The sequence below is a fragment of the Imperialibacter sp. genome (genome assembly GCF_040222385.1).
GTDB lineage: Bacteria > Bacteroidota > Bacteroidia > Cytophagales > Cyclobacteriaceae > Imperialibacter.
The window spans coordinates 572,432-630,102 of record NZ_JAVKDF010000023.1; the positions used below are offsets into that span (position 1 = coordinate 572,432).

General features: G+C 46.1%; 54 protein-coding genes (2 of these 54 running past the window's edge). 19 read left to right on the plus strand and 35 right to left on the minus strand.

Going from position 1 to position 57,671, the window contains the following annotated elements:
* A protein-coding gene (locus RIG68_RS12860; RefSeq protein ID WP_350122692.1) for a S9 family peptidase crosses the window boundary here: on the minus strand, positions 1–302 show its beginning. The gene continues 2,452 nt to the left of window position 1, outside the view; the window shows 302 of its 2,754 coding nt (coding positions 1–302); the start codon lies at positions 300–302; its stop codon lies beyond the left edge, outside the window.
* Positions 303–464: 162 nt separating this feature from the next.
* Positions 465–3,761 carry a T9SS type A sorting domain-containing protein gene (locus tag RIG68_RS12865; protein ID WP_350122694.1) on the minus strand — a complete coding sequence of 1,099 codons (3,297 nt, stop codon included), beginning with the start codon at positions 3,759–3,761 and terminating at the stop codon, positions 465–467.
* A gap of 451 nt (positions 3,762–4,212) precedes the next feature.
* Between RIG68_RS12865 and RIG68_RS12870 the strand changes: the two genes are divergently transcribed.
* On the plus strand, positions 4,213–4,593 hold the full coding sequence (locus RIG68_RS12870) for a DoxX family protein (protein ID WP_350122696.1): 381 nt from the start codon (positions 4,213–4,215) through the stop codon (positions 4,591–4,593).
* 114 nt (positions 4,594–4,707) lie between these two features.
* Here RIG68_RS12870 and RIG68_RS12875 read toward each other — a convergent pair whose 3' ends face one another.
* The 8 genes from RIG68_RS12875 to RIG68_RS12910 all read right to left on the minus strand — a co-directional run bounded on the left by RIG68_RS12875 (position 4,708) and on the right by RIG68_RS12910 (position 10,700).
* The gene (locus tag RIG68_RS12875; protein WP_350122698.1) at positions 4,708–5,541 is read right to left on the minus strand and encodes a universal stress protein; all 834 of its coding nucleotides are present in this window, start codon (positions 5,539–5,541) and stop codon (positions 4,708–4,710) included.
* Positions 5,542–5,748: 207 nt separating this feature from the next.
* Positions 5,749–6,465: an SGNH/GDSL hydrolase family protein gene (locus RIG68_RS12880; protein WP_350122700.1), complete on the minus strand. Its 717-nt coding sequence runs from the start codon at positions 6,463–6,465 to the stop codon at positions 5,749–5,751.
* A 145-nt stretch (positions 6,466–6,610) separates the two neighbouring features.
* Positions 6,611–6,952: a hypothetical protein gene (locus RIG68_RS12885; protein WP_350122702.1), complete on the minus strand. Its 342-nt coding sequence runs from the start codon at positions 6,950–6,952 to the stop codon at positions 6,611–6,613.
* 111 nt (positions 6,953–7,063) lie between these two features.
* Entirely contained in the window at positions 7,064–7,534 is a 471-nt protein-coding gene (locus RIG68_RS12890) for a hypothetical protein (RefSeq protein ID WP_350122704.1), read from the minus strand.
* A 74-nt stretch (positions 7,535–7,608) separates the two neighbouring features.
* A complete protein-coding gene (locus RIG68_RS12895; RefSeq protein WP_350122706.1) occupies positions 7,609–8,472 on the minus strand; it encodes a restriction endonuclease in 864 nt (287 codons plus the stop codon).
* A gap of 145 nt (positions 8,473–8,617) precedes the next feature.
* Entirely contained in the window at positions 8,618–9,319 is a 702-nt protein-coding gene (locus tag RIG68_RS12900; protein WP_350122708.1) for an endonuclease/exonuclease/phosphatase family protein, read from the minus strand.
* 211 nt (positions 9,320–9,530) lie between these two features.
* Complete coding sequence (locus RIG68_RS12905) at positions 9,531–9,752, minus strand: hypothetical protein (protein ID WP_350122710.1); 222 nt, start codon at positions 9,750–9,752, stop codon at positions 9,531–9,533.
* A 318-nt stretch (positions 9,753–10,070) separates the two neighbouring features.
* Positions 10,071–10,700, minus strand: coding sequence for an MSMEG_1061 family FMN-dependent PPOX-type flavoprotein (locus tag RIG68_RS12910; protein ID WP_350122713.1), 630 nt, complete (start codon positions 10,698–10,700; stop codon positions 10,071–10,073).
* Positions 10,701–11,030: 330 nt separating this feature from the next.
* Here RIG68_RS12910 and RIG68_RS12915 point away from each other — a divergent pair, with 330 nt between their 5' ends.
* Positions 11,031–11,420, plus strand: coding sequence for a hypothetical protein (locus RIG68_RS12915; protein WP_350122715.1), 390 nt, complete (start codon positions 11,031–11,033; stop codon positions 11,418–11,420).
* Positions 11,421–11,458: 38 nt separating this feature from the next.
* On the opposite strand, the gene RIG68_RS12920 is transcribed toward RIG68_RS12915, so the two are convergent.
* Both RIG68_RS12920 and RIG68_RS12925 read right to left on the minus strand, forming a co-directional pair.
* Complete coding sequence (locus RIG68_RS12920) at positions 11,459–11,896, minus strand: DUF6326 family protein (RefSeq protein WP_350122718.1); 438 nt, start codon at positions 11,894–11,896, stop codon at positions 11,459–11,461.
* 235 nt (positions 11,897–12,131) lie between these two features.
* Positions 12,132–12,734: a peptidylprolyl isomerase gene (locus tag RIG68_RS12925; protein WP_350122721.1), complete on the minus strand. Its 603-nt coding sequence runs from the start codon at positions 12,732–12,734 to the stop codon at positions 12,132–12,134.
* A 262-nt stretch (positions 12,735–12,996) separates the two neighbouring features.
* Between RIG68_RS12925 and RIG68_RS12930 the strand changes: the two genes are divergently transcribed.
* Entirely contained in the window at positions 12,997–15,036 is a 2,040-nt protein-coding gene (locus RIG68_RS12930; protein ID WP_350122724.1) for a penicillin acylase family protein, read from the plus strand.
* Between the two features lie 100 nt (positions 15,037–15,136).
* Here RIG68_RS12930 and RIG68_RS12935 read toward each other — a convergent pair whose 3' ends face one another.
* The 7 genes from RIG68_RS12935 to RIG68_RS12965 all read right to left on the minus strand — a co-directional run bounded on the left by RIG68_RS12935 (position 15,137) and on the right by RIG68_RS12965 (position 22,148).
* The gene (locus RIG68_RS12935) at positions 15,137–16,138 is read right to left on the minus strand and encodes a hypothetical protein (protein WP_350122727.1); all 1,002 of its coding nucleotides are present in this window, start codon (positions 16,136–16,138) and stop codon (positions 15,137–15,139) included.
* A gap of 132 nt (positions 16,139–16,270) precedes the next feature.
* Positions 16,271–16,876 carry a hypothetical protein gene (locus RIG68_RS12940; RefSeq protein WP_350122729.1) on the minus strand — a complete coding sequence of 202 codons (606 nt, stop codon included), beginning with the start codon at positions 16,874–16,876 and terminating at the stop codon, positions 16,271–16,273.
* Positions 16,877–16,883: 7 nt separating this feature from the next.
* Positions 16,884–17,387: an RNA polymerase sigma factor gene (locus tag RIG68_RS12945; RefSeq protein ID WP_350122732.1), complete on the minus strand. Its 504-nt coding sequence runs from the start codon at positions 17,385–17,387 to the stop codon at positions 16,884–16,886.
* Between the two features lie 117 nt (positions 17,388–17,504).
* Complete coding sequence (locus RIG68_RS12950) at positions 17,505–17,867, minus strand: hypothetical protein (protein WP_350122735.1); 363 nt, start codon at positions 17,865–17,867, stop codon at positions 17,505–17,507.
* A gap of 70 nt (positions 17,868–17,937) precedes the next feature.
* Positions 17,938–19,110 (minus strand): alginate lyase family protein, encoded by a 1,173-nt coding sequence (locus tag RIG68_RS12955; RefSeq protein WP_350122738.1) that lies wholly within the window; start codon positions 19,108–19,110, stop codon positions 17,938–17,940.
* A gap of 75 nt (positions 19,111–19,185) precedes the next feature.
* On the minus strand, positions 19,186–21,813 hold the full coding sequence (locus RIG68_RS12960; protein WP_350122741.1) for an ABC transporter permease: 2,628 nt from the start codon (positions 21,811–21,813) through the stop codon (positions 19,186–19,188).
* On the minus strand, positions 21,810–22,148 hold the full coding sequence (locus RIG68_RS12965; protein WP_350120919.1) for a PadR family transcriptional regulator: 339 nt from the start codon (positions 22,146–22,148) through the stop codon (positions 21,810–21,812). The genes RIG68_RS12960 and RIG68_RS12965 overlap by 4 nt, the downstream gene beginning before the upstream one ends.
* Before the next feature lie 148 nt (positions 22,149–22,296).
* On the opposite strand from RIG68_RS12965, the gene RIG68_RS12970 reads away from it, so the two are divergent.
* Entirely contained in the window at positions 22,297–23,280 is a 984-nt protein-coding gene (locus tag RIG68_RS12970; protein WP_350122744.1) for an NAD(P)H-quinone oxidoreductase, read from the plus strand.
* On the opposite strand, the gene RIG68_RS12975 is transcribed toward RIG68_RS12970, so the two are convergent.
* From RIG68_RS12975 to RIG68_RS12985, 3 genes are all read right to left on the minus strand, one after another.
* Positions 23,277–24,173, minus strand: coding sequence for a pirin family protein (locus RIG68_RS12975; RefSeq protein WP_350122747.1), 897 nt, complete (start codon positions 24,171–24,173; stop codon positions 23,277–23,279). The two genes, RIG68_RS12970 and RIG68_RS12975, sit on opposite strands and share 4 nt — an antisense overlap.
* Before the next feature lie 39 nt (positions 24,174–24,212).
* A complete protein-coding gene (locus RIG68_RS12980; protein WP_350122750.1) occupies positions 24,213–24,701 on the minus strand; it encodes a DUF1905 domain-containing protein in 489 nt (162 codons plus the stop codon).
* A gap of 115 nt (positions 24,702–24,816) precedes the next feature.
* On the minus strand, positions 24,817–25,206 hold the full coding sequence (locus RIG68_RS12985; RefSeq protein WP_350122753.1) for a DoxX family protein: 390 nt from the start codon (positions 25,204–25,206) through the stop codon (positions 24,817–24,819).
* 254 nt (positions 25,207–25,460) lie between these two features.
* On the opposite strand from RIG68_RS12985, the gene RIG68_RS12990 reads away from it, so the two are divergent.
* The 4 genes from RIG68_RS12990 (at position 25,461) to RIG68_RS13005 (ending at position 29,564) form a co-directional block, all read left to right on the plus strand.
* Complete coding sequence (locus RIG68_RS12990; RefSeq protein ID WP_350122756.1) at positions 25,461–25,811, plus strand: PadR family transcriptional regulator; 351 nt, start codon at positions 25,461–25,463, stop codon at positions 25,809–25,811.
* A complete protein-coding gene (locus RIG68_RS12995) occupies positions 25,804–28,488 on the plus strand; it encodes an ABC transporter permease (protein ID WP_350122759.1) in 2,685 nt (894 codons plus the stop codon). Before RIG68_RS12990 ends, RIG68_RS12995 begins: the two co-directional genes overlap by 8 nt.
* A 177-nt stretch (positions 28,489–28,665) precedes the next feature.
* The gene (locus RIG68_RS13000) at positions 28,666–29,124 is read left to right on the plus strand and encodes an Xre family toxin-antitoxin system antitoxin (protein ID WP_350122762.1); all 459 of its coding nucleotides are present in this window, start codon (positions 28,666–28,668) and stop codon (positions 29,122–29,124) included.
* Positions 29,121–29,564 carry an RES family NAD+ phosphorylase gene (locus RIG68_RS13005; RefSeq protein ID WP_350122765.1) on the plus strand — a complete coding sequence of 148 codons (444 nt, stop codon included), beginning with the start codon at positions 29,121–29,123 and terminating at the stop codon, positions 29,562–29,564. The genes RIG68_RS13000 and RIG68_RS13005 overlap by 4 nt, the downstream gene beginning before the upstream one ends.
* Before the next feature lie 133 nt (positions 29,565–29,697).
* Here RIG68_RS13005 and RIG68_RS13010 read toward each other — a convergent pair whose 3' ends face one another.
* The 6 genes from RIG68_RS13010 to RIG68_RS13035 all read right to left on the minus strand — a co-directional run bounded on the left by RIG68_RS13010 (position 29,698) and on the right by RIG68_RS13035 (position 38,255).
* Complete coding sequence (locus RIG68_RS13010) at positions 29,698–31,269, minus strand: RagB/SusD family nutrient uptake outer membrane protein (RefSeq protein WP_350122768.1); 1,572 nt, start codon at positions 31,267–31,269, stop codon at positions 29,698–29,700.
* A 38-nt stretch (positions 31,270–31,307) separates the two neighbouring features.
* The gene (locus RIG68_RS13015; protein ID WP_350122771.1) at positions 31,308–34,835 is read right to left on the minus strand and encodes a SusC/RagA family TonB-linked outer membrane protein; all 3,528 of its coding nucleotides are present in this window, start codon (positions 34,833–34,835) and stop codon (positions 31,308–31,310) included.
* A gap of 73 nt (positions 34,836–34,908) precedes the next feature.
* Positions 34,909–35,961 carry a FecR family protein gene (locus RIG68_RS13020; RefSeq protein ID WP_350122774.1) on the minus strand — a complete coding sequence of 351 codons (1,053 nt, stop codon included), beginning with the start codon at positions 35,959–35,961 and terminating at the stop codon, positions 34,909–34,911.
* 142 nt (positions 35,962–36,103) lie between these two features.
* Positions 36,104–36,730 carry an RNA polymerase sigma factor gene (locus RIG68_RS13025; RefSeq protein WP_350122777.1) on the minus strand — a complete coding sequence of 209 codons (627 nt, stop codon included), beginning with the start codon at positions 36,728–36,730 and terminating at the stop codon, positions 36,104–36,106.
* 464 nt (positions 36,731–37,194) lie between these two features.
* Positions 37,195–37,515, minus strand: coding sequence for a hypothetical protein (locus RIG68_RS13030; RefSeq protein WP_350122780.1), 321 nt, complete (start codon positions 37,513–37,515; stop codon positions 37,195–37,197).
* Positions 37,515–38,255 carry an N-acetylmuramoyl-L-alanine amidase gene (locus RIG68_RS13035; RefSeq protein WP_350122783.1) on the minus strand — a complete coding sequence of 247 codons (741 nt, stop codon included), beginning with the start codon at positions 38,253–38,255 and terminating at the stop codon, positions 37,515–37,517. Before RIG68_RS13035 ends, RIG68_RS13030 begins: the two co-directional genes overlap by 1 nt.
* A gap of 187 nt (positions 38,256–38,442) precedes the next feature.
* Between RIG68_RS13035 and RIG68_RS13040 the strand changes: the two genes are divergently transcribed.
* The 3 genes from RIG68_RS13040 to RIG68_RS13050 all read left to right on the plus strand — a co-directional run bounded on the left by RIG68_RS13040 (position 38,443) and on the right by RIG68_RS13050 (position 45,117).
* Entirely contained in the window at positions 38,443–40,311 is a 1,869-nt protein-coding gene (locus RIG68_RS13040; RefSeq protein ID WP_350122786.1) for a sensor histidine kinase, read from the plus strand.
* Positions 40,301–40,933 (plus strand): response regulator, encoded by a 633-nt coding sequence (locus RIG68_RS13045; RefSeq protein ID WP_350122789.1) that lies wholly within the window; start codon positions 40,301–40,303, stop codon positions 40,931–40,933. Before RIG68_RS13040 ends, RIG68_RS13045 begins: the two co-directional genes overlap by 11 nt.
* Positions 40,934–41,055: 122 nt before the next feature.
* The gene (locus RIG68_RS13050) at positions 41,056–45,117 is read left to right on the plus strand and encodes a T9SS type A sorting domain-containing protein (protein WP_350122792.1); all 4,062 of its coding nucleotides are present in this window, start codon (positions 41,056–41,058) and stop codon (positions 45,115–45,117) included.
* A gap of 15 nt (positions 45,118–45,132) precedes the next feature.
* Here the strand turns inward: RIG68_RS13050 and RIG68_RS13055 are convergent, their stop codons facing one another.
* The 4 genes from RIG68_RS13055 to RIG68_RS13070 all read right to left on the minus strand — a co-directional run bounded on the left by RIG68_RS13055 (position 45,133) and on the right by RIG68_RS13070 (position 49,471).
* Complete coding sequence (locus tag RIG68_RS13055; RefSeq protein ID WP_350122795.1) at positions 45,133–46,752, minus strand: mechanosensitive ion channel family protein; 1,620 nt, start codon at positions 46,750–46,752, stop codon at positions 45,133–45,135.
* Between the two features lie 81 nt (positions 46,753–46,833).
* Entirely contained in the window at positions 46,834–47,334 is a 501-nt protein-coding gene (locus RIG68_RS13060) for a hypothetical protein (protein ID WP_151998277.1), read from the minus strand.
* Positions 47,335–47,341: 7 nt separating this feature from the next.
* On the minus strand, positions 47,342–48,256 hold the full coding sequence (locus tag RIG68_RS13065) for a mechanosensitive ion channel family protein (protein ID WP_350122798.1): 915 nt from the start codon (positions 48,254–48,256) through the stop codon (positions 47,342–47,344).
* A gap of 12 nt (positions 48,257–48,268) precedes the next feature.
* The gene (locus tag RIG68_RS13070; protein ID WP_350122801.1) at positions 48,269–49,471 is read right to left on the minus strand and encodes an S-adenosylmethionine:tRNA ribosyltransferase-isomerase; all 1,203 of its coding nucleotides are present in this window, start codon (positions 49,469–49,471) and stop codon (positions 48,269–48,271) included.
* Between the two features lie 70 nt (positions 49,472–49,541).
* Between RIG68_RS13070 and RIG68_RS13075 the strand changes: the two genes are divergently transcribed.
* The 6 genes from RIG68_RS13075 to RIG68_RS13100 all read left to right on the plus strand — a co-directional run bounded on the left by RIG68_RS13075 (position 49,542) and on the right by RIG68_RS13100 (position 54,956).
* Positions 49,542–50,636 (plus strand): o-succinylbenzoate synthase, encoded by a 1,095-nt coding sequence (locus RIG68_RS13075; protein ID WP_151998280.1) that lies wholly within the window; start codon positions 49,542–49,544, stop codon positions 50,634–50,636.
* On the plus strand, positions 50,633–51,358 hold the full coding sequence (locus RIG68_RS13080) for a VIT1/CCC1 transporter family protein (protein ID WP_151998281.1): 726 nt from the start codon (positions 50,633–50,635) through the stop codon (positions 51,356–51,358). The genes RIG68_RS13075 and RIG68_RS13080 overlap by 4 nt, the downstream gene beginning before the upstream one ends.
* Positions 51,359–51,402: 44 nt before the next feature.
* Entirely contained in the window at positions 51,403–52,257 is an 855-nt protein-coding gene (locus tag RIG68_RS13085) for an alpha/beta hydrolase (RefSeq protein WP_350122804.1), read from the plus strand.
* Positions 52,258–52,259: 2 nt separating this feature from the next.
* Positions 52,260–52,571, plus strand: a complete 312-nt coding sequence (rhaM, locus tag RIG68_RS13090) for an L-rhamnose mutarotase (protein ID WP_350122807.1) — start codon at positions 52,260–52,262, stop codon at positions 52,569–52,571.
* Positions 52,572–52,723: 152 nt separating this feature from the next.
* The gene (locus RIG68_RS13095) at positions 52,724–54,013 is read left to right on the plus strand and encodes a Gfo/Idh/MocA family protein (RefSeq protein WP_350122810.1); all 1,290 of its coding nucleotides are present in this window, start codon (positions 52,724–52,726) and stop codon (positions 54,011–54,013) included.
* Positions 54,014–54,050: 37 nt separating this feature from the next.
* Positions 54,051–54,956 (plus strand): Nif3-like dinuclear metal center hexameric protein, encoded by a 906-nt coding sequence (locus RIG68_RS13100; protein WP_350122813.1) that lies wholly within the window; start codon positions 54,051–54,053, stop codon positions 54,954–54,956.
* 56 nt (positions 54,957–55,012) lie between these two features.
* Here the strand turns inward: RIG68_RS13100 and RIG68_RS13105 are convergent, their stop codons facing one another.
* Genes RIG68_RS13105 through RIG68_RS13115 form a run of 3 tightly spaced genes read right to left on the minus strand, consistent with a single transcriptional unit; the run spans position 55,013 to position 56,391 of the window.
* Complete coding sequence (locus RIG68_RS13105; protein ID WP_350122816.1) at positions 55,013–55,465, minus strand: DUF1569 domain-containing protein; 453 nt, start codon at positions 55,463–55,465, stop codon at positions 55,013–55,015.
* Positions 55,466–55,470: 5 nt separating this feature from the next.
* Positions 55,471–55,899: a VOC family protein gene (locus RIG68_RS13110; protein WP_350122819.1), complete on the minus strand. Its 429-nt coding sequence runs from the start codon at positions 55,897–55,899 to the stop codon at positions 55,471–55,473.
* 39 nt (positions 55,900–55,938) lie between these two features.
* Positions 55,939–56,391: a helix-turn-helix domain-containing protein gene (locus RIG68_RS13115; protein ID WP_350122822.1), complete on the minus strand. Its 453-nt coding sequence runs from the start codon at positions 56,389–56,391 to the stop codon at positions 55,939–55,941.
* Between the two features lie 176 nt (positions 56,392–56,567).
* On the opposite strand from RIG68_RS13115, the gene RIG68_RS13120 reads away from it, so the two are divergent.
* Both RIG68_RS13120 and RIG68_RS13125 read left to right on the plus strand, forming a co-directional pair.
* Complete coding sequence (locus tag RIG68_RS13120; RefSeq protein ID WP_350122825.1) at positions 56,568–57,419, plus strand: GIN domain-containing protein; 852 nt, start codon at positions 56,568–56,570, stop codon at positions 57,417–57,419.
* Positions 57,420–57,671 carry the start of a helix-turn-helix domain-containing protein gene (locus RIG68_RS13125; protein WP_350122828.1) on the plus strand. Its footprint extends 864 nt past the window's final position, so 252 of the gene's 1,116 nt are visible here — the first part of the coding sequence; the start codon lies at positions 57,420–57,422; the stop codon falls past the right edge of the window.

The following is a 57,671-nucleotide window of genomic DNA, read 5'->3' on the forward strand; positions in this document are numbered from 1 at the left end:
AGCCATTGGTTGTCCCCAGAAAAAGCGGCGTCGGTGCCCTCTTTCAGTATTCGGACTTTTTCGTTGGCCAGGTTATGGAGGCGAAGTTCGTTTTCCTTGTTATTTCTGTCGATGTGATACACCAGCCAGGCACCATTCGGCGATAGCTGACCGTCGTAGCCCAGGCTTTCCCACTGACCGAAGTCGGCGGGAGTGAGGGCTTTGAGGGTGTCCTGTTGAAAAGCGATGACCGGGTGTAGAAGGACGATCGAGGCGACCAATGAGAGCAGTAAAATGAATGGTTGATGAGTCCTTTTTTTCATTGCAGTGAGTGTTTGACAGAATGATATTAAGGGATTGCCTCCAAAATTCCAGCAAGGGCGGGGCAAAGTTTTATGGGAGGCGGGCTTGGGGATGTTTTATAGTTATTTCTGGATCACGGTGACTCCTATTCGCAAGTTTATAGCACGTTGTAGTAAAATTTGTTAGTCTTTAATAACTCTTCTGGTTATGCTACCCTTGTCATCGCTAATGGTAAGCAAATATAGTCCGCCCTGCAGCGTGCCGAAAGGTAACTCTATTTTATACTGATGATCGATGATGTTCGAGTACACCACCTTTCCAGCAAGGCTAGTAACTGTTAGAGATGTATTTTTATCAAACCCACTACTATTATGAATTGTAAGAATTTCTTTAACGGGGTTTGGGAAGATATCTATTTTAGATGAGAAAAAGTTGCCGCTGATATTCGCCAGCGTATTAGGAAGAACTTCCAGACTAAAAGCGCCGTCTACTTCAATCGTCTCATCACTCAGTTTAATATCTATCGATGTTATCCCAGCGATGCCGATACGGGGTGTCAATGTAATAATAAAGCTTTCATTGCTGATCTTTTCAATTGTTAAATCCTCGTTTCTAATGATGGTTTGATCCCTTGGAAAGGCAGTTATCGCAACATCATCATGATCCACGTCATTGACAGAAATTGTTATTTGTAATACTTCGCCAGAAATTACCTGTTGATCTTCAATATTTTCAAAAGATGGAGCGTCATTCACTGCATTGACTGTGAGAGTGAATGTTTGAGTGGCTGTATTATTTACTGCTTGCCCATCATCTGCTGTGATGGTGAAGAGTTGACTGCCGTAGCCATTTGGAATAGCAGAAACGGTTACGTCTCCGGTTTGACTATCAATGATTAGGTTGGCAAAATCAACCGAGGCAGGGGTAATGGCATAGGTTACTGTTTGATCAGACTCACCGGTGGGAACAGCCGCCGGCGTGACGGTGAGGGTTTGATCTGTCGCAAAGTCCTCATCAACTACAATGTCACCACTGGTTGTAAAGGAAGGCACATCATTAACAGGAATAACGTCAATTGTTGCGACAAGTGGCCCGAACGTATTAAAAGGATCGCCAAAACTAAAGTTCAGCTCAATTGCACCATAAAAATTTGGCTCAAGTGTTATCCATCCATTTTCTCCCACCTTAACATGGTCGTGGTTTTCTACGCTCACCGCCACCACATCATCAAGGTCAACTATACCAACCAGATCAGACAGGTAGAAACTAGTGTCCTCAGGAACTGAATACAAATCGCTCAATGTAACTTCAGGAATGAAATTTGTTGTTTTCAACAAAGCAATACTGTAGAAAGACTTGTTGTTGACTGTGGTAAACTGTCCTAACAAAAGGACTTCGTCATCAGATAACGCAACAGTCTTTTGTAAGTCATAACCATTTATTGCCGGGGATACATCAAAAGTAAACCTGTCGTATGCCTGCCCCTCGAAATTAGAGGCAACAAAATTATGAGCTTCACTAGTATTAAACCTATCAAACTGACCACTTATCACTACCGTGCTATCGTTGATGGCTAGCAAATTTCTGTTGACACTAATCGTATAGGTTGAGAAAACGGATTCCCCAATCTCCCCCGTCTCAAGATTATATTTGTAAATGAAATTTGCATCCAAACTGCTTTGGCCGCCAATTATGCGCCCAGATCGATACAGTTCGTTTCCAACTCTGGTAACATGGTCGGAATCTATTGGAATATTGTCTTGACGAGCAAACGAGGCGTCAATGTTTCCTTCGAGATCCATAATCCATAAAAACCCCTTTTCATTTGACACATATCCGCTGATAGCAAAATTGTCTTCGTCAACTATGCATAGACTATTCACAATTATCCACTGTTCCCCGAATATATCATTGTTAAAAGTAGAGACCTGATTTCCGTCGAAGTCAAACGCCATAACATTCTGGCCGTAGCCACCTGAGGCAATAATTCGGTCGTCCATAACAATGAAGTCACTTAGAAGTCCCTCGCTACTAGTCGATGCCTGGCTGATGACAAAAGATTCGTCCAGTTCACCCTCCGTGTTTACCTTAATAAGTGAGTTTTGTTCTTTGCCCAGAATGTTTTTGAAAAAACCTCCTACATACAAATTATTGTCTTGGGAGATTTCAATTTTTCTTACGTCGTCGTTAACCGAAAGAGGATTATTTACACTAAATAATTCGTCGACATTGCCTAGTCTATCAATTTTTGCGAGGTTGTTTACTTGAGTATTTCCAATATGACTAAATTCTCCACCTATGACAATACTGCCGTCATCCAACTCGACCGCAGTGTTAACCTGACCAACAGTGAAGAGTTTTTCTCTAGTGGAGATGTCTGTGTCAACATTCCCCGCAGCATCAAATACAATAAATGATTGAAAAGTACTTTCAATCTCTATTTCCCATCTGGCAGTTAATACAAATTGTCCGTTTAGATACAAAATACGGGCAAGGGCATTCGTAGAGCTAACATTTATGGGGGTGAACGCTTCAGAAATTGAACCATCCAGTTCGAGGGCCTTTATTGTATTAGGTAAAGGATACTGATTCATGAGAACAAGTATTCTGTCATTAATCGGATCGACCACCGAACTATAAATCGGCTGCCCTCCGGTTTCTGGAACAAATGTATCGAGTGGGTTAGCGTCTGCATCCAACAGCATTATTTGGGTGTAAGCTGAGAGTAATATTTTTCCATCTGGAAAAAGGTCAATTTCTGTAAAATTGGGAGAAAAGGAGAGATTGTTGAGTGAGTTATCAATCGCTCCCGCCTCAGTAATTCTGACAAGGTTTCTGGTTGTGCCATCAATAGCCAAACCACCTGCCAGTAAAATGTTGTTGTTGGCGTCTACTTTCATTTCTTCTATATAACCAGTATAGTCGAGTCGGGTAAATGCCGGATCGACGTTGCCATTTTGATCCAGTCGAAATATTGATTCTTGTGAGCCAGTTTCATGTACAGCTGCTATGTAGCCATCTTTGTGCGCAATGATACGTTCGATCTGGTAATAGCCTGTTGGAGTTGATATATCTGTTTTGAATTGCCCTGAATGGTCAATTATAGTGACTCTGCGTTGGAATCCACCAGCCAATAGCACAAGGTCAGTACCAACACCTTTTACAATACTGGCCTGGGTACAACAGATGCCAAAATCCGTAACAAAACTCTCAATCAAGCTAGCATCAAGAACGAAATCGGTATCAAGGCTTCCATCAGTATTAAATCTTAACAGATTTGTTACCGCCGAATCTCCCACAAATGTATAGTCACCCAACATCACTATTTTGCCGTCATCTTGAACAATATGACCTGCTGTGTGCGGTGCACTTTTTACCTTTGGTCTGAATTCTTCTACCAAGTATTGACTATGTAGGTCAAAATTTGACAACACTTGAAAGAGGAGCATTCCTACTACAGCGACTTTCACTCCTGACATGGATAATGAGTTTTATGATTCTTTAATGCTCAATCAATATTTCTTATAACCTTTTAGGATTGTCGAGAGATTAATTGTATTGCTGACTAGACAATACTACACTTTGAAAAGGCTATGCTGAAATAACGATCAAAAAATTCATTTTTTATCAATTCACTATCAACTTTTTCAAAAATGATGGTGTCTTTTGTGGCTTAATTCTACCCATAAGGTAGTTGCCGTCTCTAACCTTTTGAATGGAACAGTTGGCTAGCCTGTGCCGTCAAAGGAAGCTGGTGCGCACGGGCTTCTTGTCTTTCTCCAGCTTCTTGCGTTCGGTTTCCGGCAGGTTGATGAGGTAGCCCAGTGACGAGTAGGTCTTTCAGCTAGCTGCTTAATTACAAAGAACCGCATCTTACCCATGAGGGAAGTTGGCCGCACAAGTGTTAAAAACCCAACAATTCCTCTATTTATGGCAGCTTTTATCTCACAGCGGCATGCGCTCCTTGCTTTGCGCATCATGGTCGGTATCATTATGATGGCTCATGGCTTTCAACGGCTATACTACGGCACAGTGGCCGACTTTGGGGGCTACCTCGACTCGCTTGGGCTGATGATAGGCACGCCTATTGCCTGGGGCATTACCTTGTTTGAGCTGGTAGGAGGTATCACACTGGCTATTGGTTTCTTTCAAAAATGGATCAGCCTCACCTGGCTGCTGGTGATCGTGCCTGGCATTTTTCTGGTGCATCTGCCCAACGGTTGGTACGTAGTGGGCCCGGGTACCGGCGGTGTAGAATATAGCTGCCTGATTGTGGTTTGCCTGGTTGTGCTGGCGGCGGACAGAGGCTAAAAACCTCACCTGATTTTCAATAACCTTGCGCAGTGCCTGGCCATTAAAGAGGTTACTCTTGTGCCGGAGCACAGAGTAACCCCTTTAATCGTTGCTTCGAGATCAACGCCTGCTTCAATTCATATTTGCGTTAGGCAGCACCAGCAAAGGCACCCGGGTTCTTAACGTCATGCTGCGGGTATTGCTCCCTTTGAGAAGCGACTCCAGAAAGCCGGTTTTGTGAGGCACCATCACCAGCAGGTCAGCCTCAAAGGCTTCTACTCCCCGGGCAATGCCCTCCCCAATTTTTGGGTTACCTACAAAGCTGTACGTATGAGCTACATCTTCCAGGAGCCCGTCTACCTCACTGATCCATGTGTCTTCAACAGCCACAGCTACGCCCTCTTTTGCCTTAGTGTCTACATGGAATACCTGAAGCTTTGCTGCGAACTTCCGGGCAATCTCCTTCATCAAATCAAGGTGGTTGTCCTGATCGAGGCAGGTGTGTTCATAGGCATAAAGAATCTTTTCGATACCTTTAAAAGGAACGTCGTTGGGCACCACCATCACCGGGCAATTCAGGCGCTTGATAGCGGCAGTGGTGGTGTTTCCAAACAGTTCATATTCTATCAGGTTGCTTTCCATGCCCATCACAACGAGGTCGGCATGTTGAGCAGCAGCGTAGTTCGCCAGTTCTCCAATGGTATCATTCGTTTTGCTGACCCAGCTTACCTTCAAGTCGTATTTTTCGGCGGTTTCGTTGGCCAGCTTTTGCAGGTCGTTGTTGTTGTGGTCGATCATCTGCTCCATTCCGGTAGGTGTAACGAGACCGTTGGCGGCGTGTGGGCTCAGGTGATAAGAATTGAAAAGTACCAGGTCGGCTTTGACAACCGACGCCAGGCTTGCGGCATATTGAAGTGCGTTGGTGGCGGCTGGTGAATAATCGGTGGCTATAATTATCGTGTTCATGACTGATGTGGCTTGTTTGGTAAATCTGGCATTTATCCACCGGCCACATCATGATTTGCGTCAGTAGTCAGGGTGATTTTTGTGGGTAGGTAGATATGGGAGTGCGGTCGTGTGCGACACACGCCAGAACAATAAACGGCAGAACGGCAGGCAGTCCCATTAAAGAGGTTACTCTTGTGCTTCAGGACAGAGTAACCTCTTTAATTGCTACGGAAAAGCCAGGAACGCCACCTGTAGCTCGCCCAGCTTTTTATAGCCCGGCACGTTCATGTGGATGGGGTCGTGGTAGTACAAATCCTTGTTGTAGACATTGTAGCCGCCCATTGTAAACTGATCCAGGTAGGGAATGCCATAGAACTCGCACACCTTTTTTTGCATGTTCACATGCTCCGCCATGCCGCCGGCAAAAAACGGATCATAAGCCCCTCTGTCGTTAAACGCTTTGCTGGAGGTGAAAAAGTAGATAGTAGCTTCAGGGTTGAGCTCGTAGATCTTTTTGATGCAATAGTTGATGCCGCCTGCCTGGGTGGTGAGCTTCGTTTTGTCGTAGCCATCAAATTCGGTGTAGTCGGTGTAGGTGCCCACTGCCCGCTTGTTGGTGTAGTCGTTAGTGGAGGCCCACAGGATGTAGATGTCGAACACACCGGCTTCATCCACCTGCTGCTGCAGCGACTTGCCCTGCAGCGATGAAAAGCCAGCACCCGGCACGCCGTAGTTGGTGATTTTCATGCCGAGCTGCCTTTCCCATTGCACTTTGGCGCTGTCGCTGTCAGGGATCACCGACACCGAGCCACCAAACACCGCCACCGACTTGCCGGAATTAGGCGAGGCTTTGATGGCCGCTGCGTCCGGCCCGGTTTGGGCAAAGACACTACCCGGCAGAAGGAACAATAGCACTGCCCAATAATTGATATGCTTTCTCATAATGGAAGTTGTTTTAGGTTGTCGCTTAGCTAGGGCATTAATATGGCTTCAATGTAAGAAAAATGAGGGAGGTGATGGCAGAGAATTGTGTGGTGGGGGGTGCCATCGCCTGTCTCACACACAATAGTTCAAGCGTCTGTGAGTGTCATTTTAGGTGATTGAATTTATCAATAGTAGCTTTTATAGTCGTGTTTAGATGGGCTGCTAATTCGCCGGACTGTTGTTGATAAAATTTGATGTTTTCCGCTACTCGACTTGCCGATTCATCGTCGTTTCCCCGCTCCAGTTCAAACAAAACATTCCATATTCTATGAGCTAATTCGTTCGACCATTTCAAGGTTTCCACTTTGGACTTGTCTGAAATCATATTGTCGTCCCCAATGGCTCTATTCATAATGGTCATACCTGATAACAAGAGCTTAGTGAACAGTATCTTTTCCTCAGTTGACTTGCCGGACAGCCTTTCGATTAATTCCTTAAATATCATTGTTGTTTTGCTTTAGACTTCCAATGGAATTTGAAGTGTGACGATACGAGCCTAAGCCGTAGGTTATCTGTGTGTAATGGTAAGTACACGCCATTTGATGAAGTTGCTTCTTCATGGGCCATTGAAATAGAGTTGCTCGAACGATTTAGTCTTCAGGTTAAATAAAACGCCCCAATAAGCCTGTCCACCGTCACATACTCTGATGACGCAGGATCTCCAATTAGGGTACTCTTCGTCTGCAGACTTTTTAGAAATTCGAAGTGCATTGATATAGATGTATCTCTGTCCTTTGATTGTAACTCCTAAGTACTGCAAGGCATATGAATCGAACTCAGCTATTACCGAACCATCTCGACCATAGTCTGATTTTTCTTTTCTTATCGCTTTCAAATGTTGTTCAAGAACTAACCTATCAGCACGATTGATTTTCCAGAATGCTTGCACGTTATCTGGAGCGGGGCGTGAACATTGCATCATCAAAGCCTTCCCATGCACCGAATCTAGCGATGTCCAATACTTCGGCTCATTATTCTGTATAAACAAGATAAACACCAACCCGAGAATATTGATAAGAGGTGACATTCGATTTGTTGTTTGTACTTGTCAACGACCAATTGGTAGGAAGGTACGAGCATTAGGCTCGCATTAGCAGTGAGCTATAGATTCTTGAACCAGTCAGTTCTTATTTTTACTTCTTCAACCATTTCTACCGTAACTCCTAACCCCAATTCCTTCAGTCTTTCTGCAAATTCATTTCCGTCAATTAAGTCGATTGGAGTTGCCCCATCTCGTGTTGCTTCTTTTTTAGCTTCTCTCGAAAAGCTTCCGGTTGTAAGTATTAACCCCTTATCTGCTCTTCCACTCATTGCACCTCTGAAATCTCTGATAACAGAAGATGAAACCGAACCTTGATAACGTTTAGCTTGGAAAACAACGTGATAGGACAGCACTCCTCCCAGTTTGATAATTCCTTTGCCGTCAATTCCTCCGTCATTCGTCCGACCGGTGACTTCAACATTCACAAAACCTAGCTCCCTTAATAGACGCTGACAAAGCCGCTCAAACTGATCAGGATGAATTCCTCGCATGGTCTCAATTAACGAGTCTTGCCAACTGAATACTTCTAACTCTTCAGTTTTTTCATTTAGTTCTGGCTCATCCTTCGGCTTAATCTCCTTTTTGGATCGTTCCTCTTTATCTTTTTTGACAACTGCTTTTTTGATCTTTTCTTTATCAACATCTGTCGTGTTTTGGCCTGCCTCGGTTAAAGCCCAGACACCTCTGGCTGAGTTTTCAAGTAGTTCGTACCGTTTCAGGTAATTGCGGGCCCAAGCAAGACGATAAGTAAGTTTTGTAGTGCTTTCTCGATGAATTTCATTAACCGCTGCTTCGGACAGATTAAGGATTGAAATCACCTGTTCCTCAATTTCGCTGACTGCACCCGATCCACCCAAATTTTTCAGAGCCCTTAAGGTCGGATTGAAAAGGTCGTCATATTTAAACTTGAAGAATTTGTCCATAGTGAATATTCAAGTGCGAAAAAGGTGCCGTTCGTTTTTTATTGTCATTCAATCTAATATGAATATATTAAAATTTATTCCAACGAGGGTTCTAAGGTAAAAGAGTATTAATTACTTCATGCAAAGATGCTTTTTATTTCCCATTTCAGGTTTTCAAAACCAATGGAACATGATCGCTGATTCTAATCCATTTTTCATGGGGTTCGATGTGAAATTGCCTTGGCGAATGAAAGTGCTTGCTGGCGAAGAAATAATCTATGTGGTAAGGCTCGCCTGGCTTCTTTTGAAGGAAGAAAGTGGGGGTAATTTCTTTCCCTTGCTCTTCGCCTCTTGTTAGGTGGTAGAGACTCACAATGCCTTTTTCCTGAAGAGAGTTAAGCACATCGGTATGGTTCCACCAGCGATCCCATTCATCCCAGATGGCATTACTGTTGAAGTCCCCGGCGATGATGATCTTATCAAACAATTCGAAATTAGTTTGAAGGTATTTCCAGAATTGCCCGATATATCCAAAGTTGGGAGACTTGTTGCTGTGAGCCCAAACACCCAATAACTGGAATTCCTTGTTGACAACGCACGGCAAAAAGTATTTCACTGAATGGTCTCGGTAGGTATTGGGCCAGTCTAGTGCTGTGATCTCAATTTCAGGTTTGGCGAATATGCCCAATCCCTTGTTTTTTGAATCTCCGATCCACAGGTAGTTGCTACTCCACTCCATATAGCCGGAGTGGTTGGATTGATTAGGGTCTTCACACTCCTGGATAATGTAAATATCCGCATTGAGTTTTGAGATATGCTCAAACTTTCTCCTAAATGCACCATTACAATTCCATGTAACAATTTTCATTTTTGATCAATTCAGCCCAATGAATAATGTCCGAGAAACTTCCTCCATTGTTAATCTATCAATTTACATCAATTCATGGAAGTTGGGGTTCGGCGCAATCCATTTCCATCCCAAAAAAACCTTTTCAACCATTCTGAAGTGAGATAACCCACTTCGAAACCGAACTTACCCACTTCAGGACCGAACCAGTTCTGTTCAGAGTAGAATCAATTCATCTCTTTACCGGGCTCACTTCGTTTTTTGAAGGTTGAACGGGGCTATGCAAACCGCAAACGCATGAAAAAGTGCCTTCTACCCCCTCGCAGGGAGGGTACCCCCCTTCCAGATACCCCCACCCCCTGATTTTTGTGACAGCTGTCACCTTTTTGCTGAGCTGGGTCATCTCTTTTGTGGTCGCTGTCATCTTTTTGGCGAGAGCACTCGTCTTTTTCATGCACTGTGCCATCTTTTTGGTGATCGGTGTCGTCTTTTAACCGAACCGGGTCATCTTTTTGGTGGTAGCTGTCACCTTTGAGCTGAGAGCTGTAATGTTTTTGATGACACGGATATGCTTTTTGGTGACCGCTGTATTCTTTTTGCTAACAGCGGTAGGTTATTTGGTAATAGCTGTTACTTCCGAGCCGAGGGCTGCAGGTTATTTGGTGACATTGTGCTGGAAAATGTGTGAAGACACACATGAGAACGGGATGTAAGGAGAAAGCACAAGCGGATGCTTTGCGCCAGGGGAGAGGTAAGCCAATTGATGGCTACCCTAATACAAGTTCGTTTTTTCATCTTCCCTGATCATGTCATCTAATTCTTCATAGGGCATATCAAGTTTTCCGTGGTCAACCAGGGCTTTGCCCAGGGTCGCAATAGAACGTTCTTGTCTTTCATCAACGGTCGTCCACAGGTTAGATCTGATGATACATTTAGCGCAGTGCATAAATGCCTCTTTCACTGTTACAATGATTGCAAATCCCGGTTTTTTACCCTGGCAGGATAAGAGCTCTAAAACCTTTTCGTCAGTCACTATTTTAGCCTCCCCATTTACTCTCAGGGTTTCTTTGATTCCCGGAATCAGGAAGATCAGCCCTATGTTTGGATTTTGAATGATGTTGGTTAATGTGTCAGCTTTATGGTTTCCGGGTCTGTCTGGGATGGCCAGCACTTTGTCACTCAATATTTTCACAAACCCTGCCGGATCTCCTTTTGGAGATACATCTAAATTACCCTTCAAGTCGGATGTTGCTATGGTAATGAATGGTGATTTTTCGATAAAGCTTTTGCAATGCTCATCAATATGGTCAATGGTTTTTCGGGTCACTATTTCGCTGGGATACCCCATCAGATCACGGAGCTGTTTCTCGGTAGTAATCATTTTTTTAAATGTCCATTCCATAGTTTTATTGGTTTTAAATGATACGTAATCATTGCGTCAGCCTAACCAGTTGAGTTTATCGCCACAATATAGTACAATATTGGCAACAGAATTATGCTATTTTGCTCGTATCGGTGAGCAGTATTAATTGCTGAAATAGTTTTTTTTACTCGTGAAAGTTGGTTAGGCATGCAGTGAAGGAAGAATTGTGATGACATAATCCTTGCAAGGTGGCGTCGCTGATGGATGATGCAGCAGTTCTTGGAGCAGAAAGTGAGCTTTTCCGAAAAATAGCCCACCGTGATAGATCAAACGCTCTTAAAATGAGTAACTTAAAAAAAAGACCAAGCCATGCATATCTCATTCTTCCTCGCTCTGATGTTTTTTACTGTACAATCAGATAGTTACCCTCTCAACGTTTATTACAACGGCCAGCTTGTGGATCCGAAGGTAGGAATAAGCCTCGCTGATTTTCCAAGCCCTTCCAAGCAGGCAACCCTGAGTTTCACTTTGGACGCAGAGATCGACAACAAAGAGGACTTGACTTTCATTATGGACCTGGCTGTTGTGAGGTCTGCAACAGCTGTCAGATCCAGATATTATAGAGGGGTTCGCCAAAATGAGGAGCTTGATGCGCAACCCGTGTTGCAGGTGCTTCAGCCTGGCGATAATATTTTGCTGGACTTTTCTAAAAGCCCAGGCCTAAAACAGAAGCTTTATGTGATCAGGGTACGAAAGTGATCCGAGTGCGAACCGGGGACGGGTCAGGCAATCATGTGCTATGCTGCAGCTGCCTTGTCTTCCCTTGGCCACGTCCAGGCGTAAAAGACAATGACGGCGGTAATGATACATTCCGTAATGGCCAGAAAAACATAGAAGCTATACCAGGGGGTGAGTGAATTGACGGCTATCAGGAGCATCATTAGTGTGAAAAAAGTCCCAAAAATGATATTGAGAACCCTGCTAACAGGCGTTTTGAGCAGAAGGGACAGGCCAATCATTAATGCAGGAATAGCCAGCACGACAGAGGCAGTCAATAATTTTGTAGGAGTGTCTAAAATGGTGTCACCGGTCAGAAGGCCGTTCACTTTATTGGGCACGTACAGCTCAAAATAATCGCCATATACGTAGCAAAACATGACTGACGTCCATAATGCCGACAGTTTTTGTTTCACATTAATGATGGGTTCCTGCAGTACTTTTGTAGTCATTTTCATGGCGAAGGCAATGGTTGATAGCTGGATGCATTAAAGTCATTCGAGGTTGCACCGGAGTGCAAGGCTTCTCGTCGGAATCGCTCAGCGATAGCAAGATTAGCCCGGCTACCCACCTTTTTTTTTGCGGGCATCAGAATACTCAGATAAGCCAATAATGGTGGGGATTGCAAAGATACAGACCAGGGTTATCGTGTAAAGACACACTCAGAAACGAGGGTTCGTGGAGGCAGCAACGTTAAGAGCCTTTTTCGATCTCCAGTTCAAACCCGCTTTCCTTAAGCTCTTCTTCAGTCATCTGGATGATGTTTACATCCAGCGGTACCCGGTCCAGTGGCGCATCCAAAGAGTCCGTTTCCATGGTCGCTATTTTGTTCAGCACATCGAGCCCTTTGAACACCTGTCCGAAGATAGTATAGTCCCCATCGAGCCGTGGGATACCGTCGCTGTCGTGCACAATGTAGAACTGGCAGCCAGCCGACAGCTTTTCGGGGTTGCCGTCTCTGCCGGCACCCACAGCGCCATACACGTGGTTGTGGCTAGGTAGAATTTCAGGATCAAGCAGGTAGGGCGAGTCGCTGAAGCCCTCAGGCGTGTCGGGGCAGCCGCCCTGGATGACAAAGTTCTCGATCACCCGGTTGAAGCTCAGGCTGTCCCAGTAGTTTTCATTGGCCAGTTTGATGAAGCTTGCCTTGTGGGTGGGGGTGTCATCGTAGAGCCAGAAGAGCATTTCTCCCTGGGGTGTGATGATTTGGCCGACATCGTAGTGCTTTGTTTCCTTTGGCGAGGAGGTGCAGGCAAAGGCAAGGATGGCTATTAATGGAATGAGTTGTTTGTTCATAGAAAGGTAAATTCTGGCTTGTGCTGTGCAACCTCCGTTGGTTACATTTGACCAGCATAAAGTAGGTTATCGTTGGCGAATAACAAAGGGTGTTTTGGCGAATGGATCGGGAGGCCCGGTGTGAAGACACAACCGGGAACTGTAGGCAGTTCACCTCCCATCAATGGTCTTCGACAGGCTCAGATTGACATTGATGAGAGGTGAACTGTTTCAAAACATTTTGTTGCTACTTTTAGTCTGGAATAGTACGATTCACTAAAACATGAGATACATCATCCTTGCCTTTCTATTTGCTGCCTCTGTGGCACAAGCCCAAATCGATCCCGCCAACATCACCATTGCCCGGGATGTTTACGGGGTGCCGCACATTTTTGCACCAACAGACCCGGAAGTGGCCTACGGCCTGGCCTGGGCACATGCCGAGGATGATTTTGAAACCATTCAGCAGGTGGCACTCATTAGCAAGGGGATGCTGGGCTCGTACGTTGGTAAGGAAGGAGCAAAGGCTGACTATGCCTTCAAACTTCTCAGGTGCAGGCAGCTGGTGGAGGATCAGTGGAGTACTATTAGCCCTGAGCTCAAAGCCCTGGTTAATGGCTATATTCAAGGGTTGAAGGCCTACGCCGATGCCCACCCCGACGAGGTGCTGAACAAGCATGTTTTCCCAGCCGACGAGAAGGATTATCTGTCGGCGGTGGTTTTTTCTGTGGCGGTGTTTAGTGGGGCCGATCGTGCCCTGTCCAACTTATTTGCTGGCAAAATGCCAACACTCCCTGGGCTCGATTCCCGTGGATCTAATGCCTTTGCCATACACTCCAGCAAGACCACAACTGGTGAGGCTCTTCTGGCCATCAACGCTCACCAGCCGCAGGAGGGGCCGGTAGCTTTTTATGAGGCGCACGTGCAAAGTGAGGAAGGCTGGAACATGCTTGGCGGTGTTTTTCCGGGAGGCTGCGTCATTTTTCATGGCACCAACGAAAACCTGGGCTGGGCGCATACTGTCAATATGTTCGACAAGGTGGATGTGTTTCAGCTGCAAATGAACCCGTCCAACAGCAACGAATACCGGTTTGACGACCAATGGCTGAAACTTGAAAAGCAGAAGGTGAAACTAAAAGTGAAGGGCATTCCTATCCGCATTGGCAAAAAGGCCTACTGGAGTGTGTATGGTCCAACTGTAAAAGCCGACAACGGCACTTTCTCGGTTCGTATGCCTGCCCTCATGGATGCCAAAGCCCTGGAGGAGTGGTACAGAATGAACAAGGCCCGCAACTTTTCGGAGTTCTACAAAGCGCTGAGCATGACCAGTCTTCCCATGTTTAATATCGTGTATGCCGACAGGTACGACACCATCTTTTATGTGAGTAACGGCAAGGTGCCCCGTCGCAACCCCGACCCAAAGTACCAGTGGGACAAGACGCTGCCAGGCAACACTTCAGCCACTCTCTGGACAGAATTCAAAAGCATAGAGGAGCTGCCTCAGTATGTAAACCCAAAGGCAGGCTACCTCTTCAATACCAACCATGCGCCTTTCCTTGCCACGGCCCCGGCTGACAATCTTGACACAGCCAACTTCGACCCGAACGATGGCTTCTTCCGCCGCCACAATAATCGGAGCAAGCGGGTGACGGAAATAATGCCTGTCGGTAAACTGGATTACGACACCTTCAGGCAGATCAAATTTGATCAGCAGCTACCCAAGGAGCTCCAGTACGAAATCAATCTTGATGCCTTTTGGACATTGGATGCACGGAAGTACCCCGATTTGGAGAATGTGATCAACAGTTTGCAGCTGTGGGACAGGAAAGCCACGGTGGATAGCCGGGGAGCGGCTGTTTTTCTGCTGATGTATTATAAACTCTATAGCAAGTACCGCAACGCCACTGGGTTCTTGCCAGAGGAGGAAGCTGTGGCCACCTACCAGTACGTGTATGATTATATGATGGAGCATTTCGGCAACGACCTGGTAGTATTGGGTGATATCCAGAAGCTGGTGCGGGGTGGCGTGGCTTATCCCATCTGGGGATTGCCCGATGCGCTGACGGCCATTCATTCACGGCAGCAGGACGACGGCACCCGCAAGTCGGTGTCGGGCGATGCGTATATTGCCTTTGTACGTTACCCCAAGGAGGGCTTGCCCATTATTGAAACAGTGAATACCTATGGTGCCAGCATGCACCCCGATTCACCCCACTTCAAAGACCAGCTGGAGCGGTTCCAAAGGCAGCAGCCCAAGCACATGACCCTCGACAAAGAGGAGGTGTTGCGCACGGCGGAAAGAGTGTATCATCCGGTGAAGTAGGGGGCAGTATCAGGCTGACTTCCATGGCATATTTTAGCAAGAAAAAATCATAAAAAAAGCGTGCCTGAAAAGGCACGCTTCCAACTTCTGCTCCTGTTAGTCATCCATTTGCACTGTCAACTAGTTTCTGGATCATTTGATCCAGGTACTCATTTAATGCTTGAAGTGATTTGGTTTTATAGGCCTCTCTGTCTGCTTTTACCTGGTGGCTTACCTCTATCTTCTTGTCCTGAGTAATCACAATGTTTGCATAAGATGGCTTGTAACTATTACTTGACACATATTCTTTAAACTTCTTTTGCTCAACTACTCCTTCAATGGAAATATCACTTTTAGGACTGAATTGTATGATGGACAGCGCACCAGCACCCACTGCACCGCCTTTCCAAACCACTCTTTCAAGTGAAGGAGAAGTTTCGATTTTTGAGCCGAAAAAACCTTCAGATGAAGTGCCTATTGCTGTTGCGGCTAATACAAAATTGACGTTCCCTTTCATTTTGGCCGCTCCTGCAAAGCTACTGCCATCAATGGTCACAAACTGAAAACTTACGTTGGCTTCCAGTACCGGAATATCGCCAAGCTCCTTTGATAGTTTGGGTGTAACATCAAAAAAGGCATCCTTGGCTTTTCCTTTGTTGGTCACTCTTTTTACATAGTAATCATATCCTGTTGGGGCTGTTGAGATATAACCGATAATTTGCGCTTGACTCGGGGTGCCACCAGTCAATTTGGTATAATCCTGGAACATTTCTGCTTTACCAGCTTCTTCACTGCCAACTATCTCATAACCTGCGTCGGTCAGTTTGGTCACCATTCTTTTGTAGGCTGCATCAGTAATTTCCTGAAAGTCTTCAGTCTCCAGGCCGACCAGCCCCACAGACATCATCGACGTAGCTCTGTCCAGGTCTGAGTTAGTGGTGGTTTCTGAGTTAGACGATAGTACCTGATAGTTGACAAAAAAGTCTTTGACATAAATCTTTTTAGGAGCCTTTTTGATCTTGTTTTCACCATAGCCCCAGTCTTTGACATTTTTTTCATTGACAATTTGGCTATTGCCTAAAAAAGGCATGCAAAGCAGTGCGAGAACTAATAACTTTTTCATAAGTCTAAATTTTGTATGGTGGCAAATTTAGGTCTATGAATGAGGCAATAGTATACCCCGGAGAGGGTATATAGTACTACCGTTAAAACACACACTTAGTGGACTTGAGGGCTTTCGGATACCAGTGGAAGCTCACTTTTCCTCTTTTAACTCTTTCAAAAAGTCAATAGACTCCTGAAGCCCCTTGTTGGGTAACATCCGCAGAAAGAAAACGACAATACCTGCCACCACAGCACTGCCAGCTACATATGAATAGATCCATTGGCTGCCAAACTCGTACAAGCTAACCTCCGCTGCCGCTTTGGCTACTACGATCAGAAAAGGTGCTGAAAACAATGGTATGATAACCAGCAGGCTGTAAGCGTCATATGCTTCAAGCTTTTTCAATGTTGACAGCTTTCGCTGAGCCTCTGCCACCGAGGCCTTAGCGTTGATGGTGAAAAGCATAACCAACTGCCCAATGTCAAAAATCAGGCTGTACAGCGTGATGACTATTAGCATAGTGGCTGGGATGAGAAACAAGGGTTCGGCGTGGTGCCGGAAGGCAAAGCCCGACAGAAAATCCAGGAACCAGATGCCCACCACAATTTGGACAATACTTGTCCATTTGATCTCTGAAAGACTGGATTTCACCTTACTGAAGCTGATTGTCTTTACCAGCTCTTTGTTGATTTTTACCGTTTGATCCAGCGTAGGGTTGGCGTTGTTCCATATGTTTGTTAGTTGTTCAAATTCCATGGCCTTTTTATTTAGTTGTTTCAAAATGTGATTTTAACTCTTCTTTGATTCTCAGCTTTCGGGTGGAGATGTTGGATGCCGAGAGCCCCATGACTTCTGCTATTTCTTTGTTGCTACATCCTTCCAGTTGCAATACCACAATGGCCTTGTCGACAGGCTTGAGCAGGTCGATGGCACGGTAAAGATGCTCCAGGTTTTCATCTGTCGTTTCGGCCTCCACCTGCATAATTTCCCCTTCGCTGTATTTGTCCGTCTGCACTGCACTCCGTGTTGTCACTTTTCTCAGGTGGGAGATGGAAGTGTTGAGGGCGATTCGGTACGTCCAGGTCGAAACGGCGTAGGTATCGTCGTAATTGGGAAATGCCTTCCACAACTGTAGGGTGATGTCCTGCATCAGGTCCTTGCGCTCCTCTTCGTCTTTACAGTAAACCCTCGCTACTTTGGCGATTAGCTTTTTGCAGCTTTCGAGGTAGTCGATGAAGAGGGCTTCCTGTTGTTCTGTTCGTTTCACCTTCCTGAGTTTAAGCGATTTTTAGTGCCTTTACTTCATTATTCGCATGAGGTGCTGAAATGTCACAACAGAGGAAAGTTATTTTTGAAAATAAAAAAGAGAATGCGAGGAAGGGGCCTATTCTATACGCTTCCGCAGCAGGGTATAGTTTTTGGTGGAGTCTCCCGGTGTTACAACAGGCATGGTGTAATCTCCTTCCGGCATCAGCATAGGCATTCGGTCGTTGTGAGATTTCGTAACCAACCCTCCAAAATCACCTTCCAGGGTGATTTCAATATGATCTTCAGGCGCAAAATTTTTCAGAGCCGGTGGCACTTTATTTCCAGGAACATACAGAGGAGATAAATAGGTCGATATGGTGTCGATCTGCTTACCATGAAGTGACTTTTTGGTCGGTGGGATGACGCCAACGCCGTTTTGGGAAAAAGCGAAGGCGGCTATGGAACACATCAGCAAGGTCAGTAGGGCACTTTTCATCATTGTTCTGGTATTTAGATGATCAACAATATACATAAATGCCACCATTTTTTTGGCATCCCCATGGCAGTGGTTAATCAACCCACAACAGCGGTTGCCTGACAAAGAAGTTTCGAATCACTTCATCTTCTTCCGAGTCTGCCGGAAGGGCTTTCCAGATCTCAAGGTACTTGACGTCTCGATAGGCCATGTATGCGAAAAGGAGAGCTGGCTGCCGCATGGGCCATTCGTCAAAGTACATCACGTCGGGAGCGTAGGGCCACTGCGATTTGTTGGCAATGTAAGGCATCATAAAATCAACAGCCTTTCTGACCTGCAGCGAGTCACTAGCCTGAAATTGCCATACTTCCGGGTTACGCCTGCTAAGGATATGCAACAGCGTATATGTTGCATCGAGGTTGAAAAGGGAATAGCCATAGGGCTTGGTGCGAGCCAACTCCTTTGGGAAGGAACCGTCGGAAGCCATTTGCTGTAGCAGAAGGGTGTTTTCAAAGAACTCTTCGGTGGTGATCAAAAGCGAATCATTTCCAGTGAAGGTGGCATATTGAGCCACCTGCATCGCCCAGCAGGTGCTGTGGTTGTTGCCATTGTCCCGCTCTTCGATGCCGTAAGGATGGGTGGTGATCCAACCGTTGAATTGAGCGAACCAGGTTTTGGTTTTTTCCAGCGCATCATCTTTCAGTAAACCATTTTCTTCCAGTACCATCAGCGCCTGCGCTACTTCTACCAAATGAATAGCGTCGATGATGCCAATGCCCCTGCCAGTCACCCGGCCGAAAATAGCCTGGCTGTACAGCATGTCGGGGTTCATGCGGGTAGCCTCATTCACAAACCAGGCATTGCTGTGCTCAATGGCTTTCAGGGCGTATTTGTCTTCGTGATTGATTGTCCAGGCAGCGACCAATGTGGGTACGATGATGCTCAGCCGCCGCATGCGGTTGCGGTGTTCGACAAAGTTATCGGGATTGGTGAGGCCGTCTTTTCGGATGTATGGGCCCGCATGGTTTTCAGGGTCTGGCCACCAATAGTCGCCTTCCGAATAGAAATCGTGCGGACCACCAGCTGAGCGGGGACTTGTGACTTCGGTGATGGTTTGAATGTCGGCTGTCAGGTAGTCGTCGGCTGCTGAGAGCACCCTCTCTTTTTCCAAAGCCAGCAAGTCATCCCTGAAATTTTCTTGAGCGGTGCTGTAGCCAAAAACGGCCAACAGCAGGTATACACAGAATTGGACAAAACGATATTGCATGTAAAACAGGGGGTAACTACATCGCTAATATAAGCAATGAGCGATATCCAGCATCGAAGAGACTGAGGTACTTTGTTAGTCGTACCTCAGTGTCTTGCTCGGGTCCAGTTTCATCACCCGCAGCAGCTCTCGGGCCACAGTTCCTGTGGAGATCACCAATAGCAGCACCAGTGTGGCCACGAACGGCGTGCCGGTCAGCGAGATGTGATAGCCGAAATTCTGCAACCACTCATTGGCCACATAGTACCCTACTGGCCAGGCAATGACGCTTGCGAGGAGGATAGCTACCAAAAACTGTCTGGAAAACAGATGGGAGATGTGCAGATAGCTGGCGCCCAGCACTTTCCTGATACCGACCTCTTTGGTCTTTTGTTGAGCTACGAACCTGATATAGCCAAACAAGCCCAGACAGGTGGTGACCAACGCCAGCAGGGCCATGGCTCCAAGTCCGCCTGCGAGCCGTTTTTCTGTTTCATAGAGCCTTTCAAACTCGTCATCCAGAAAGGTGTATTCGAACGGAAACTCGGGAAACATGTCGGACCAGGTGGCCTCTAAATGTGCCAGGCCCTCGGGAATATGGTTACCGTTGAGCTTAACGTTGATGTAAAAGTACCAGTAAGGCTTTACCAGAAAAATCATGGGTTTGATGGTGGAGTGAAGCGACTCAAAATGTACGTCGGGTATCACACCAATCACTTTGCCTTTTCTTTTTTCGACTGGTTCGCCCGGGTCGCCTGTGTTGAATTCGGTATCCAGTGTAGCTCCAACCGGGCGGTGGATTCCCAGCAGTTTCACGGCGCTTTCGTTGAGAATAAATGACCTGGTATCTCCGCCAGCTACTTTGTCGAAACCATGACCTTCCAGAAAATCAATTTTGTAAGTTGTGAAGAAGTCTTCGTCTACTGAGTTCGCCGCTATTTTGACCTCTTCCTGCCCGTTGTAAGTCACGCCAATTGTATTGCCAATGCCGTCGGTGGGTTTATAAAAGGAGAGTGACACATTTTCAATCACTGGATTGGCCATGACACTGTTTTTGAACACATCGGGATTGTCACGGATTTGGCGGCCATGAGGGATATACACTACCTGGTCTTTGGAATAGCCAATGGACTGGTTTTGCACGTAGTCGATCTGCTCAAAAATGACAATGCAGAAAATGATCAGGGCTGACGCAAACACGTACTGGAGGGTGAGCAAAGCCTTTCTCAGGAACACGCCTGCTTTTCTTCTTTTCAATTGAATCGACTCCGCAATATTGGATCTCGAAAAGAGAATCGCAGGATAAAGCCCGGTCACCAGGGTCGTAACGATGATTAGACCCGGCAGTGCAAGGAGTAACCAGAGGTGCTGGCTGAGGTCCAGCGTTACATTGGACACCATCAGGTAGTTGAATCCATCAATACTGGCTGGTAGCATCAAAAGAGCGAGTCCAAAACTGACTGTAACGAGCAGGAATGTTTCAAATACAAATTGAGAAATTACCTGCACCCTCGATGCGCCAATGGCCCTGCGGATGCCCACTTCTTTGGCTCGTTCATGCAGCTGAGCTACCGTGAGAGTAACGAAGTTGATGGAGGTAATGATCAGGATCAAAAGACCTACCGCTACAGCCAGCTGAGGGTAGATAGGATCAATCACATTGGCATAGTTAGTAATGACCGAGGGGTCGGTGTGAATGGACTGCACAGGCTGCAGAAATCCAAGATAGGCTTCGCTTGGCTTTTCAGTGTCCTTCACATATTTGGCTACAAAAGCCGGGAAACCTTCTTCCAATTGATCCTTGCTCGTTGCAGGAGCAAGCTTTGCATAGGTGTAGCAGTAGTTCATGTTCCAGCTATCGGTTATGCTGGGTGGGAAAAGCGCTTCCGTTGTACTGAACGACACCAGAAAGTCGAAATTGATGTGCATATTATCTGGCCAGCGATCAATAACACCTGTGACTTTCAATGTTGAAAAGTCTCCGTTCCATTTAAATTCAAGCAAGTCGCCAGGAACTACTGGCTGATTGAAGTATTTTTCAGCCGCAGCGCTGGTCAGCACAACGCTGTAAGGCTCCTGAAGGGCTGTGGCAGGATTTCCCTGGAAATCTTCAAATGGGAAGATCTGTAGAAAATTGCCGTCAGCCCAGATCATTTTCTCCTCATAAAAAGACTTGTCATCTTTTCTAAAAAGCGTTTTTGACCGATCCTTGAAAAAATGAGTGAATAGGTGCTCTGGGTACTCGTTTTGCAGTGTTTCAGCCAATGGAAACGTGGTGGTAGCCACTTTGCCAGCTTCGGTGGTGCGAACGATGCGGTAAATTTGATCAGCCTGAGGATGGAAGGAGTCGAATGACTGCTCATAGTTGTAATAGAAAAGGGAAAGCAATAGAGCTGCCACGCCCAGCGAAAGCCCGACGACTCTGATGGCGCTGTAAAGCATGTTTCTTTTGAACAGGCGGAGGGAAGAGGCAAGAAAATTGCTGAGCATAGTAAAGTGGCTTAAAATAGACACTGTTTCTTTATTGAGCTCGGGCAGGCCTCTTTGCTCAAACCTGTCCATCACCTGATCGTAGGCATCTCTGAACGACTCGCCCATTGCCATCCGCTCCTCTATTTCGCTGCAAACATGATCCACCAGGTCTTCGTGCAAAGGGCCATAAGTGATGCCTTTTCGCAGGAGGTCTTTTTCGATAAGCGCTATTTGGGAGTCCTTCAATTTCATGCCGATCCAGGGTTGGGTTGCATCAGGAGCTTCATAGTCATCATAAACCGGTTGAGCTCTTCCATGCGCAAGGCAGCTTCAGAGGAGCCAGTTGTGGTAATGGAATAGTAGCGTCGCACTCTGCGACCAATATTCACCTTCTCCATTTTCAGAAACCCTTCCTCTGTCATCTTATGCAGAATAGGATAAAGAGAGCCTTCAGGCAGTTGTATTTCCCCTTTCGATTCCTCCTTTACCCGCTGGCTGATTTCGTAGCCGTACATTCTTTTGTTCTCGTTCAGCAGTTTGAGAATCACGGTTTGGTAGGTGCCTTTGAGGAGCTGAGATGAATACATAACCAATAAATTGTCATGCAATATATCGTTATGCAATGTATTAACAAAATGATCAATCAAATTTGAGTGGTCGGTAGGAGAAATTTGCCAGAATGTGTGGCGTTCGGTAACAGGGTATTAACTTGAATAACTATTCACAAGAGAGAACATGAGAGCAATTGTCATCACAAGTCCTGGTGGCCCGGAGGTTTTGCAGTCGGCAGAGAGACCAATTCCTGAAATCAAGTCGGAGGAGGTGCTGATCAAAGTAGCTGCGGCCGGAATCAACCGTCCGGATATTATTCAAAGAGAAGGTCGTTACCCGGCACCTCCGGGTGTGTCTGCTGATATACCAGGCCTGGAAGTAGCCGGTGTGGTGGAGCAAGTGGGTGCCGACGAAAAGAAGTGGAAGCCCGGCGATAGGGTATGTGCCCTACTGGCTGGAGGAGGTTATGCCGAATATGTGACGGTGCCAGGTGTGCAGTGTTTACCGGTACCTGAAGGGCTGTCTTTTGAAGAAGCGGCGTCACTACCCGAAACCTTTTTCACCGTCTGGACGAATGTGTTTGACCGGGGGAGGTTTGTGTCTGGTGAAAGCTTTCTTGTGCATGGAGGTACATCGGGTATTGGAGTGGCCGCTATTCAAATGGTGAAAGCCCTGGGAGGAAGGGTGTACGCTACCGCCGGTACAGACGAAAAATGTGCTTTCGCAGAAAAGTTGGGCGCTGTAAAATGCGTGAATTATAAGAAAGAGGATTTTGCTGAAGTGATCAAGGCCCTTGAGCCTAAAGGTGTCGATGTCATCCTTGACATGATTGGTGGGGACTACACACCAAAAAACGTTGGGTTGCTTGCCACAGAGGGCAGGTTACTGATCATCAATGCGATGGGTGGTGCCAACAGCCCGATTGATTTGATACGTGTGATGGTTAAAAGATTGACAATCACAGGTTCCACGCTGCGGGTGCGTGAAACTATTTTCAAAGGAGCTATCGCCGCCAACCTTGAAAAGCATATATGGCCGCTGCTGGATGCTGGCAGGATTATGCCTGTGGTTTACCAGACTTTCCCGTTAGCATCAGCGGCTGAAGCTCATAAGCTAGTTGAAAGCAGCGAGCATATTGGGAAGGTTGTTCTTACTATTTCAGCTTAAGTTTTCGGTTTAAGTCCAAACGCTTGAGGCGGCAGAGGAACAATGTCAGTCTCTCCTTCAATCAAAGGGAACTTCTGTTCCTGCCAATCTTTCTTTGCTTTTTCAATTAACTCTGAATCTGAGGAAACGAAGTTCCAATAGATATGCCTGGTTTCTGGAAATGGCTCTCCTCCAAACACATACACCGTTGTGTTTTCATGCATCTCAAAATGGCAGAGGCTGCTGTCTTTGGCTACAAGAATACGTTTGGGCTCGTGCACGTTGCCTTCGTTTTCTATTTGCCCCTCAAGAATATACAGACCTACCTCACCGAAAAGGTCTTTGCTAATGTCGATGGTCTTTTTCTCTTTAGATTTTATTTCCAGCAAAAAGAGCGGACTGTAAACTGGCACCGGTGACTTTCTGCCAAACGCCTCACCAGCGATCAGCTTGAAGCTGGCTCCGTCTTTTTCCCAGGTAGGAATGTCGGCTTTGGCAACGTGGAAGAATTCAGGCTCCATTTGTTCCAGGTGTTTAGGCAGGGCCACCCAAATCTGTAAACCGTGCAGCGTTTTGCCAGCATGCCTCAAATACTCCGGAGTTCTTTCGGAATGCACAATACCTTTTCCGGCTGTCATCCAGTTCACCTCGCCCGGATTGATTTCCATATGGGAACCCAGTGTGTCCCGGTGTATTACATGCCCTTCGAACAGGTAGGTGAGGGTAGAAAGTCCAATATGAGGATGCGGACCGATATCCAGGTTGTCGTCCTGGCCCATGACAGCAGGGCCCATGTGGTCGATGAAGATGAACGGGCCTACCATGCGGCGGCCCCGGAAGGGGAGGAGTCGGCCGACTAAGAAATGGCCGATGTCGGCGGGGCGTTCTTCAATGATGAGGTCGATGTTGGACATGCAATAGCGGGTTGATTTTGTGTTAAATATAGTGCCTAACTAATCCGGTTCATAGAACTTTTTACCAACAGCCAGCCGATCCATCATTTTCACAATCCTGCTGGCTTTGGTGTCTTCCGTTTTTGCATCATATACCCATTGGAGGTAGTATTTTTGTTCACTTTCTGAGAACTTCTGAAAGTTTTCGTAGGCTTTTGGTGGCTCCATTGAGAAGCAATCGATGATCTCCTGTGGTACTTCCAGCGGGAGAGTGTCTTTGTAAAGGATGATTTTTACGGCGTCGCCCTCTTGCTTGCCAATCTTCTTCCTGATTTCAGCTTTCACAGGCAGAAAAAGTTGGCCATTGCCCATTGGTGCAAGCTTATAGCCTTTCAACTCGTAGTCGTCGATGCTTCCACATACCCGTACCCATCCAAACGGGAAGCTTTTATCCTGTAGCACTTCGGGAATCTGAGCGTAAGTCCAGCCGCCTTTGCCGGGGAATTTTTGCAGGAGGTAGTCGCCGTCAACGAGTGGGATATCGGTCATAGCTGTAGATTTCTATGCAATTTAATTGCTTGATTCGAGTAAATGAAAAATGGTGCAGGTAGGCCCGCACCATTAGTGAACTTGGATATTATGAACTCGTCAAATCTTTATTTTTTCAGGATACCCTGGTTTTGTGGTAGTATACATAGGAAACGACCAGCACCAGCAGGACAATTAAAGGCAGGTACACATGTTCCATGCTGCTGTCTACAGCCAGGTGGCCTATAATCGCTGAAAGTGTGGAAATGCCAAATCCTACATAGGCCCATTCTTTTAGTCGGTGAGGTAATTGCGGAACAATAAGGAGAACACCTCCAAGGATTTTTCCAATACCAAGCTCAATACGGAAAAAATCGGGGAAGCCAAGGTGAGCGATCCCCTCGATGGCTGGCTGTGTATTGAAAGCGATGGCACCCACGCCGTCGAACAGGACGAAGAGGCTGGTGAATACCCAAAAGATGACCTTGTCAGTTTTGGATGTTTTTTCTAATGTCAAAGAAGTCATGGTTGTTTCTTTTTTGATACGATACAAAGGTGCAGGGTTCCTGAGTGATAGTTGATGTGTAAAAACGGCAAGTTCGAGGGCTGAATGCGACACTGGTTAGCCAGGTACTTGTTACCGGGTACACCTTAGTAGCGTCCAAAGGAAAAACTGGTTGCTGCCCGGGGAGCCCATTAAAAAATATTACTACAATTAGGAAATTATCAAAAAAGTCTCTTGCTTTGAAATACTACATTTAGGAATTAATTATCGGGCAAATGAAGAAGTTTCAATTGGGTGAATTCGAAGAAGTAGTCATGCTCACAGTGGGCATTTTACATGGCGATGCCTACGGGGTGTCGATAAAGAAGGAAATAGAAGACAGACTTGGCCGCAACGTTAGCGTGGGTGCTTTGCAAACGGCGTTGAAACGGCTGGAGCAAAAAGGCTATCTGCAATCACATGATGGGGAGGCAACCCAGGAGAGAGCGGGCAGGCCGAAGCGTTATTTTCAGATTACAGCTCTCGGCAAAAAAGCCATGGAGTACATGCGAAGCACGAGAAATGAGCTTTGGAATGCCATACCGAAAGTAGCGCTGGATGTAAAGTTTATGAGCTTATATGAGTGAAAGAACGTCGCCACCAAAATTTTGGCACCGGTTCTTCCGGTGGTTTTGCCACCCAGATTTGCTGCCAGGGGTGGAGGGCGATTTGATGGAATTATACAGTGAGCGACTCGCAGCGTCGGGTCGCCGCAAAGCCAACGGTAGATTTATTATAGATGTCTTACTGCTTTTCCGGCCGGGCATTGTCCGGCCCGTGGAGGGCACTTACCAATTAAACAGTTACGGTATGTTGAGAAATTATTTAAAAGTTGGCGTGAGGAACATCCTTAAGCACAAGGCATTTTCCTTCATCAATGTGTTTGGGCTCGCAGTGGCCATGTCGGTATGTATGCTGGTGATACTCATGCTGGCCGACCAGTACAGCTACGATCAGTTTCATTCAAAAAAGAACAGAATTTATCGCATCCTTACCGACTCTAAAGATTTCCGGCAAGCGTATGCCACTTCACCTTATTCGCTGGCCGATGTGCTGCGTACTGAGTATCCATCAGTCGAAAATAGCACCCGGCTTATGCCTGGCGTAGGCGGCGATGTGATCTACGGAAAGAGGCTGCTGGAGATGCGGGGGTATTTCACCGAGCCTCAATTCTTCGAACTATTTGACTTCGACCTTCAGAAAGGCGATGAGAGATCTGCCTTGTCAGCCCCTAATACCATCGTCATTTCGAGTGAGCTTGCGGGTAATCTTTTCGGCAGCGAGGATCCTTTGGGCAAAGTGGTATCCTTCTCCGACAGACAATTACCATTTCCACTCGACCACGGTGCCGGTGGATCGGCGTCAGTTGAATGGGGCACCTTTACTGTTACCGGAGTTTTGGATGATAAGCCCTACAAATCCCACATAGCATTCGATGTGCTGATGTCGATGACCACCAGGCCAAGGCTCTATGCGGAAAAGAAGCTGGAGAACCTAACGGACAATTGGAAGCACTACTGGAGGAACTATACTTACCTGTTGCTCGACCAGTCAAAGACCGAGGCTGATATGCAGGCCGAGTTACTAGCGCTTGGCGCCAGCAAGTACAAGGACATGGAAGATGAGGACAAAAGGAATATCATATTCAAGGGTCAGCGAATGGCTGATATCGCCATGGGGTTGGAAAACAATGATACCAACTATCGGCTGCCGGCTTTTGGCTACTACTTTTTGGGTTTGTTATCGATGGTCGTGCTGATCTGCGCCTGTCTCAACTACATGAATCTTTCCATTGCCAGGGCTACAACACGGGCCAAGGAAATAGGCGTACGAAAAACCAACGGTGCCCACCGTGGAAATCTCGTCCTTCAGTTTTTAACTGAGTCGGTATTGATGGCTTTGCTCTCTTTGGGTTTTGCCTGGCTATTGCTCATGGTTTTTCTCAAGCCAGCTTTCATGAACCTCTGGCTCAATCAGTACTTCAATTTTGACTTCCAGGCAAGTGTCTGGGTTTATTTGATTTTCCTGGGTTTTGCCCTGCTCATAGGCATCTTTGCTGGTGTTTACCCGGCTTTTATTATGGCATCGTACCAGCCTGTGAAGGTACTGAAAAACAACGCAGTCGGCGGCAGGGGAAAACTAGGGTTGAGAAAATTACTGAGTATTTCACAATTCGTCATCTCGCTTCTTTTCATAGTCACATCCATCCTCATTTTCAGGCAGTTTAAGCACTTTATCGATTTCGAGTATGGCTTCACAACTAAAAATGTCGTCAATATCGAGCTTCAGGGAGTTGATGATCAGCTGATAAAGAATGAGATGAAAGCAATACCCGGTGTGGCGTCGGTATCGGCTTGCGACATTATACCTGCTGGTGGTACCAACAATAATTTCACGTTGAGAAAACAGGGAACCGAAGATGAGTATACCCAATTTGGGAGTCTGCGTACCGATGAAGATTTCATAGAAACACTGGACATCAAATTGATAGCAGGCAGGTCGCTGCCCGCTGAACGGCAGGGGCTGGATAAGTATATATTAGTCAACGAGGCCGCTGTGAAGGCAATGGGTTTCGGCCATCCCTCGGAAATAGTTGGGCAGCTATTTGAGATGGAATGGGGTAAAAACACGCTGGAAGTGGTTGGGGTTGTCGAAGACTTTCAGTTCAAAGTCCTTGTCAACGAGGACAAAATATCTCCGCTTGCCATGCGTGGAGGCCTGGATCAGTACGGTTTCCTGAATGTGAAACTCGTATCGGACGATTTGATGGGTACCGTAGACAAACTGAGGGCCAAATGGGAGTCTGTTGATCCTGTACACCCGTTTAAATACCGTTTTTTCGATGAGCAGCTGGCCAACACCCACCAGGCCATTTTCGATATCGTATCGATTCTCGGCTTTATTGCCTTTTTGTCCATCATGATTGCCTGCCTTGGGCTGCTGGGTATGGCTACCTACTCAGCCGAACGGCGCACCAAAGAGGTTGGAATTCGTAAAGTGATGGGTGCACCGGAGTTGACGATTGCTTTTTTGCTCAGCAAAGAGCTTTTCTGGATGCTGATCATTTCAGTGAGCATCTCGGCTCCGCTGAGCTACTTTCTGAACAATCTGTGGCTTCAGTACCTGCCCAACAGAGTTGAGTTTGGCTTTGGTACGGTCTTTATCGGTTCCAGTGTGTTACTGGTTATGGGGCTGCTCACGATTGGCTCCCAAACTTTCAGGGCATCGAAAAGAAATCCGGTGGATGCATTGAGAATGGAATAGGATACCGAAGCCAACTAGTCATGCACCGCCCCAGCGGGCAATCGATTTTCTCCGATGGGACTGATCACAATTGGTACGCAGACCCTGAGGGGGTCGAAAAGGAATCGAGTAGAGGCATTAAGAATGGAAAAGGAAAAAATTCTTACTATTTCGGAAAAAATTCCATATCTTCGTGGTATGAAAAAATACAACGTGGATAAGTTGGAGAGAAAGATGATGCTTGAAGAGCCAGAGGTCATCTACCAGCGGCTTCGGCCCAGGGTGTCAAGTAGTACCACTTTGGCTTTTGAGGCGCTGGAAGGGGTTTCGGCCACCATCTTTAACGACGTTGTAGGGCTTTTTGGCCATCATGACTACCTCGCTGAAGTAGTTGAGCTGAACCCCAAAACTATCCATAAATACCAGGCGCAGCATATTAAATTTAGTCCTGCCAAAAGTGAGCTGATGCTGAAACTGGTAGGGCTCTATAGAAAGGGTGTTGATACCTTTGGAAGGAGGGAGTCATTCCTTAGCTGGCTTTCCAAGCCTGCCTTTGGCATCGATAATCGTACTCCCTTTGATCTCATCAAGACTTCTGATGGCATCGACCTAATCAGCGAAGAGTTGGATCGAATTCAGCAGGGTGACACTGCATGAGGGTTTTCAGGATTACGTTGGCCAAATTTAGTACTAGTTTATACCCTTCAGGATTTGCGGCCAGGTGGAATTCTAAAGGCACTTTTGTTATCTACTCGGCCGAATCTCGTTCGCTGGCTTGTCTGGAGAACTTGGTTCACAGGAGCGGTGAAGGACTTGATGCCGGATTTCGAGTAATGAGTATAGACATACCTGACGACCTTGCTATCGATAGGGTGGTTTTGAATGACTTGCCCGTCAACTGGAAAGAGTTTTCCCAACAAGTATCGACAAGGATTATCGGCGACAAATGGGTGACAAATGGTACGGCTGCAGTGCTCAAGGTTCCATCGGCTCTTATTCTCCAGGAGTTTAACTACATTTTAAATCCCAACCACAGGGAGTTTACCAGGATTAAGCTCATTAGTTCTGATGAGTTTTCCTTCGATAGAAGGCTTTAGCGGGTTTGGGCCTTCAATTGCCGCAGGGCTTGAGTCGACCCATGAAAAGGGTTTGAATATTGCGGAGACTTGACAAAAAAACTCCCCGATTGCAAACCCTACGAAAGCAACCGGGGAGTGTGAGCATTCAGATTTAATTATATCCAGGGTTTTGAGGAGCTAAATCTGGGTTATTCACTATTTCCTGTATTGGTATAGGGAACAAAAGATGCTTGGCTTGCAGGGCCTGGTTGGAGCTTAAATTGACATGGCCAACAAAGTTGTCAAATCCACCAGTGGTTTCATTGAACACTTTTTGTAGTCTGACCATGTCAAACCAGGTGATCCCTTCGTAACAGAACTCATACCAGCGCTCTTTCCAAACAGCCTCTCTGAAAGAAGATTGGGTGAGGGTGCCGAGCAGTGGCGTAGCCAACCCAGCACGGTCTCTGATGGCTTTAAGCGCATCGTAAGCTGCAAGCGAAGGGCCTGCGACTTCGTTCTGAGCTTCGGCATATATCAGCAGCACCTCGGCATAGCGAATCATAGGCACATTCAGGTTGTCCGTCCTGGTTCCTGCCACCCTTACTGAATCCCCTTCTTCGTTGACCGTTACGGTGCCGTTAGCTCTCGTATTGAAATGTTTGAAGATGTAAGGGGCACCAAGATCAAAGGGTTTTCCGTTACCGTTGATATAGTAGGTGGTATAGAAATAACCTTGTTGATTCACTGCCCGAATATCCCCATCTTCATAAGATTCATAGAATGAAAGCGTGGGAACACTGCTGCCAGTGCCTGAGGGTCCACGATAAGTAACCGGCTTGAAGTTTGGGAACATATTGCCCATTGGGTTATCAGCTACCAGGTTATTGTACTGCAAGCTGAAGATATGCTCTTTCGTGTTGCCAAGGGTTTCGTCGTGTACTTCGGCATAGGTATCAAAAAGCTCGATTGTTCCAGCATTGTCTATTACCTCCTTTGCCTTTCTTGCTGCCAAGTCATAATGCGTAGCACCTTTGTCCAGCGGTTTACCGGCCATGGTTAAATACACTTTGGATAGCATTGATTTAACAGCAGATGTAGACACTCTGCCAGTTCCATCAGTCCATGGCAGCTCCGCTGATTCAGCGGCAATCAGATCCGCCACAATTTGGTCGTATACCGCCTGCTGTGAAGCACGAATAGGGTAGAAATCTGGCGACACAGCCGTTTGTGGTGAAGTAATCAATGGCACATCTCCCCATAATCTCACGGCATAGAAGTACGCCCAGGCCCTGAGAAACCGGGCCTCGCCAAGAATTCTATTTTTCTGGCCTTCATCCATAGGGTCTATTGCTGGCACTCTGTCCAGTACCAGATTGGCCTGTGCAATCACACGATAGAGTCCTCTCCACCAGTTGAGGATATGACCAGTATTGCCATCCCAGGTGAGGGAGTAAAGATTGTTCAAGTCGGAATTTTGAGCAGTTTCAGTAGTCGAGGTACCGGTAGGCCCCTCGAGCAGTTGCCAGTTCGACGAGAATATCCCGGCTCCATCGCCAAAAAAACGAGCATCCGCATACACTGCGGCAATAGCAGCTTCTGCGTGGGCCGGTATCGTATAGAAGCTTTCGGGAGTCAGGTTAGACGGATCCTCTTCATCGAGGAAGTCGGAGCAGCCAGTCCATAGTAGCAGTGTGCCACTGAGGACGATTTTTGCGATATTTTTGAATATGTTATGATTCATGATAGTTAAATTTTTTGGTTCAAAAAACATGACATAGACTAGAGTCCGATCTGAATTCCCATCGTCCACACCGTGGGCTTAGGATATTCGTGCCATTTCATACCCTGAGAGAATACATTGTTGCCATCGTTACCACGAATCGGAGTGATTTCAGGATCTCCTATAACTTCATCGCTCACTATCAGGAAAAAGTTTTGTGTTGATGCATAAATTCTCAGGTTACTTAGCTTGATTCTCTCGACGGCGGCTGTAGGCAATGAATAGCCAATCAGCAGGTTTCTACCCCGAATGAACGAACCATCCTGAACCCAGTGCGTGTCAACATTGGTTACATAGCCAGCACGAGTATCTCTTATCTGAGCAATCATGGTATTTTGATTTTCTGGCGTCCAGGCGTTCAGCACGGTGCGGTAGCTGTTAGCCAACGTCTGACGATCCTCGCTGGAGTGAAGGTTCATGTCCATGATGTCGTTGCCGTACATAAACTGCACATCAAATGTGAGGTCGAAGTTTCCGAAACGGACATTGTTGATGAATGAACCCCAGCCCTTGGGGCTACCATTGCCAATGATCATACGGTCGGCATCTGTTATCGCTTTGTCTCCGTTCACATCTTCGTATTTGATGTCACCTGGCAACATGGTCAAACCGTTCCGGTAGCTGGTAAACTCCGCAGCTTCCGCAGCTTCATCGGTACCCCAAACGCCCAGCCTGTTTAGCCCCCAATAAGCACCTGCTGGTTCGCCTTCACGAATGATACTTGTTTGGTTGGTGATACCAGGCCCTCCAACTCCAAAGATGTCTGAACGGGTGGCAAGCTCAAGTACTTTATTCCTGTTGAATGAAATATTAAACGATGTGCTCCAGGAGAACCTGCTGAGTTCAACATTGATGGTGTTCAACCCGAGTTCTATGCCTTTATTTTCCATCGATCCCACATTTCGTCTGATCGTTGCATAGCCACTTGTTTGTGGTACGGGGGCATCCAGCAGCATGTCTGTGGTTTTCCTATAGTAGAAATCGGCTTCGAAGTTTAGCCTTCCTTTAAACAAGCCCAGTTCCATGCCAAGGTCTGCTTGAGATGTTCTCTCCCATCTTAAATCGGGGTTAGCCAGGCGATTAATTCCCGTACCGCTTACTCTGTTGTTATTGAAAATGGTAGCATAATTTGAACTAAGCAACGACAATGAAGAATAGGCTGGAATTTCGGAGTTGCCGGTAAGTCCATAGCTTGTACGAACCTTCAAATTCGAAACAACAGGAAGGTTCTGCATAAATCCTTCCTCAGTAAGTTTCCATGCCACAGCGGCTGAAGGGAAAAACGAGTACTTATTGTTGTCTCCAAACTTGGATGAACCATCTGCTCTGCCGGTAAAGGTGAACAAATACTTATTCATTAAGGTATAGTTGAAGCGCCCGAAGTAGGAGTTTAGGGCTTCTCGGCTGGCTCCAGACCCGACAAGGATATTTTGGCTTCCTGATCCAAGGTTATTGTAGGAGAAATAGTCGGTTGAGAAGTTTCTGGCTTCTGAATTCTGATTGAAGGTTTTAGACTCTTGCCATGACAAACCAAGCATGCCTGTGAATGCATGAACCTCAGCAAAGGTTTTGGTATAGGTCAGGTAGTTTTCGAATGACCAGAAATCGTCCTGTCCCTGAGTAAGCCACGCCCTACCCTGAGAGCCTAACTGAATGGTTCTTCCTTCGTAGCGCTGCTCACTTTGCTGCACAACGTTGGTACCCAATACGCTGCGTAAAACCAGCCCCTCCGCCAGTGTAATATTCGTGAAGGCACTTCCAAGAAGCGTTTGGGTTCCGATGAGGTATTCTCTTTCCATTAAATTATGAACCGAGCTCATTGTACCTTCAGCAAAAGGATAATCCCTGTTGTCGGCGTAGGTTCCATCTGGGTAGTACACGGGCAGAAAAGGGAAATCTTCCACCATGCGTCGGGGAACCTGATCGCTGAAGTCGACATTGTTTTCTTTCTGATAGTTGTAGTTTAGGTTGGCACCTACGGTTAACCATTTTTTAACCTTTGTTTCCAGCGAAAGGCGGCCTGAGTATCTTGTCATAAAAGACGTTTTGTACAGACCCTGATCGTCTCTGTAGCCCATCGAAAACGAATAGGTGGTGCGGTCATCTCCTCCACTAAAATTCAATTGATGACTCTGCGAAAGTTTGCTTTGGGTCGTTTCTTTGATCCAATCGGTATCGTAATAGGGATTACCATTGGCATCAAAAAGACGAGGGTCAGTCCGCTTTAGCGCCGGATTTAGTGATGCCCACCTTCCAGCAGCCCAGCCGGCCGGGTCAAACTTTTCCATGTTAGCCCAAGACAAATCTTCCACTGCCAGATACTCAGCAGTATTTAATACTTCTGGCTTATTTGGTCCGTAGGTATTAACGCTGAAGATTCCATCGTAGGTAATTTTGCCTTCGCCAGACTTGCCCTTTTTTGTCGTAATAAGGATAACCCCATTGGCACCCCTGGCACCGTAAATAGCTGTCGAGGAAGCGTCTTTTAACACTTCTACAGAAACGATATCGCTGGGGTTAATATAATCAATGGCGGAGCTGCGTTGTGTTTGATTGCCTACAGGCAACTGCACTCCGTCCACTACATATAGTGGGTTATTGGAAGAGTTGATAGAACTGAAGCCACGAACTCTTACGTTCGATTTCCCACCTGGGCGGCCTGAGTTGATGTTTACCTGCACGCCAGGTATTCTGCCAGCAATGGCCTGGTTAAGGGAAGGTGCCGGGCGCTGCTGAAGTTGATCTGTGTTTACAGAACCAACGGAGCCGGTTAGATCCGACCTTTTTTGCGTACCGTAACCAATCACTACAATTTCATCCAGGCTGGTCACGTCTTCTTTCATGGCAAAGTTGATGGTGCTTCTGCCTGCAATAGGTACTTCCACCGTTACGAAACCAATCGATGAAAAAACAAGGGTGGTTACTTCATCGGCAATCGTAAGGCGATACTGACCGTCCATGTCAGTAGTGGTGCCAGTTGTAGTTCCCTTGGCCAGTACAGTTACGCCCGGTAGCCCTTCTCCGGTCTTGTCATCTGTTACTCTGCCAGAAACGGTTTGTTCTCTTAAAACTGGAATTTTTGGTAGCTGGTATGAATTGATCTTGGCAATTGAAGCGTAGAGTGGCCCTCTATCAAGTGAGGTGGTAAACCCCGCTGCCTTTTGACTTTCAATTTTCTTGGGGGTATTGTCTTTTACGATCAGGTAGTATTTATCATCCAGCTTGCGAAAGTTGAGCTTTAAGGGCTCCAGCAAAGTGCTCAGCGCATCCTGCAGGTCTTCCTGATCGAAATCAGACAGATCGCCAGAAACTTTTGCATCTCTGACCATTTGCGTTTCGTAGTGAAACGATACCTGGTGCTTCTTTTCCAGGTGTTCGAGCGCTTCTTCGACAGTATATGTGTTGGATAAGCTGGCATCTGCCGACAACAACAGGTCGTCGACAGGTTGCCCAATTCCACTGTGGTAGAGTAGGAGTAGAAAAGTAAATCCTACCGAGTACATAAATTTTTTCGTAGAGATTTTCATAAGTTTTGCAGTTTAATTTCCTTGGTACTGGTTCGATTGTCGATTGTTCTGGACTGGTTTTCCATAGGCAGCTTTAGTTTAGAGTAACGGTTCCGTTGCGGCGCTCAAGTTTCAGGTCAAACAGGCCTGAGAGTGCCATTAAAATGACTTCAGGGTCAGGATTTTTGAATGTTCCTGTATAATGCCTTTCAGCAATCCCTGGTTTTTTCAGCTTTATTCGCATCCCATAATTGTCTTCCAGCACGTGAATAATTTCGCCAACAGGGGTGTCTTCGAAAATGAGTTCATTCTCTTTCCAGGCGGTGGCAACATTTACTTTCGCTTGCTCCCTGGTTGCGGTTTTCTGACCTGAGGTATATGTGATTTTTTCGCCCGGCAGCATGGTAATCGGCCGTACACTGTCGGTCTTTGTTAGCTTTATCTGTACCTGCCCCTCCGTCAGCACCACCTTTGTGCTCGCTCTTCTGGTGTTAACATTGAATTCGGTGCCTAGTACCTCTACTTCAAGGTCAGCAGTTTCAACGGTAAACTTTATCCTGTCACCTTTTGGGGAGGCGTGCTTGCTGATCTTGAAAAAGGCTTCACCATCAATCTCGACTTTTCTGATGTCGTTAGAAAAACCATCGGCTTCGTAGGTAAGGGTAGAGTTGGCGTTCAAAGTCACCACCGATCCATCGGGCAATTCAATCGTCTGGTTTTCGCCATATTTTGTCTGAAAAGACACAGTTGTGTCTCCTATCAGGCTGATGTACTGCTGACTGACCCCGGCTGCAATTAGAATTAAGACAATAGATGCGGCCAAGTAGTACCATTTGGAGGAAATTGACCGCACCCGGCCACCTATTGGTGCCGAAGCCATTGTCTGGCTCTGATCATATATATCAGACTCGGATGTTTTTTCAATTTGAGTCCAAATTGTTTCAAAATCGGAGGAGGGCAATTCATAGTTTACCCTTGGAAGTTTTTTGAGGAAAATTTTCGCCTCTTCAATCAATTCTTTCTTTTCGGGGTTCGACGAAACATACTGCTGCCAGTGTGCCTCGGCTTTGGGGTCGTTTTGAAGCACCCACTTTCTAAAGGAATTGTCTACGATTAGGTCTTCTACGGTATTAAAGGTAGGGTTCATAAATATTTGCTTTATGACTACGTTTAATACTAAAAGGAGGCAAAAATGGAATCTCTACCTTTTTCGGTGAAATTAATTTCGTCCACTAGAATTTTGGACAGCAACTCAGGTTATTTTGAGGGAGTTTTGCAGCGGAACTCGCTTAATTCAATAGTGACAGGCCAAGCAGGATGTGGACTATGTGAATAATAACTTGCCTGGGTAAGAGTGCCTTTCGCAGGGCCTTAATGGCCTTCCATGTAATGGTGTATAGGTAGTTGGCGTCAATTTCCAAAATTTCTGCAACCTCGTCTCTGCTTAGGTTTTCAAAAAAAATTAACTGAATAACCTCCTGCTGCTTTTTTGGTAAGGCTTGCACCGACTGCATAATTTTCTTCCGGCTCAATGCATTATTTTTTTCAACTGTTTCTGAAAATTCGAAAAATACCTCAGTCCCGTCTGTATCTAAAAAATGCTCCTGGCTCGACATTTGGCGTGCAATTTTTTTTTCTTCGTAAACAATTTTTCGCCGGAGTGCCTTGTACAGGTAGTACTTAATTGAGGATGTCTTGCTGAGCGTTGCGTGGTTTTTGAGTAACTCTAAAAATAGGTCTTGAATGCAATCTTTGACCAAGTCTTTGTTTTGGGTGACGTGCATGCCGTAGTTGAACAGTAGTCGGGCATAGGCAGAGTAGATTGATTTAAGTGCCGTTTTGTCTCCATACCGAACTAACTGATCCCAGAGATGGGACTCACCGCTATACTCGTTAATAGTGACGAACTGAGACATACTTTAGCTGGTTGAGGCAAATGAACGCTTAGCAATACGGTCAATAAGTATTGACGAGATACATTGTCCGCCTTTGTGAACTAATATCTCCGAAATACTTCGATCTATTAATTTGTGGGCGTTAACACCATTTTCAATCAATATTACTAAACCGGTCAAATACCGACCAATAAAGTACGTTATGATAATGTTATTTCATAGTGCTTTTAAGTTTTTCTAACAGAAAATTAGAAATGTATAGAATGCGAGTTTGCTGATTTGTCTACCGAAAAAGTATGACATATTGCTACAGCTGACAAAAAATGACGACTAAATTGATAATAAGTTAATAGTCATGCGGCTTTGATAATTTTTTCTAATAGAGTAAGAAAGCATTATTCTGTTCCGATTTCATGTGATACGAGGGAGGCTTAATTTTGCTTGTCGAAACGATGCGACCAAGGTTGGTTTGGCGAACAATTCACTCAGTCAATAGAAATTTCTTCCACTAACTCTTTGTGAATGGCTTTTTTTTCAAACCGCTTGAGGACGGCCCTGGCTCGGTCTGGAACATAGGCTGTTTCGTAGTCATCTCCCGTAAAGCTCTTGATGTTTTCGAGACTTTCGAAATACATGACAGTTGTGAATTCTATTTCACCGTCGACCAAGCGCTTCATCACTTCCATCTTTCTGAAGCCGGGTATTTTCTTTGCCTTGATGCCAGGAATGACCTCATTAAGCAAAATGGTCTGATAGGCCATTTCGTTTTCCAGAGTAGTCCAGCCGTGCCAGATACGTGCGATCACTATTTAAGGAAAGTTAAGTCGTATTCCGTTTTTAGCTTTTCCCTGAGGTCTGACATGAACTTTGGCCCCGGATCAGGCTTGTCGTGTGGCTTGTACGACTCGTCGACAGCCAGAAACAGCTTGTAATGAGGCAGTGTGGTATCGTTGTACTCGTGGTGGCCTACCATGTACTCGAGGCCCGGGTTTCTTTCTTTCAATAGAGAGATCAGCCTTGCGTTGCTCTCCAATTGAACAGGAGTGAGATCAGATGCGTCTTTGGCAATATTTTCAATGCCAATGGAGACATGATTGAAGCCGATTGCGTGCCGGGCAATCACAGTGTCGGGCACAAGCTTGTAGATGCTGCCGTCTTTGTCCACAATATAGTGAATGCCCACATTCATCTGACTAAACTTGCTGATGTTGGTGCGGCTCGATTCGATGGAGTCTTTTTGAAAGTACTCGACCGTTTCTGCCAGTGTCGGAATAACTGTAAAGTGCACCAATACTATTTTCGGGCTGTCCAGCTTGTAGCTGGCCACACCGTAGTTTTCCAAGCAGTATTGCCTGGTCAGTTCAAGCTTGGTAGCGTTGAGGGTGGGGATGGTGTCGACTTTGATATCAACAGTACTGATGGCTTTCTTTTCGTGCTGACCGGAAGCATTGTCACAATTCGAAATCAACGAAACCAAAACCAGAAGAATGAAAAACAGTGATGATTTACTGTTGATCGAAAGTACTCTAGTTAAATAATCATCCATTTTCAAAGGCAACTTTTTTGAACGGACAAGTTGTGAAAATCTAATGAATTTATAGAAAGACTGCGTTGAAATTCATTTTTTCTTCCTGAAGACTTCATTGTCAGCATACTTTTGGCGATAGCAACGCTACTATACTCCTTTGTTTGTATTTCTTATTCCCAAAAGAACCCCTTAGTTTGTTCGGGTAATGGCAGCCTTTCTGAGAACGACTCTTTTGATTATTGTGACGCTCGTGTGTGCGGTGAAGTCGGTTAGCCAGCCAATAGATGCAGCTATTTGCAAAGAAGATACATTTCCCTTCATTAACAGCTATATCGAAATCTTTAAGGCTGATACTTTGGTAACCCTTGACTCAGTATTGCAACAAAGGGGAAATTTTAGGCCAATGGGTGAGGCCTCGGTGATTTTCTGGGGATATGACCCATATTTTTATTGGTACAGGTTCTCCGTCGAAAATAAAGATTCTGTGGACAAAGAACTGTTTTTCTTTATGGGACAGCTCGGCGTCAGAGATGCCGAACTCTTTCAAAATCACCAGGGCACCTTAAAATCCCTTGGCCATACTGGCTATTCTCATCCTTTTGAGAGCCGACCTTACTTACATTCCCACTACCTCTATCCAATTATAATCCCGGCCAACTCCGTTGACTCCTTTTATCTTCGCTTAGATGAGAGCCATGCCTATAAGACATTTGCATTCGCACTTTTTCACCCGAGAGCTATGAAAAAAAGGGAGAATAAGTTCTATTTCTTATTTGGCATTATGATAGGGCTATTGTTATTGTTTCTGATTTTTAACTTTTACTTGTTTTTAAATAATCGAGAAAAAATACACTTCTGGTACACCATATATATCGCTGCGCAAATATTTCTACTCTTAAAACATGAAGGTTTGGATCAGGAATTTTTTGGGCTAGACTCCGAACTGGGTTACAGAGCCACCTCTATGGCGAGTTCTGGGGCCATTGCAATTGTACTCTTAATGCATGTTGTCCAGTTGTTCATTGGCGGCATCTCAAGGGATGACTATGTTTTCAAAGCAGTGTCTATTGTGAAATGGTCGTTACTGACGATGACTTTTGTGCAGTGGCTTGTTTTTTTGGTGGAGCCTTCCAACCTCGTTGAGGTTTTTGTTGTAAAGACAACCAACGCAACAACATTTGTGGGGCTCCTAACAATACTCATCTATAGCACATACGGTATATACAAAGGGTTTAAGCCTGGATGGCTAATTCTGGCGGGACTGGGCATCTTCCTCTTCGGTGGCATTGAGCGAATCCTGTTCCTTACGTCAGACTCGTATTTACTTCCCCCCTCTCTTTTTGAAATTGGGATCGTTGTTGAAACCATGGTCATCTCATTTGGCCTTATGTATCGCTACCAGAGGCACGAAATTGAGAAGAACAAGATTGCGGCGCAGCTTCAAAAGCAGAAGGTGGTGCAGGTAAAAAGGATCATTAGTGCGCAAGAAGAAGAAAGAAAGCGAATTGCAGAAGATCTTCACGACGATTTGGGTAGCAATTTGGCTGTTATAAAACTGAACCTTCAGTCGCTGGAGTCGGACGAAGGACAAAAATCTTCGCTTATGCAGTTGTTGGACGATACCTCAGCGCATGTAAGGCAGGTTTCACATAATCTTATGCCGCCGGAGTTTGCTAACACCAGTCTTAAGGATGTGATAGCCGCCTACGTGCAACAGTTGAATGAAGATTCAAGGGTAAGCTTTGCTTTTTACCAAAAGGGAGGGAGCAAGTATTTTGGAAAAGATGAGGAGTTGATGATCTACCGGATCGTGATGGAACTCACTAACAACATTCTGAAACATGCTGAGGCTACTGAAGCAACTATTCAACTTTTTTATCACGATGAGTCCTTCGAGATGGTTGTGGAGGACAATGGCAAAGGCTTTTCCGATGGGTCAGGAAACGGAATCGGCCTGAAAAGCATTCAGTCGAGGGTGCAGTACCTTCAAGGTGAGTTGGCCATTGACTCCAATAAGGCCGGAACTACTATAATTGTTTCTATTCCACTTAAATCAAGACAAAATGACAGCTAAAGTGAGAATCGTTATTGCTGATGATCATTTGTTGTTTATTGATGGTCTGAGGTTAATGCTAACAAAGGAGCCCGACCTGGAGGTGGTGGGCACCGCTACCGGCGGGAAACAGTTACAGTCGCTGTTGAGAGATACGCAAGTGGATGTAGTATTGATGGATATTAATATGCCTGGCATGAATGGACTTGAAGTGACACGGGAAATCAACTCTTGGAATCCCCTTGTTAAGATTGTAATGCTTTCCACCTACGGAGAGGACTATATGATACAGAAGGCTCGGGAATACGGCGCACGTGGTTACTTGCTTAAAACCAGCCCCAGAGAAAGGCTGGTGGAGGCAATAAGAAAGGTTGCTTTTGGGGAAACGGTGTTCCCTTCACGCAGGCCTGACCACACAGCCAGCTTTACTGAAGACGAAAGTTTTGTGAAGCAGTTTAATCTCACGAGGAGGGAAATGGAGATTATTCAGCACATTAAGCAAGGAATGACCACAAAGGAGATGGCCGATCAGCTTAACCTGAGTCAGTTTACCATAAAAACGCATCGTAAAAACATTGCCTCCAAGCTCGGACTCAAGAACTTTGCCTCCATGATGAAGTTCATTATTGATAATAATATTTGATGCTAGTTAAAAGCCAAAAGGAGGCGTTTTTTTTAATTTTCTCAAGGTGAAAAATACTCATAAAGGAGTATAGGTTAGGGGTGGTGAGATGGTCTTCTTTGTACACCACCAGTGACTACTTTATGAAGAAGCTCATCACGCTTGCTCTTACGATCTTGTTTAGCTACAGCTTAACTTCCGCCCAACAGTTTCTGCCACACGATTTGCTGGATGACAGCAAGTTTATCTACTACCCGGACAAGGCAATTTCCTTTGATGTTGATGCAGATGGGGATAGCGATTTGATAGTGTATGAGACGACCGTACTAACTCCAAGACTGCTGTTGTTCAGAAACGACGGAGCGGGAAATTTTCTTGATGCAGATGCCATCTCCCTGTTGCCGGACACACCAGTAGATATAGACTATGGCGATATTAATGGTGATGGCAAAAAGGATGTTTTTGTTAACATGGCGAGTAATGGGCTCAGGTGGTATGAAAATGACGGAGCCGGAAACTTTACGGAAAATACTATCCAAGAGCAGGCAGGAAGTAGTTATTGGAACACGGCAAGGTTAGGTGATATCGACGACGACGGTGACCTTGACATCATGGGGCCCGGGATGTGGATCAAAAATACCGATGGCTTAGGATCTTTTAATGAGCAGGTTGTGGTCAATTCGATTTATGACTTAGTTAATAACCCTGGTAACAGCGGTATTATCAATAATGTTCGAAATGTGTCTAACATGATTCTGGAGGACTTAAATGGCGATGGCCTCATAGACGTTCTTTACTCTTCTTCGTTAATTTACGTGCAGCTTTTCTCAGGAAATTTGGATGGATTTGACGAGCCTGACACCATCGCATACACCTTTCAGGGATCATCGAAAGTTGAATTTGCTACAGCCGATCTTAACAATGATACTTTTGTTGATTTAGTTATCGGGCAAAGTTCTGGGTCAAGTGGGAGCGCCATGTGGCTGCGAAACAATGCTAACGCTTCTTATTCTGAGATCGTCCTGAATAATTTCGGAACAGCAGCTATCAGCATTGGTGACTTCAACGGCGATGATTTTTTAGACCTGGCAGCTATTCAATCAAGTGAAGTAACGGGATTTACTGATAACAGGATTTCCGTTTTCGAAAACAATCAAAATGAAACGTTTACAAGGAAAAACACCTTTGGATTGGCACCTTACACTAGTGCAAATATTCTAGCTGACGATTTCAACAATGATGGATTAGACGACCTGATTTTGACTTCTTCACAACTCAAAGTAGTTCATTATAGAAACGTTGCTGATTGGAAGTTTGATGAACCAGTGTATTTATCCAATACTTCCTATCAAACCACTCAGATGCTGAACGTAGATTTGAATAATGATGGGGTGAAGGACATTTTGATGGCCTCTTATGAAGATCAGAATATCTCGTGGGTAGAAGGGCTTGGAGATGGAGTTTACGGAGAGCAGATTATTCTGACTGACACGATCAGCAAGGTGCTCGATGTTGGCTTTGCAGATATCGATGGAGATGAATTGGAAGATATCGTCTATATAAATTCTGTTGACCTCGGGTGGCTCAAAAACTTGGATAACGGCGAGTTTGAAATTCAGGACTTGATTATTTCTGATCGCTCAGGAGGGCTCTCCCTGGTCGGTCCTGGCAATTCAAGCAATATATTTGATATAGTAGAACTGGACGACGACGGTTTGCCAAATATCCTTTTTACACAGTATTACCTCAATGCTATTCGGGCTCACAATATTGACTCAGATGGTACTATTGCCAGTTACAAGTCACTATCGACAAATGTCGATAACGTGTCGTCGGCCACGTTTGGAGACCTGGATGGGGATGACGATTTAGACGTGCTGGCAACCGCTGACGGAACCGATGAGGTAGTTGTTTTTAAAAACACTGATGGCGTTTTTGCCGAAAGCAGCCGACATTCGGTTTCAACTGTGAACCAGCTTCGGGCTGTAGCAGCAACAGATTTAGATGGAGACGGAGATCTTGATATTTTGACTGGTAGTCCCAGCTGGTTTGAGAACACGGACGGTGCCGGGACTTTCGGGCTCGAAATAGTGCTCCCTAATGAAGGAATACTGCAAGGTGAAGAGGTAAAGGCTGGTGACCTTGATGGAGATGGTGACATGGACTTTGCTATCACCTACTCTTCTGGGATCAAAGTGTATATAAACGATGGAGAGGAAGTTTTTACTCACTTTGACATCAAATCAGATGGTAGCAATTCTGCTAACCAACTGGAAATAGTGGATGTAAACGACGACGGCACACCCGATATTTTATCCGCCGACGTATTCATGCCACGATGGTATGAAGTGTGTTTTCCGACAACTGCAGAATACTCGGAGGAGGCCTGCGAGAGTCTAACTATCAATGGTGAAACCTTCACCGAGAGTGGCGAGTTTATGCAATTGCTTACCAATAAGGCAGGATGTGATAGTACTCTCACACTTCACATAACCATCAATCCAGTATTTGTCAGAGAACAAACCGTCAATCTGTGTGATGGTGAAACTTTCGAGTTTGGTTCTCAAAACCTAACAATGGAGGGAGAGTACACGGAGCTCTTTCAGACGGTACATGGTTGTGATAGTACGGTCACCGTTAACCTGATGGTACGTCCCACATTCAACGAAACAGCGGCAGTTGCTATTTGCAATGGAGAAACCTATCTATTCGGTTCGCAAAGCCTAACATCGGCCGGAGAATTCACGGAGCTATTTCAGTCACAATACGGGTGTGATAGCACTGTCATGCTCAATCTTAAAGTCAACCCTATTTTTAACGAGTCGGCTACAGCTTCCATCTGCGAAGGTGATACTTACACATTTGGCACCCAAAGCCTCACTGTTACAGGAGAGTATACCGAGCTTTTTCAATCGGCCAGTAGTTGCGATAGCACAGTTGTTCTCAACCTGAAAGTGAATCCGATTTTTACGGAGACAGCAATTGCTACCATTTGCGAAGGTGAAACCTATCTATTCGGTTCGCAAAGCCTAACATCGGCCGGAGAATACACAGAACTCTTTCAGTCGCTCAGCAACTGTGATAGCACCGTCGTGTTAAGTTTAAAGGTAAATCAAATGTTTTCGGAGTCGACGACTGCGACGATCTGTCAGGGTGAAACTTTTGTATTTGGCTCGCAAAGCCTCGATAGCCAGGGAGACTATACTGAGTTGTTTCAGTCCGCTAGTGGCTGCGATAGTACAGTTGTGCTAACCCTGAATGTCAACCCAGTTTTCAGTCAAACACATTCAGCATCCATTTGTGCTGGTGAAAACTTTGCGTTTGGCGTACAAAACCTCACAACAACGGGGGAGTACACAGAACTGTTTCAGTCTGCAAATGGCTGCGACAGTACTGTTGTGCTCAATTTGAGCGTCAATCCTGCATCAACCGAATCTGTTACTGCCAATATTTGCATTGGCGAAACATATTCATTTGGGTCACAAATCCTTTCGTCGCCAGGTAACTATACTCAATTATTCAAAACCACTCAAGGGTGCGACAGTACAGTCGTACTTTCGCTAGCAATGGCTTCTGTCACGGAGGAGACTCAGGCAATATCGATTTGCGAAGGGGAGGTGTACATTTTTGGCTCACAAAGTCTGGAAATAGCAGGCGATTACTCTGAGGTATTCACGGCTCAGTCGGGTTGTGATTCTTTGGTCAATCTAAATCTCGAAATTCTATCGCTAAATAACGAAATAACAATAACCGGAAAGAAGCTAACTGCGACAGAGTCCAATGCTCAGTACCAGTGGTTTAAGTGCATTGAAGGTGGACTGGAGAAAATCGACGGTCAGGTAGGACAGCTGTTGACAGTGAGCGAAAGCGGAGAGTACGCAGTAAGTATTACCAAAAATGGATGCGAGACCATGTCAGAATGCATTTTTGCAGAAGCGACTTCTGTTCTCTCTGAATTGGCAAAGGACGAAATTTCGGTATTCCCAATTCCCGTTGGCAACCTGCTTCATGTGTCGCTTGGGGTCAATTACTCTGCGCTGTCAATAAGCATTTACGACATGGCCGGAAAGCTGGTGGAAAATCGAAAGTTTGAAAATCAGAATAAGCTAACAATGGCAACGGACAGGCTTCGCAGGGGTGTATACCAATTAATTATCGTCCTGGATGATCAAATTTACTATCAGGAATCAATCATTAAAGAATAATAGGTTATCTACAGTCTATTTTTCATTTTTTTGTGAACCAAAATACCCCCGCATCCTCTCCCCGACCTTCTCCACTTCATAAGTCGGTGACAGGCTCGGTTTGCCGGGCATGTTTTCGATGTGAAGCGTTTGCGTAGGGAAGGCGAAGTTGATTCCCAGGTGTTCGGCCAGCTTCATTATCTCCAGGTTGATTTCATGGCGGCCCTGTAGCTCTTCTGACCAGGTGGGCACCTCAAAGAACATATAGAACATGATGTTCAGACTGGAAGGGCCGAACTCGTTGAAGCTAACCTCTATGTAGTCCTTTCGTGTCGTCGGGTGAGTTTTCACTATTTCCTTCAGCCCTTCCACAAACGTTTCGATAAGTGGTGGTGGCGTGTCGTAGGTAATACTCAGTTTGGTGTAATAACGTCGGTACACTCTCAGCCCATGGTTATCGATCATGGCATCGGCAAGTTTCCCATTTGGAACATACATCAGCGAATTCCGAAAGGTTCTGATCCTCGTTGAACGGAAGCCTACTTCTTCCACGGAGCCATCGATGTCGCCTGACGTGATCCAGTCACCTATCTGAAAGGGCTTGTCGATGAAGATCATCAGCGAGCCAAACAGGTTCTTGATCGTGTCCTGAGCTGCAAGGGCAAATGCCAAGCCTCCAATGGAGAGACCAGTTAACAGCGGAAGTATGGGAATATTGAGGTTGTCGAGGATGAAAAGGCCTCCAACCAGCACAACAAATATTTTTAATGCTCTTCTTACCAGCGGCACCAGCTGGTCATCCAACGTACTCTTTGTTTTTAGTGCCAAACGCTGCAGGTACACACAAAGGATTTCCACCAGATGATAAAAAACCATAGTACCAAAGAAGGGCAGAGCAGCTTTTACGCCCATTACCACATACTGCATAGTTCCTGGGGGCAACTGCAACACCGGAATGAAAATGAATAGCAGCAGGAATACAACAAATAAACTCACAGGCCTGGCCACGGGCAAAATATATTCATCGGCCAGCCGTTCGTAGCCCGCCCGAAGCAAGGCCTGCATGATGATTTTTTCAAACAAAAAGGTCAGCAGCTTGTGAATGAGTACACAGCCGAGGATCAGGACAAGAATGCCTACCAATTGCCACACATGCAGGCCCATATATTTTTTTGTTCCGAGCTTGGGCAGCAGGTTGAGTAGCTTGTCGGTGCCAAATGGGAAGACTTTTTCGTGAAGTTTGCCAATCTCTCTTACCGATTTTTCGGATAGCAACCACTTGTCATTGTACTTTTCCAGGTAAATGTTCGGGTAGTCTTTCACCAGCACGTACCGTTTTTGCCTGGAGACGGTGTCGGTGTAGTCAGGGTCGTTAGGTAAATCTTCGAGGTAGATAAAATGCCCCTCGCCATCCAGCACCTGCTTTAATTGCACAACGACCTCCTGGGCCTCTTCGCTGCCTCTAAGGGTCTGCTTAACAATGCCTGCCGCTAGCTCAGGATAATAAGAATCTTCCTGCAGATAGCGTAGAAAGGTGTAGATGCTTTGATAAGGTGTCTTGAAAGAAACTGAATCGGAGATTGGGTTGTCGGCCGACTGAGCCGTTGTTGAAGTATAAAGAAGAACACTGAGAACTATAAGAAAGAGCTTCCGCATGGTGCCTGGTTTCGAAATGAATTGGCAAAATTAAACAATGTGACAAAAAATGCCTTAGAAAATGTCGATTTGAGGTATTTGCTAGTTCTCTTCGGGCAAGGAGGTTCTGATCCAGTTGCTAAGAATGAGCGCCATAATCACTGATTGGAGGAAGGTGACCCAGAAAAACCGCTCGTGAACCAGCGGAGCAAATTGATTTTGCATGTAGAGCATGCCTTCCAAACTACCCGGAGATATGCCCGGGCTAGCAAGGAACCCGACAATAAAGTAAAAGCCAATGATAGCGATGAACCTTCTTTTTCGGCCCCAGCGCTGCAAGGTTTTGCTGATAGAAAAAAAGACGATGCCAATCAGAAACCCCCTTACCAACTCGATGGGAAAAAGCTTTTCCCCTATCAAGGCCCATTCTTCTGGCTCTCCGGGAGTGGCCAGGTAGCCCTTTAGCGGCGAGGCCTCGTTGTTGTAGAGGTCACGAAGGAGGAAGTAGTAGCCTGCCGTTGCCGCTACAGCATAGGAGACCAGATGTGCAACGACAGTTTTTCCAACAAAAATGGCTTGCGATTTCAAGGGTTGTGGAGTCATAATAAGGTCAATTCAGTTTTGATTGAATTTGTTCCACTGTAACGGGAGAAGTCTTGATGTGCAAATCTCTTTGGGGGAATGGAATTTCGATATTGTGTTCTGTAAACTTCTTAAATATTTCAAAATAGAGTTCGCTTTTTAGCACCCTGGGCTTTTCAATGTGGGTGGATGTCCAAACGCCAAGGTAGAAGTTTAAGGAGCTGTCGCCAAATTCATCAAACATGACTGTAGGAGGAGGGCTTTTGAGCACATATTGGTTTTTGTCGGCCACTTCCAAAAGGATCTTTTTTACTTTCTCAGGATCTTCTTTATAGCTTACACCCACAGGAAACAGGAACCTCACATTTCTGTCGGAATGACTCCAGTTGATCACCGTGCCTGAAATGAACTCGGAGTTGGGTACAATCACCGAAATGTTGTCGTTGGTGATGATGGTGGTGGCCCTCGCATTGATGCTGATGACGTCGCCCGCTATATCGCCCACCTCAATTCGGTCGCCTACTTTAATAGGCCTTTCGAAAAGAATGATGAGGCCTGAAATGAAGTTGTTGGTAATGTTTTGCAAGCCAAAACCGATACCAACACCCAGCGCACCAGCCAAAATGCTCAACGAGCTCAGGTCGATGCCTGCCGACTGAAAGATGACGATAAAGCCTATGACCAGAATGCCGAACCTCACCAGGGTAGCCACTGACTGCAGCATGCCCTTTTCCATAGCGGTGTTTTTGAGCAGCTTGTTAACTACCAGCCTCATCAGCCACCGGCTTGCGATCACAAGTACAGAGACCGATACAAGGAGATAGAATATATGCCCCAGGTCTATTTGGCTATCCCCAAAGGAGAAGAGCGGTGTTTGTAATAATTCATTGAAACTTGCCCACCAGCCTTTGATACTTTCTCCCACCTTGTCAGCTTTTTCCATGGTTTAAATTGACTAATTCCCGGGAATTAACAAAGAAGAATCCCCGTAGCTCAGAAACCGGTAACCGTTGCCAAGCGCTTCGTTGTATATCTTTCGCCAATCGTGGCCTACAAATGCTGCGACCAGCAGAATCAGCGTAGAGTTGGGTTGATGAAAGTTGGTAATCAGCCCGTTCACCAATTTGAATTTGTAGCCTGGGAAAATGAAAATCTCTGTTGAGCCCGTCAATTCATCAACACCCAACGCATCCATTCTGTTTAATATATTCATGATGCTTTCTTTTGACGAAAGCAACGAAGCCTGTTGGTCATACGGCAAGAGCTTGGGTATAAGGAAGTCAGCGTCTGGATTGCGATCCAGCATCACCCCATACCAGTAGGTGCTTTCGAGTGTGCGCATGGAAGTGGTGCCAACGGCTACGTTGAATCTTTCCGGCACTAAAAGTTGCTCAAGGTTCTCTCTTCTGATAATGACTTGCTCAGAATGCATCACATGCTCTTCGGCGGTGGTTGTTTTTATCGGCTGAAAGGTACCTGCGCTGACATGGAGCGTCAGAAAGTTGGTAATAATCCCTTTGCCACGCAGTTGTTGTATGACTTCATCCGTAAAATGAAGACCCGCTGTGGGAGCCGCCACGGCGCCATCTTTCTCACCATAAACAGTTTGATAAGTTTTTTTGTCGTTCTCTATTGCCTCACGATGCAGATAGGGCGGCAGTGGAGTTTTGCCAATGGCGTCCACCACGTCTACAAAACGGGCAGCGGATTTATCCCAGCTTAGTTGCACTTCGTCAGTGCCCAGCCGTTTTACCTCAACTTTCACCGTGGCTCCTTCGAGTTCGATGTTTCTTTCAAGGACACCTTCTTTCCAGCGTTTGGCGTTGCCGATCATGCATTTCCAAACCACAGGGCTCTTGGCCTCCATCGCCACAGAAATGACAGGCGACGGCAAAGTTGGTTGAAGCAAGAAGATTTCTATTACAGCGCCCGTAGGTTTCTGAAAGGCAAGTCGGGCGGGGATTACTTTGGTATTGTTAAAGTAGAGAGAGGTGTTTTCAGGAAGCAGACTGGGAATGCTTTTAAAGCGAAGGTGCTCAATGCTCCCTTTGTTGTAAAAAAGTAGCTTTGATGCCGATCTGTCTTCCAGAGGAAATTTAGCTATTCTTTCGTCTGGTAGATCATAAGTATATTCGGAAACGTTAATTTGAGGAGACATTGACCTTTTTTGGCAAAAATAGACCAAATACGGCCATAGTCTGTAACAAAAAGCTACATAATCAACCCGCATGCCTTTAAAACTAGATTTTACTACCCACACACTTCAGTTTACATTTGATGCAGGCACCTCAAGAGGTGTGTTAAAGGAAAAGCCCAGTATACTTCTCAAATTGTATGACCCCTCGGATCCAAAAATGTTTGGACTTGGAGAGGCTGGACCATTGAAGGGGCTTAGCATGGAAGACATAGATGACCTGCCGGACGTTATCAAAACTCTTCAGAGCGACATCCTGCCTGTAAGAATTCCTGGTACCGTGGAGGATGCATTGCACCGTGCGCATCAGTTAGTGCCGTCGGGCTACCCGTCACTCAGATTTGCTCTGGAGACAGCCCTTTTGGACTTTATGAATGGCGGGTCGGGCATTATATTCAAAAACTCCTTCACCACCGGCAGTTTGCCTATCCCGATCAACGGGCTTATTTGGATGGGAGACAAGGACTTCATGCTGAAACAAATCAAAGAGAAGCTTGATGCAGGATACACCTGTTTAAAACTAAAAATTGGTGCGATTGATTTTGAAACCGAATGTGAGATTCTGGCTGGCATTCGAAAAGAATTTGGGCCAAATGATATCACCCTTCGGGTGGATGCCAATGGGGCCTTCAAACCAGCAGAGGCGCTTGTGAAGCTTGAGAAGCTCAGCCAGTATCAGCTTCATTCCATCGAACAGCCGGTGCAGGCAGGGCAGTGGGAGGCCTACCATGTGTTGTGCAGTCGGTCGCCGGTGCCCATCGCCCTCGACGAAGAGCTGATTGGGGTGGAACAAAAGGCCATGAAAGCGGAACTGCTTGATTTTATCAAGCCACAGTTCATTGTGCTGAAACCCTCGCTGCTAGGTGGCTTTATGGCAACCAGAGAATGGATAGACCTGGCCCAGAAGAGAAACGTTGGCTGGTGGATGACGTCGGCGCTGGAGTCAAATATTGGATTGAATGCTATTGCCCAGTTTACGGCAGAATTCCCACTTGATATGCCTCAGGGTTTGGGCACAGGCCAGCTCTACAATAATAATTTCACCTCGCCCTTATTTATCAGTCATGGTTTTTTAAATTCAGGTCAGGCAAATGTATGGGATTTTCGCCAGCTAATCTTTGATAAATGAACGAAGCTAAATTACATAAGGAGGGCAAATGGCTCTTTTTCGACAAGGAGTATATTGCAGAGTTTGTCTACGGTGGGATCGACGGTTCCATCACCACCTTTGCCGTAGTGGCGGGTGCTGCTGGCGCCAATGCTGATATCCGCTGGGTGCTGATATTTGGCTTTGCCAACTTAATAGCAGACGGTTTTTCCATGTCGGTGGGTAATTATTTTTCCAGCAAAGCTGCTCTGGATAATTACGACAAGCATGAAGCCGTGGAGTACTGGGAGATTGAGCACCTGAGAGAAAAGGAAATTGAGGAGGTCAGGGAAATATATGAAGCCAAGGGCTTTAAAGGGAAATTGTTGGACGATGTGGTAGAGACGATTATATCGGACAAAAAGGTGTGGGTGGACACCATGATGAAGGAGGAGCTGGAGATGACCAGAGAAAGTAAATCGCCGTTGAGTACCGCCATCGCCACCTTTATCAGCTTTAACATCGTGGGTTTTATCCCCCTGGTGGTGTACGTGGTCGCCATGTTCACCGATGTTAACCCTTCAGCGCTTTTCCCTATCTCATGCGTGGGTACTGGTCTGTCGCTTATTCTCGTCGGTTACTTGAGGGGAGTCGTTACTAATATCAATAAAATGAAAAGCATCATCCAGACTCTGGCGCTGGGTGGACTGGCAGCAGCTTTTGCCTACTTCGTAGGGGAGGTGCTGGCCAAATGGATACTGTGAACTGAAAAGCGGAATCTTTTACCTGTTTTAAAACCTACTTAAAAATGAAAAAAATGTTGATGATGACAGGTCTTGTGCTTGTCAGCTGTATCGTTGTCGCCCAGGAATCGGGCAAGCAAATGTACCTGTGGCCTAATGGCGCACCCGGTTTCGAAAACCTGAAAGACCAACCAGAGGAGGCTAAGGACTGGTGGGTCAAGAATATACACAACCCTTCCATTACCGTTTATTATCCATCCAAAGACAAGGCCAATGGCACAGCTGTAGTGATCTGTCCCGGAGGAGGGCACCGCACCCTGGTGTATAATGGCGAGGGGAAAGAAGCAGCCGACTTTCTCAATTCGTTAGGCATTACTGCCTTTGTGCTAAAGTATCGCCTGGCCAGAGAAGAGAATTCGCCTTACACAGTAGGAAAGGAAGCCAAAGAAGATGCTTACCGGGCGGTGCGAACGATCAGGAGCAAAGCAAAAGAGTTTGGCGTGAACCCGGAGCGCATCGGGATCATGGGGTTCTCTGCCGGTGGCGAAGTAGTGTCGTGGGTGGCTTACGGAGACGGCAAAGGTGACGCCAATGCCAAGGACCCTGTCGATAAGGTAAATGGCAAGCCAGACTTCCAGATGCTGGTGTATCCAGGGCCGTTGGGTATTCCTGAAAAGGTGCCTGCTGATGCTCCGCCGGTTTTTATGGTGGTGGCAACCAACGACGACTGCTGCTCCGAGCCCGTCATGAGCCTGCTGCTCAAATACCGTCAGGCCAAGCGACCTGTTGAGGCTCACGTATACGCTAAAGGCGCACACGCCTTCAATATGGGCTACCGGTCGGAGTTTGTCAGCTTGAGAGGCTGGCCGCAGCGCATGGCAGACTGGTTGATGGACATGGGCTATTTGAACGGGAAGTAAAGATGAAGAGAGCATTCAAAATGAAGCTGAAGCCGGGCTTTGCAGTTGAATACAAAAAGCGACATGACGAGATCTGGCCCGAGCTGAAGCAGCTGCTGAGTGATTCCGGCGTATCGGACTATTCCATTTTCCTTGATGAGGAGTCCAATACCTTGTTTGCCGTACAAAGTGTGAGCGGCGCTGGTGGTTCGCAGAACCTGGGGCAAAATCCTATCGTGCAGAAATGGTGGGCCTATATGGCCGATATTATGGAAACGAATGAGGATAGCTCGCCCGTGTCGACACCGTTGTCGCAGGTCTTTTTTATGAAATAGTATAAAGCACGCAAAGGCGCTAAGGCGCAAAGCAAAATCTTTGCGCCTCTGCGCCTTTGCGTGAAAAAAATAATAGAGCCGTTCCTGTCATCCAGGGTGCACAGAAACGTAGGAATTCTTAATTTACCTTGAACCCTAAGAAACACCCCCACATGAACTCACTCAACAGACGATCCTTCCTCACCAAATCAGCCGCCGGGGCGCTTGGCCTTACAATTCTTCCCAATCTCATTTCCAAAGCCGCTCCCAGCGACAAGCTAAGGGTAGCTCATATTGGCCTCGGAGGTATGGGCAACAACCACATGAACTGGTTTGCCAAACTGCCTGAAGTGGACATTGTGGCGCTGTGCGACCTCGACGAGGAGCACCTCAACTCCACCTTTAAAACATTGCAGGGCCTTGTGCCCGGCACGAAAGCGAAGTTGTATGGCGACTTCCGTAAGATTCTCGACGATAAAGAAATAGACGCCATCACCGTGGCCACGCCTGACCATTGGCATGCACAAATTGCCGTGATGGCTTTCCAGGCAGGCAAGGATGTGTATGGTGAAAAACCACTTTCTTATGATGTCAAGGAAGGCCGCTTGATGGCGATCAATCAGAAGAAGTACAAAAGAATTTTTCAGTTGGGTACTCAAATTCATGCTGGCGATAACTACCACAGGGTGGCAGAGATCATCAAGTCAGGTGCGATTGGCGATGTGCATACTGTTCGCTTGTGGAAAACAGGTGGGCCGCCAGACCTGGGCAATCCAAGTCCTTCTACTCCTCCGAGTACTTTCAACTACGACATGTGGCTTGGCCCTGCACCCAAAGTGCCTTATATCAAAGAGCGCACTCATTTCACTTACCGCTACTTTATGGACTATTCGGGTGGAGTTTTTGCTGACTTCTGGTGCCATATCGCCGACATTGTTTGGTGGTCGATTGCGCCAAAAGGATTAAAAAGTGTAAGTGCCGTAGGAGAAAAGCCGGAAGGCATCGCTGATGCGCCTAAGTGGCTGGATGCCGAAATGCAATTTGACGGACTGAAGCTGTATTGGACCACAGAGCCACCTAATGTACCGGGAGCTAAAGACAGAGGCATTGGTGCTTACTTTGAGGCCAGCAAGGGCACACTGATTTGCGACTACGGTTCTATGGAAATCACCATCAATGGCGAAACAGTAAAGGACATTCCGGAAATTCCCAAGACTATCATTCGCTCGCCTGGTCACCAGCAGAATTTTGTGGATGCGGTGAAATCACGGACTGAGCCTGAGTCTAATTTGCAGTATGCGAGAGAAATGACACTACCCATGCACCTGGCTTTGATTAGCTACCGGCTGGGTAGACCTTTAAAATGGAACGCCAAAAAGGAAGAATTCAAAGGGGACGAAGAGGCGAATAGCTACCTGTCGAGGAAATATCGCCAAGAGTGGAACCTCATTCATAAAGTGTAGTCAATTGAAATAATAGTATCCGAAAATCAGCAACACCATGAACACCAGAAGAACCTTCCTTAAAAATACCACAGCCTCCGTTGCAGGAGCTACTGTGCTGGGCTCCGGCGTTTTCTCGGCTTGGGGCAACCCAACGCCCATGCAGGGAGACCTCACCATCCAGCAGGTCATCGATCAGATCATTGCTACGATCCCTGGTGGCAAATTGGATCAAACGGTGGATACGATCAAGCAGGGCGATGGTTCTCAAAAGTGCACTGGCGTGGTCACCACTTTTATGGACAATGTCGAAGTGATCAAAAAGGCAGCCAGCCTGGGTGCCAACTTCATCATCAGTCACGAACCTACCTTCTACAACCACCTCGACAGTACAGACTGGTTAGAAAACGACCCAGTGTACCAATACAAAAAGAAGCTGATCGCCGATAATGGGATTGTGGTCTGGCGCTTCCATGACTACTGGCACCGCCACCGTCCTGATGGAATCACCGAAGGTTTTCTCGAAGAAACGAACTGGAAGAAATACCAGAGCAAAGACAGCGAAAAGCCCAATCTGCTGACGATACCCAATGCCTCCGTAAAAGATGTTGCCCTTGAACTGAAGAAAAAGCTAGATCTCAAGCGGCCTTTTATCGTTGGGGATGCTTCAATGAAGGTGACCAAAGTGGGACTAAGGTTAGGCGCTTCCGGCGGCACTAGTCAAATCAACATGCTAAGTAAAGAAGACATTGAGCTGCTGGTAGTGGGCGAAATCAACGAATGGGAAACGGCAGAGTATGTGCGGGATGCTCAGACGGCAGGTATTCGCAAGGCTCTCATCATTTTAGGTCACCAGCGCAGCGAAGAGCCAGGCATGAAATACCTGGTGGGCTGGATGAACAAGAAGTTTCCGGGACTCAAGACAACACACGTGGTGGCGGGGGATTCTTTTCAGGCTGTTTAGATTGAAAAGAATCTGAGAGTTGCATCCGGGTAAGTTCTAACCAACTCCACACTTTCTCAAGCTCCAAACTGTCGTAAGTGATGGTCGGAGTGCTTGTAGACAAATATGCCGATTTCCTCTCTGGTCATTACTCCGAAGAAATCGTGGATAAAGTCGGGGTTGTCGAAATGCTCATATTCAGTGATTCTTTCTATCCAGGCCATTTTTTGAAGTTCCACGTCTCCGGTTTTGTCTTTTATCACAAAATCCCGACCAGATGGTATGTTTTTCTTCATTGGCTGGTCGTCTTTTACATTGCTGCGTAACGCCATTTTGCCAAAGATTCGCCCCAGTAGCTCCTGCTTATAAACCTGCTTGTGAGTGCCAAGTACCCACTCACTCCACTTGGTGGAATGCTTCAGCATTTGAAACACATTCATTTTGCCCCATTGAGCCACACTTGACTCGGTAATGGTGTTCACCCTGCCGATTAGCTCAGCCCGGACATTTTCGTCAAATACGCTTTTCATATTCGCTATTCAGTTGGGGTAAAGTTGCTCTTTGGCTGCAATGAGAACCAGTTGCCGGAGTCGTCCTTGAAATGTGCTTCAACACCATAAAACTCTTCGGTGGGGGCTTTCAAAAACTCTACTCCTTTGGATTTGAGCTCCTCGTAAGTAGCGTAAATGTCGTTGCACTCAAATACACCGTTTGCCAGCTTGCCTTTTTGCAAAAGCTCTAGCATGATATTGGCGGTTTCTTCCGGGTACATTTTACCCACCGTAATGGGGAACAGCACAATCTCCAGGTTCGGCTGGTCTGGTGGCGACACGGTGAGCCAACGGGTGTCCTTGCCCATGGGCATGTCATCCACTACTTTAAAGCCAAGTTTGTTGGTGTAAAAATCGTAAGCGTTGTCCTGGTTACGGACAAAGATGGTGGTGTGTGAAAGTCTCGTGATCATATTTTGCGTGTTGATGTTGACGCAAAATAAGGCAATAAGTCAGTCAGTCATTTCTCGAAAATTGCTATTCTCATCCCAACCATTGTTGGAAATGAAACAGCCCGGCACAAACTTTAACGGGGCGTCTTTTTTGGCCATTGACACCTTTTGATGGTTTTTGAGAAAGATAGAAGGCGTAGTGCCAGTCACTTTTTTGAACAGTCCACTGAAAGAACTAAGACTTTCGAATCCAACCGACGAGCAGGCCTCCGACACTGATTTTTCAGCTTGTAGAAGCTCTTTTGCTTTCTCGACCCGTACCGCTATCAGGTATTGGTTGGGTGTTTTGCCGTAGATGCTGTTGAAAAGCCTGATGAAATGAAACTTGGAGAAATAAGCCTCGTCAGCAATGTTGTCTACATTGATTGGCTCGTGGTAGTGGGTATCAATGAACAGCTTAGCTCGCACCACACGGCGATACATATGCACTCCCGGATATTGGTCTGCTGGCATGGCTGTTTTTTTCTAAGGGGGAATATAGTGCATGAAAGTTGGCAGAGCAAGCCGTTTTGTAAAGGACATTGTTGCACGATCTGAGTACGTGCAGGAGACGATGAAGTAATGTGTGCCAAATCATAATTTGAAGCGATGTGACTTTTCATTTTTGAGTCATTTGCTAAAAAAAAATTATGAAAAGACTGACGCTACTATTTCTGCTGTTTGGATTAACCACAGGTGTGCAAGACTTAACTGCACAAAACAAGGCCATTCATGGTAATGGCAAGCTAGTTACAACCTCAAGGATCATCGAGGGTTTCTCTACTATCAAAATGTCTGGCTCCTGGGCATTTGCTGAAATTCGCTGCGGTGAAATGCCTTTGGTGGAACTTTACACTGATAGTAATATTGACGATTTCATCAATATCAGAAAAAGTGGGGGAGTCCTTGAAATCGATGCGGGCACCAGCTGGATCGAGCCAACCGAGGTTAAAATCACCATTCAAATTCCATACCTTACTGCACTAGAAACCGAAGGATGGGCTGATGTGATTGTCAAGAATATAGACTCTCCTGAACTCACCTTCCAGGGTGATGTGGGAAGTGTGATGCTGGAGGGATCGGTTGCAAAACTTTCTATTTTTTCAAAGCAAACCAAAGTGGATATCCGAAGTTTAAAAGTCAATAGTATTTTCGGGGAGATGACAGGAAATGGAACGGTATTGTACTCCGGAGAGCCACTCATTACCGGAAATTTCTCAGATGAAGTTTTGATGACCGATAGCGAAAGTCAGCAGCGCATCAGCACCGAACGGGTACAAATTGTACTTTACAATAACAATTGGAGGGAGAAAAAGCTTTTTGTAAAAGGGCCACCGACCCACCATTTTTCTTACGGCTTTGCGATTGGCCCACTAATGAAAAAGGAAGAAGAGTGGCCAGTGGGCACGTTGTTATATAGTCAGGGAGAGAACGAAATGAAAGGCGAGTTACTGCTGGAGGTTCAATCAGTAAATGAAGGCGCAACTATTAAACTCAATTAGGTGAATGCTATTCAACTTAATATTTATTCAGTAGCGCTTTTGCTGGGCTTTATTCAAGGGGCTTTGTATGCGATCTTGCTTTGGATACGTGGGTACAGAAACGAACGGATCTCTGACACGCTACTCGGGTTTTTGTTGTTGGCGCTTTGCATAGAGGTTGTTCCGTACATGCTGGGGTTCATGGGTATCAATGTCCTCTGGCAGGAATTGTACTTTTTTCCTCACAATCTGGGGTTGTTGATCGGTCCTTTT

Bases quoted from the DNA above. Each gene is read 5' to 3' on its own strand.
- RIG68_RS12940 (WP_350122729.1), bottom strand. From the start codon at position 16,876: ATGGAATTTGAACAACTAACAAACATATGGAACAACGCCAACCCTACG.
- RIG68_RS13020 (WP_350122774.1), bottom strand. From the start codon at position 35,961: ATGAACCCTACCTTTAATACCGTAGAAGACCTAATCGTAGACAATTCC.
- RIG68_RS12920 (WP_350122718.1), bottom strand. From the start codon at position 11,896: ATGAAAATGACTACAAAAGTACTGCAGGAACCCATCATTAATGTGAAA.
- RIG68_RS12980 (WP_350122750.1), bottom strand. From the start codon at position 24,701: ATGACCGATATCCCACTCGTTGACGGCGACTACCTCCTGCAAAAATTC.
- RIG68_RS13120 (WP_350122825.1), top strand. From the start codon at position 56,568: ATGAAAAGACTGACGCTACTATTTCTGCTGTTTGGATTAACCACAGGT.
- RIG68_RS12995 (WP_350122759.1), top strand. From the start codon at position 25,804: ATGAGTGAAAGAACGTCGCCACCAAAATTTTGGCACCGGTTCTTCCGG.
- RIG68_RS13110 (WP_350122819.1), bottom strand. From the start codon at position 55,899: ATGATCACGAGACTTTCACACACCACCATCTTTGTCCGTAACCAGGAC.
- RIG68_RS13060 (WP_151998277.1), bottom strand. From the start codon at position 47,334: ATGACTCCACAACCCTTGAAATCGCAAGCCATTTTTGTTGGAAAAACT.
- RIG68_RS12870 (WP_350122696.1), top strand. From the start codon at position 4,213: ATGGCAGCTTTTATCTCACAGCGGCATGCGCTCCTTGCTTTGCGCATC.
- RIG68_RS13075 (WP_151998280.1), top strand. From the start codon at position 49,542: ATGCCTTTAAAACTAGATTTTACTACCCACACACTTCAGTTTACATTT.
- RIG68_RS12880 (WP_350122700.1), bottom strand. From the start codon at position 6,465: ATGAGAAAGCATATCAATTATTGGGCAGTGCTATTGTTCCTTCTGCCG.
- RIG68_RS12865 (WP_350122694.1), bottom strand. From the start codon at position 3,761: ATGTCAGGAGTGAAAGTCGCTGTAGTAGGAATGCTCCTCTTTCAAGTG.
- RIG68_RS13015 (WP_350122771.1), bottom strand. From the start codon at position 34,835: ATGAAAATCTCTACGAAAAAATTTATGTACTCGGTAGGATTTACTTTT.
- RIG68_RS12935 (WP_350122727.1), bottom strand. From the start codon at position 16,138: ATGAAAAAGTTATTAGTTCTCGCACTGCTTTGCATGCCTTTTTTAGGC.
- RIG68_RS13005 (WP_350122765.1), top strand. From the start codon at position 29,121: ATGAGGGTTTTCAGGATTACGTTGGCCAAATTTAGTACTAGTTTATAC.
- RIG68_RS12975 (WP_350122747.1), bottom strand. From the start codon at position 24,173: ATGTCCAACATCGACCTCATCATTGAAGAACGCCCCGCCGACATCGGC.
- RIG68_RS13065 (WP_350122798.1), bottom strand. From the start codon at position 48,256: ATGGAAAAAGCTGACAAGGTGGGAGAAAGTATCAAAGGCTGGTGGGCA.
- RIG68_RS13010 (WP_350122768.1), bottom strand. From the start codon at position 31,269: ATGAATCATAACATATTCAAAAATATCGCAAAAATCGTCCTCAGTGGC.
- RIG68_RS13025 (WP_350122777.1), bottom strand. From the start codon at position 36,730: ATGTCTCAGTTCGTCACTATTAACGAGTATAGCGGTGAGTCCCATCTC.
- RIG68_RS13085 (WP_350122804.1), top strand. From the start codon at position 51,403: ATGAAAAAAATGTTGATGATGACAGGTCTTGTGCTTGTCAGCTGTATC.
- RIG68_RS12950 (WP_350122735.1), bottom strand. From the start codon at position 17,867: ATGATGAAAAGTGCCCTACTGACCTTGCTGATGTGTTCCATAGCCGCC.
- RIG68_RS13000 (WP_350122762.1), top strand. From the start codon at position 28,666: ATGAAAAAATACAACGTGGATAAGTTGGAGAGAAAGATGATGCTTGAA.
- RIG68_RS12960 (WP_350122741.1), bottom strand. From the start codon at position 21,813: ATGAAATTGAAGGACTCCCAAATAGCGCTTATCGAAAAAGACCTCCTG.
- RIG68_RS13040 (WP_350122786.1), top strand. From the start codon at position 38,443: ATGGCAGCCTTTCTGAGAACGACTCTTTTGATTATTGTGACGCTCGTG.
- RIG68_RS12890 (WP_350122704.1), bottom strand. From the start codon at position 7,534: ATGTCACCTCTTATCAATATTCTCGGGTTGGTGTTTATCTTGTTTATA.
- rhaM (WP_350122807.1), top strand. From the start codon at position 52,260: ATGAAGAGAGCATTCAAAATGAAGCTGAAGCCGGGCTTTGCAGTTGAA.
- RIG68_RS12875 (WP_350122698.1), bottom strand. From the start codon at position 5,541: ATGAACACGATAATTATAGCCACCGATTATTCACCAGCCGCCACCAAC.
- RIG68_RS12930 (WP_350122724.1), top strand. From the start codon at position 12,997: ATGAGATACATCATCCTTGCCTTTCTATTTGCTGCCTCTGTGGCACAA.
- RIG68_RS13100 (WP_350122813.1), top strand. From the start codon at position 54,051: ATGAACACCAGAAGAACCTTCCTTAAAAATACCACAGCCTCCGTTGCA.
- RIG68_RS13095 (WP_350122810.1), top strand. From the start codon at position 52,724: ATGAACTCACTCAACAGACGATCCTTCCTCACCAAATCAGCCGCCGGG.
- RIG68_RS12895 (WP_350122706.1), bottom strand. From the start codon at position 8,472: ATGGACAAATTCTTCAAGTTTAAATATGACGACCTTTTCAATCCGACC.
- RIG68_RS12905 (WP_350122710.1), bottom strand. From the start codon at position 9,752: ATGAAAAAGACGAGTGCTCTCGCCAAAAAGATGACAGCGACCACAAAA.
- RIG68_RS13050 (WP_350122792.1), top strand. From the start codon at position 41,056: ATGAAGAAGCTCATCACGCTTGCTCTTACGATCTTGTTTAGCTACAGC.
- RIG68_RS13105 (WP_350122816.1), bottom strand. From the start codon at position 55,465: ATGAAAAGCGTATTTGACGAAAATGTCCGGGCTGAGCTAATCGGCAGG.
- RIG68_RS12965 (WP_350120919.1), bottom strand. From the start codon at position 22,148: ATGTATTCATCTCAGCTCCTCAAAGGCACCTACCAAACCGTGATTCTC.
- RIG68_RS12955 (WP_350122738.1), bottom strand. From the start codon at position 19,110: ATGCAATATCGTTTTGTCCAATTCTGTGTATACCTGCTGTTGGCCGTT.
- RIG68_RS12990 (WP_350122756.1), top strand. From the start codon at position 25,461: ATGAAGAAGTTTCAATTGGGTGAATTCGAAGAAGTAGTCATGCTCACA.
- RIG68_RS12910 (WP_350122713.1), bottom strand. From the start codon at position 10,700: ATGGAATGGACATTTAAAAAAATGATTACTACCGAGAAACAGCTCCGT.
- RIG68_RS13045 (WP_350122789.1), top strand. From the start codon at position 40,301: ATGACAGCTAAAGTGAGAATCGTTATTGCTGATGATCATTTGTTGTTT.
- RIG68_RS12915 (WP_350122715.1), top strand. From the start codon at position 11,031: ATGCATATCTCATTCTTCCTCGCTCTGATGTTTTTTACTGTACAATCA.
- RIG68_RS12900 (WP_350122708.1), bottom strand. From the start codon at position 9,319: ATGAAAATTGTTACATGGAATTGTAATGGTGCATTTAGGAGAAAGTTT.
- RIG68_RS13080 (WP_151998281.1), top strand. From the start codon at position 50,633: ATGAACGAAGCTAAATTACATAAGGAGGGCAAATGGCTCTTTTTCGAC.
- RIG68_RS12985 (WP_350122753.1), bottom strand. From the start codon at position 25,206: ATGACTTCTTTGACATTAGAAAAAACATCCAAAACTGACAAGGTCATC.
- RIG68_RS13035 (WP_350122783.1), bottom strand. From the start codon at position 38,255: ATGGATGATTATTTAACTAGAGTACTTTCGATCAACAGTAAATCATCA.
- RIG68_RS13070 (WP_350122801.1), bottom strand. From the start codon at position 49,471: ATGTCTCCTCAAATTAACGTTTCCGAATATACTTATGATCTACCAGAC.
- RIG68_RS12885 (WP_350122702.1), bottom strand. From the start codon at position 6,952: ATGATATTTAAGGAATTAATCGAAAGGCTGTCCGGCAAGTCAACTGAG.
- RIG68_RS12970 (WP_350122744.1), top strand. From the start codon at position 22,297: ATGAGAGCAATTGTCATCACAAGTCCTGGTGGCCCGGAGGTTTTGCAG.
- RIG68_RS13055 (WP_350122795.1), bottom strand. From the start codon at position 46,752: ATGCGGAAGCTCTTTCTTATAGTTCTCAGTGTTCTTCTTTATACTTCA.
- RIG68_RS12925 (WP_350122721.1), bottom strand. From the start codon at position 12,734: ATGAACAAACAACTCATTCCATTAATAGCCATCCTTGCCTTTGCCTGC.
- RIG68_RS13115 (WP_350122822.1), bottom strand. From the start codon at position 56,391: ATGCCAGCAGACCAATATCCGGGAGTGCATATGTATCGCCGTGTGGTG.